The organism is Haloferax sp. KTX1, from assembly GCF_902410085.1.
GTDB lineage: Archaea > Halobacteriota > Halobacteria > Halobacteriales > Haloferacaceae > Haloferax > Haloferax massiliensis.
Genome location: NZ_CABPRH010000005.1, coordinates 115,343 through 170,694, shown reverse-complemented (window position 1 = coordinate 170,694; position 55,352 = coordinate 115,343). Strand labels below are relative to the sequence as shown.

General features: G+C 58.4%; 58 protein-coding genes and 9 pseudogenes (2 of these 67 running past the window's edge). 45 read left to right on the top strand and 22 right to left on the bottom strand.

Annotated elements, in window-relative coordinates; all coding sequences use genetic code 11:
* From FY251_RS10465 to FY251_RS10440, 6 genes and pseudogenes are all read left to right on the top strand, one after another.
* Positions 1-355, top strand: the 3' portion of a protein-coding gene (locus FY251_RS10465) for a saccharopine dehydrogenase family protein (RefSeq protein WP_148414667.1). It extends 752 nt beyond the left edge of the window; only the last 355 of its 1,107 coding nucleotides appear in the window; its start codon lies beyond the left edge, outside the window; its stop codon occupies positions 353-355.
* Between the two features lie 122 nt (positions 356-477).
* Positions 478-815 (top strand): annotated as a pseudogene (locus FY251_RS10460) (cation-transporting P-type ATPase); the annotation flags it as partial.
* Between the two features lie 116 nt (positions 816-931).
* On the top strand, positions 932-1,510 hold the full coding sequence (locus FY251_RS10455) for a metal-dependent transcriptional regulator (RefSeq protein WP_148414657.1): 579 nt from the start codon (positions 932-934) through the stop codon (positions 1,508-1,510).
* Positions 1,511-2,773 (top strand): multicopper oxidase domain-containing protein, encoded by a 1,263-nt coding sequence (locus FY251_RS10450; RefSeq protein WP_148414655.1) that lies wholly within the window; start codon positions 1,511-1,513, stop codon positions 2,771-2,773.
* Positions 2,774-4,009: a ZIP family metal transporter gene (locus tag FY251_RS10445; protein WP_148414654.1), complete on the top strand. Its 1,236-nt coding sequence runs from the start codon at positions 2,774-2,776 to the stop codon at positions 4,007-4,009. It abuts the gene before it with no gap.
* A 130-nt stretch (positions 4,010-4,139) separates the two neighbouring features.
* Complete coding sequence (locus FY251_RS10440) at positions 4,140-4,445, top strand: plastocyanin/azurin family copper-binding protein (protein WP_394349426.1); 306 nt, start codon at positions 4,140-4,142, stop codon at positions 4,443-4,445.
* 220 nt (positions 4,446-4,665) lie between these two features.
* On the opposite strand, the gene FY251_RS10435 is transcribed toward FY251_RS10440, so the two are convergent.
* Positions 4,666-5,559, bottom strand: a complete 894-nt coding sequence (locus tag FY251_RS10435) for a cation diffusion facilitator family transporter (protein WP_148414650.1) — start codon at positions 5,557-5,559, stop codon at positions 4,666-4,668.
* A 346-nt stretch (positions 5,560-5,905) separates the two neighbouring features.
* Here FY251_RS10435 and FY251_RS10430 point away from each other — a divergent pair, with 346 nt between their 5' ends.
* The 5 genes from FY251_RS10430 to FY251_RS10410 all read left to right on the top strand — a co-directional run bounded on the left by FY251_RS10430 (position 5,906) and on the right by FY251_RS10410 (position 8,397).
* Complete coding sequence (locus FY251_RS10430) at positions 5,906-6,229, top strand: hypothetical protein (RefSeq protein WP_148414648.1); 324 nt, start codon at positions 5,906-5,908, stop codon at positions 6,227-6,229.
* Positions 6,230-6,483: 254 nt separating this feature from the next.
* Complete coding sequence (locus FY251_RS10425) at positions 6,484-6,900, top strand: DUF302 domain-containing protein (RefSeq protein WP_148414647.1); 417 nt, start codon at positions 6,484-6,486, stop codon at positions 6,898-6,900.
* Positions 6,900-7,214 (top strand): SHOCT domain-containing protein, encoded by a 315-nt coding sequence (locus FY251_RS10420; RefSeq protein WP_148414645.1) that lies wholly within the window; start codon positions 6,900-6,902, stop codon positions 7,212-7,214. The genes FY251_RS10425 and FY251_RS10420 overlap by 1 nt, the downstream gene beginning before the upstream one ends.
* A gap of 91 nt (positions 7,215-7,305) precedes the next feature.
* Complete coding sequence (locus tag FY251_RS10415; RefSeq protein ID WP_148414643.1) at positions 7,306-7,614, top strand: thioredoxin family protein; 309 nt, start codon at positions 7,306-7,308, stop codon at positions 7,612-7,614.
* A gap of 27 nt (positions 7,615-7,641) precedes the next feature.
* Complete coding sequence (locus FY251_RS10410) at positions 7,642-8,397, top strand: plastocyanin/azurin family copper-binding protein (RefSeq protein ID WP_255516661.1); 756 nt, start codon at positions 7,642-7,644, stop codon at positions 8,395-8,397.
* 232 nt (positions 8,398-8,629) lie between these two features.
* Here FY251_RS10410 and FY251_RS10405 read toward each other — a convergent pair.
* A pseudogene (locus FY251_RS10405) lies at positions 8,630-9,232 on the bottom strand (IS6 family transposase); the annotation flags it as partial.
* A gap of 679 nt (positions 9,233-9,911) precedes the next feature.
* Between FY251_RS10405 and FY251_RS10390 the strand changes: the two are divergent.
* The 11 genes and pseudogenes from FY251_RS10390 to FY251_RS24230 all read left to right on the top strand — a co-directional run bounded on the left by FY251_RS10390 (position 9,912) and on the right by FY251_RS24230 (position 14,954).
* A complete protein-coding gene (locus tag FY251_RS10390) occupies positions 9,912-10,214 on the top strand; it encodes a hypothetical protein (protein WP_148414640.1) in 303 nt (100 codons plus the stop codon).
* The gene (locus FY251_RS10385) at positions 10,215-10,727 is read left to right on the top strand and encodes a hypothetical protein (RefSeq protein ID WP_148414638.1); all 513 of its coding nucleotides are present in this window, start codon (positions 10,215-10,217) and stop codon (positions 10,725-10,727) included.
* An 80-nt stretch (positions 10,728-10,807) separates the two neighbouring features.
* Positions 10,808-11,629: a hypothetical protein gene (locus FY251_RS10380; RefSeq protein WP_148414636.1), complete on the top strand. Its 822-nt coding sequence runs from the start codon at positions 10,808-10,810 to the stop codon at positions 11,627-11,629.
* Between the two features lie 96 nt (positions 11,630-11,725).
* A pseudogene (locus tag FY251_RS23095) lies at positions 11,726-12,088 on the top strand (hypothetical protein); the annotation flags it as partial.
* Positions 12,089-12,205: 117 nt separating this feature from the next.
* Positions 12,206-12,739 carry a sugar-specific transcriptional regulator TrmB gene (locus tag FY251_RS10370; RefSeq protein WP_148414633.1) on the top strand — a complete coding sequence of 178 codons (534 nt, stop codon included), beginning with the start codon at positions 12,206-12,208 and terminating at the stop codon, positions 12,737-12,739.
* A gap of 8 nt (positions 12,740-12,747) precedes the next feature.
* Positions 12,748-13,182, top strand: coding sequence for a hypothetical protein (locus FY251_RS10365; RefSeq protein WP_148414632.1), 435 nt, complete (start codon positions 12,748-12,750; stop codon positions 13,180-13,182).
* A 78-nt stretch (positions 13,183-13,260) separates the two neighbouring features.
* A complete protein-coding gene (locus tag FY251_RS10360) occupies positions 13,261-13,551 on the top strand; it encodes a hypothetical protein (RefSeq protein ID WP_148414631.1) in 291 nt (96 codons plus the stop codon).
* A complete protein-coding gene (locus FY251_RS10355) occupies positions 13,551-13,877 on the top strand; it encodes a hypothetical protein (RefSeq protein ID WP_148414630.1) in 327 nt (108 codons plus the stop codon). The genes FY251_RS10360 and FY251_RS10355 overlap by 1 nt, the downstream gene beginning before the upstream one ends.
* Before the next feature lie 84 nt (positions 13,878-13,961).
* A complete protein-coding gene (locus tag FY251_RS10350; RefSeq protein WP_148414629.1) occupies positions 13,962-14,327 on the top strand; it encodes a helix-turn-helix domain-containing protein in 366 nt (121 codons plus the stop codon).
* Positions 14,324-14,634 (top strand): annotated as a pseudogene (locus FY251_RS23395) (type II toxin-antitoxin system PemK/MazF family toxin). The gene FY251_RS10350 and the pseudogene FY251_RS23395 overlap by 4 nt, the downstream one beginning before the upstream one ends.
* 140 nt (positions 14,635-14,774) lie before the next feature.
* On the top strand, positions 14,775-14,954 hold the full coding sequence (locus tag FY251_RS24230; RefSeq protein ID WP_306466179.1) for a hypothetical protein: 180 nt from the start codon (positions 14,775-14,777) through the stop codon (positions 14,952-14,954).
* A 184-nt stretch (positions 14,955-15,138) separates the two neighbouring features.
* Here the strand turns inward: FY251_RS24230 and FY251_RS10335 are convergent, their stop codons facing one another.
* Positions 15,139-15,414 (bottom strand): hypothetical protein, encoded by a 276-nt coding sequence (locus tag FY251_RS10335; RefSeq protein ID WP_148414627.1) that lies wholly within the window; start codon positions 15,412-15,414, stop codon positions 15,139-15,141.
* A 6-nt stretch (positions 15,415-15,420) separates the two neighbouring features.
* Complete coding sequence (locus tag FY251_RS10330) at positions 15,421-16,074, bottom strand: hypothetical protein (RefSeq protein WP_148414626.1); 654 nt, start codon at positions 16,072-16,074, stop codon at positions 15,421-15,423.
* A gap of 676 nt (positions 16,075-16,750) precedes the next feature.
* Between FY251_RS10330 and FY251_RS10325 the strand changes: the two genes are divergently transcribed.
* Positions 16,751-17,680 (top strand): ABC transporter ATP-binding protein, encoded by a 930-nt coding sequence (locus tag FY251_RS10325; RefSeq protein WP_148414625.1) that lies wholly within the window; start codon positions 16,751-16,753, stop codon positions 17,678-17,680.
* On the opposite strand, the gene FY251_RS10320 is transcribed toward FY251_RS10325, so the two are convergent.
* Entirely contained in the window at positions 17,681-19,561 is a 1,881-nt protein-coding gene (locus FY251_RS10320) for an ABC transporter permease (RefSeq protein ID WP_148414624.1), read from the bottom strand. It abuts the gene before it with no gap.
* A 169-nt stretch (positions 19,562-19,730) separates the two neighbouring features.
* Here FY251_RS10320 and FY251_RS10315 point away from each other — a divergent pair.
* Positions 19,731-19,940 (top strand): annotated as a pseudogene (locus tag FY251_RS10315) (hypothetical protein); the annotation flags it as partial.
* 67 nt (positions 19,941-20,007) lie between these two features.
* Positions 20,008-20,658: a DUF6735 family protein gene (locus FY251_RS10310; protein WP_148414623.1), complete on the top strand. Its 651-nt coding sequence runs from the start codon at positions 20,008-20,010 to the stop codon at positions 20,656-20,658.
* On the opposite strand, the gene FY251_RS10305 is transcribed toward FY251_RS10310, so the two are convergent.
* On the bottom strand, positions 20,655-21,833 hold the full coding sequence (locus tag FY251_RS10305; protein ID WP_148414622.1) for a PQQ-binding-like beta-propeller repeat protein: 1,179 nt from the start codon (positions 21,831-21,833) through the stop codon (positions 20,655-20,657). The genes FY251_RS10310 and FY251_RS10305 overlap by 4 nt on opposite strands.
* 184 nt (positions 21,834-22,017) lie before the next feature.
* Here FY251_RS10305 and FY251_RS10300 point away from each other — a divergent pair.
* Positions 22,018-22,381, top strand: a pseudogene (locus FY251_RS10300) (hypothetical protein).
* A 111-nt stretch (positions 22,382-22,492) separates the two neighbouring features.
* Positions 22,493-23,287 (top strand): BtpA/SgcQ family protein, encoded by a 795-nt coding sequence (locus FY251_RS10295; RefSeq protein ID WP_148414621.1) that lies wholly within the window; start codon positions 22,493-22,495, stop codon positions 23,285-23,287.
* 20 nt (positions 23,288-23,307) lie between these two features.
* Here the strand turns inward: FY251_RS10295 and FY251_RS10290 are convergent, their stop codons facing one another.
* The 5 genes from FY251_RS10290 to FY251_RS10270 form a co-directional block, all read right to left on the bottom strand.
* A complete protein-coding gene (locus FY251_RS10290) occupies positions 23,308-24,237 on the bottom strand; it encodes a carbohydrate kinase family protein (RefSeq protein WP_148414620.1) in 930 nt (309 codons plus the stop codon).
* A gap of 643 nt (positions 24,238-24,880) precedes the next feature.
* Positions 24,881-26,059 (bottom strand): ABC transporter ATP-binding protein, encoded by a 1,179-nt coding sequence (locus FY251_RS10285; protein ID WP_148414619.1) that lies wholly within the window; start codon positions 26,057-26,059, stop codon positions 24,881-24,883.
* 2 nt (positions 26,060-26,061) lie between these two features.
* A complete protein-coding gene (locus FY251_RS10280) occupies positions 26,062-27,060 on the bottom strand; it encodes a carbohydrate ABC transporter permease (protein ID WP_148414618.1) in 999 nt (332 codons plus the stop codon).
* Positions 27,060-28,052, bottom strand: a complete 993-nt coding sequence (locus FY251_RS10275) for a carbohydrate ABC transporter permease (RefSeq protein ID WP_042662590.1) — start codon at positions 28,050-28,052, stop codon at positions 27,060-27,062. Before FY251_RS10275 ends, FY251_RS10280 begins: the two co-directional genes overlap by 1 nt.
* Positions 28,053-28,115: 63 nt before the next feature.
* Entirely contained in the window at positions 28,116-29,606 is a 1,491-nt protein-coding gene (locus tag FY251_RS10270) for an extracellular solute-binding protein (RefSeq protein ID WP_148414617.1), read from the bottom strand.
* A 97-nt stretch (positions 29,607-29,703) separates the two neighbouring features.
* Here FY251_RS10270 and FY251_RS10265 point away from each other — a divergent pair, with 97 nt between their 5' ends.
* Both FY251_RS10265 and FY251_RS10260 read left to right on the top strand, forming a co-directional pair.
* The gene (locus FY251_RS10265; RefSeq protein ID WP_187367393.1) at positions 29,704-31,713 is read left to right on the top strand and encodes a glycoside hydrolase family 15 protein; all 2,010 of its coding nucleotides are present in this window, start codon (positions 29,704-29,706) and stop codon (positions 31,711-31,713) included.
* A gap of 108 nt (positions 31,714-31,821) precedes the next feature.
* Positions 31,822-32,886 (top strand): TrmB family transcriptional regulator, encoded by a 1,065-nt coding sequence (locus tag FY251_RS10260; RefSeq protein ID WP_042663141.1) that lies wholly within the window; start codon positions 31,822-31,824, stop codon positions 32,884-32,886.
* 554 nt (positions 32,887-33,440) lie between these two features.
* Here FY251_RS10260 and FY251_RS10250 read toward each other — a convergent pair.
* Positions 33,441-33,725: a type II toxin-antitoxin system RelE/ParE family toxin gene (locus FY251_RS10250; protein ID WP_049914854.1), complete on the bottom strand. Its 285-nt coding sequence runs from the start codon at positions 33,723-33,725 to the stop codon at positions 33,441-33,443.
* Entirely contained in the window at positions 33,715-34,011 is a 297-nt protein-coding gene (locus FY251_RS10245; protein ID WP_148414616.1) for a ribbon-helix-helix domain-containing protein, read from the bottom strand. Before FY251_RS10245 ends, FY251_RS10250 begins: the two co-directional genes overlap by 11 nt.
* A 323-nt stretch (positions 34,012-34,334) precedes the next feature.
* Between FY251_RS10245 and FY251_RS10235 the strand changes: the two genes are divergently transcribed.
* Genes FY251_RS10235 through FY251_RS10225 form a run of 3 tightly spaced genes read left to right on the top strand, consistent with a single transcriptional unit; the run spans position 34,335 to position 36,120 of the window.
* Positions 34,335-34,847: a winged helix-turn-helix domain-containing protein gene (locus FY251_RS10235; protein WP_148414615.1), complete on the top strand. Its 513-nt coding sequence runs from the start codon at positions 34,335-34,337 to the stop codon at positions 34,845-34,847.
* A complete protein-coding gene (locus FY251_RS10230; protein WP_148414614.1) occupies positions 34,844-35,296 on the top strand; it encodes a hypothetical protein in 453 nt (150 codons plus the stop codon). The genes FY251_RS10235 and FY251_RS10230 overlap by 4 nt, the downstream gene beginning before the upstream one ends.
* 2 nt (positions 35,297-35,298) lie before the next feature.
* Positions 35,299-36,120, top strand: coding sequence for an SWIM zinc finger domain-containing protein (locus FY251_RS10225; RefSeq protein WP_148414613.1), 822 nt, complete (start codon positions 35,299-35,301; stop codon positions 36,118-36,120).
* 43 nt (positions 36,121-36,163) lie between these two features.
* On the opposite strand, the pseudogene FY251_RS23330 reads toward FY251_RS10225, so the two are convergent.
* A pseudogene (locus FY251_RS23330) lies at positions 36,164-36,663 on the bottom strand (hypothetical protein).
* A 211-nt stretch (positions 36,664-36,874) separates the two neighbouring features.
* Between FY251_RS23330 and FY251_RS10215 the strand changes: the two are divergent.
* From FY251_RS10215 to FY251_RS10200, 3 genes are all read left to right on the top strand, one after another.
* Positions 36,875-37,063 (top strand): hypothetical protein, encoded by a 189-nt coding sequence (locus FY251_RS10215; RefSeq protein WP_049969031.1) that lies wholly within the window; start codon positions 36,875-36,877, stop codon positions 37,061-37,063.
* A 91-nt stretch (positions 37,064-37,154) separates the two neighbouring features.
* The gene (locus FY251_RS10210; RefSeq protein ID WP_049969030.1) at positions 37,155-37,535 is read left to right on the top strand and encodes a hypothetical protein; all 381 of its coding nucleotides are present in this window, start codon (positions 37,155-37,157) and stop codon (positions 37,533-37,535) included.
* Between the two features lie 1,076 nt (positions 37,536-38,611).
* On the top strand, positions 38,612-39,511 hold the full coding sequence (locus FY251_RS10200; protein ID WP_148414776.1) for an SOSS complex subunit B family protein: 900 nt from the start codon (positions 38,612-38,614) through the stop codon (positions 39,509-39,511).
* 288 nt (positions 39,512-39,799) lie between these two features.
* Here the strand turns inward: FY251_RS10200 and FY251_RS23385 are convergent.
* Positions 39,800-40,096, bottom strand: a pseudogene (locus tag FY251_RS23385) (hypothetical protein).
* A gap of 1,098 nt (positions 40,097-41,194) precedes the next feature.
* Between FY251_RS23385 and FY251_RS10190 the strand changes: the two are divergent.
* Positions 41,195-41,695 (top strand): hypothetical protein, encoded by a 501-nt coding sequence (locus tag FY251_RS10190; RefSeq protein ID WP_255516658.1) that lies wholly within the window; start codon positions 41,195-41,197, stop codon positions 41,693-41,695.
* 28 nt (positions 41,696-41,723) lie between these two features.
* Here the strand turns inward: FY251_RS10190 and FY251_RS10185 are convergent, their stop codons facing one another.
* Positions 41,724-42,008 (bottom strand): PadR family transcriptional regulator, encoded by a 285-nt coding sequence (locus FY251_RS10185; protein WP_148414611.1) that lies wholly within the window; start codon positions 42,006-42,008, stop codon positions 41,724-41,726.
* Between the two features lie 1,652 nt (positions 42,009-43,660).
* Between FY251_RS10185 and FY251_RS10180 the strand changes: the two genes are divergently transcribed.
* From FY251_RS10180 to FY251_RS10160, 5 genes are all read left to right on the top strand, one after another.
* Complete coding sequence (locus FY251_RS10180; RefSeq protein WP_148414610.1) at positions 43,661-44,152, top strand: hypothetical protein; 492 nt, start codon at positions 43,661-43,663, stop codon at positions 44,150-44,152.
* 16 nt (positions 44,153-44,168) lie between these two features.
* Positions 44,169-44,429 (top strand): hypothetical protein, encoded by a 261-nt coding sequence (locus FY251_RS10175; protein ID WP_148414609.1) that lies wholly within the window; start codon positions 44,169-44,171, stop codon positions 44,427-44,429.
* Between the two features lie 295 nt (positions 44,430-44,724).
* Entirely contained in the window at positions 44,725-45,120 is a 396-nt protein-coding gene (locus FY251_RS10170) for a hypothetical protein (protein ID WP_148414608.1), read from the top strand.
* A 98-nt stretch (positions 45,121-45,218) separates the two neighbouring features.
* A complete protein-coding gene (locus FY251_RS10165; RefSeq protein ID WP_148414607.1) occupies positions 45,219-45,557 on the top strand; it encodes a hypothetical protein in 339 nt (112 codons plus the stop codon).
* A gap of 73 nt (positions 45,558-45,630) precedes the next feature.
* Positions 45,631-46,599: an ImmA/IrrE family metallo-endopeptidase gene (locus tag FY251_RS10160; protein WP_148414606.1), complete on the top strand. Its 969-nt coding sequence runs from the start codon at positions 45,631-45,633 to the stop codon at positions 46,597-46,599.
* A gap of 84 nt (positions 46,600-46,683) precedes the next feature.
* Here FY251_RS10160 and FY251_RS10155 read toward each other — a convergent pair whose 3' ends face one another.
* Positions 46,684-47,490: a hypothetical protein gene (locus tag FY251_RS10155; RefSeq protein ID WP_148414605.1), complete on the bottom strand. Its 807-nt coding sequence runs from the start codon at positions 47,488-47,490 to the stop codon at positions 46,684-46,686.
* A gap of 1,531 nt (positions 47,491-49,021) precedes the next feature.
* Here FY251_RS10155 and FY251_RS10150 point away from each other — a divergent pair.
* The 3 genes from FY251_RS10150 (at position 49,022) to FY251_RS10140 (ending at position 52,324) form a co-directional block, all read left to right on the top strand.
* Positions 49,022-50,218, top strand: a complete 1,197-nt coding sequence (locus FY251_RS10150; protein ID WP_148414604.1) for a hypothetical protein — start codon at positions 49,022-49,024, stop codon at positions 50,216-50,218.
* Positions 50,219-50,297: 79 nt separating this feature from the next.
* Complete coding sequence (locus tag FY251_RS10145; RefSeq protein ID WP_148414603.1) at positions 50,298-50,786, top strand: hypothetical protein; 489 nt, start codon at positions 50,298-50,300, stop codon at positions 50,784-50,786.
* 611 nt (positions 50,787-51,397) lie between these two features.
* Positions 51,398-52,324, top strand: coding sequence for a transcription initiation factor IIB family protein (locus FY251_RS10140; protein WP_148414602.1), 927 nt, complete (start codon positions 51,398-51,400; stop codon positions 52,322-52,324).
* 17 nt (positions 52,325-52,341) lie between these two features.
* Here FY251_RS10140 and FY251_RS10135 read toward each other — a convergent pair whose 3' ends face one another.
* The 5 genes and pseudogenes from FY251_RS10135 to FY251_RS10120 all read right to left on the bottom strand — a co-directional run bounded on the left by FY251_RS10135 (position 52,342) and on the right by FY251_RS10120 (position 53,990).
* A complete protein-coding gene (locus FY251_RS10135) occupies positions 52,342-52,686 on the bottom strand; it encodes a hypothetical protein (RefSeq protein ID WP_148414601.1) in 345 nt (114 codons plus the stop codon).
* Positions 52,679-53,041, bottom strand: coding sequence for a MarR family transcriptional regulator (locus tag FY251_RS10130; protein WP_148414600.1), 363 nt, complete (start codon positions 53,039-53,041; stop codon positions 52,679-52,681). Before FY251_RS10130 ends, FY251_RS10135 begins: the two co-directional genes overlap by 8 nt.
* Before the next feature lie 97 nt (positions 53,042-53,138).
* Positions 53,139-53,297 (bottom strand): HepT-like ribonuclease domain-containing protein, encoded by a 159-nt coding sequence (locus FY251_RS23380; RefSeq protein ID WP_345784709.1) that lies wholly within the window; start codon positions 53,295-53,297, stop codon positions 53,139-53,141.
* A gap of 137 nt (positions 53,298-53,434) precedes the next feature.
* Positions 53,435-53,566 (bottom strand): annotated as a pseudogene (locus tag FY251_RS23375) (DUF86 domain-containing protein); the annotation flags it as partial.
* A complete protein-coding gene (locus FY251_RS10120) occupies positions 53,559-53,990 on the bottom strand; it encodes a nucleotidyltransferase family protein (RefSeq protein ID WP_187367385.1) in 432 nt (143 codons plus the stop codon). The pseudogene FY251_RS23375 and the gene FY251_RS10120, both read right to left, overlap by 8 nt.
* Positions 53,991-54,205: 215 nt before the next feature.
* Between FY251_RS10120 and FY251_RS10115 the strand changes: the two genes are divergently transcribed.
* Positions 54,206-55,352, top strand: the 5' portion of a protein-coding gene (locus tag FY251_RS10115) for a restriction endonuclease (RefSeq protein WP_148414599.1). 212 nt of this gene lie beyond the right edge of the window; 1,147 of the gene's 1,359 nt are visible here — the first part of the coding sequence; its start codon is at positions 54,206-54,208; its stop codon lies beyond the right edge, outside the window.

Genomic DNA, 55,352 nt, shown 5'->3' with positions numbered 1-55,352 from the left:
GTATCCTCCTGCCGTCGACGCAATCGGACTCGACCGACTGACGGAACTCGTCTCGACACGCTCGGTCGGTGGGGATGGGTTTGCCGTGACAGTCGAGGTCGACGGGCAACAGGATTCGACCGCGAAGACATTGATGACGGCAATTGACGGCCGAGAACAGAGTCGAGTGACCGGTATCGCCGCGGCGACCGTGTCGATGGCCAGCCACGATACGACGGTTCCCGACGGGGTTCACCACGTCCACGAGATTCTGGATACCGAACCGATTCTCGACGTTTTGCGGGAACGGGGATATCGTCTCACGACCAGCGAGCGGGTTCGCGGAACGAGCGAGACACGCACTCCAATACCATGAGGAGATACTAATGACGACACAGCCAGTTTCCGTTGGTGAACGCACGATAGTGCCGGGTGAGAAGGAGTCGTTCCGCTTCGCGTGCAGCGAGACGTACAACGGAGACCCCGTCGGGGTCCCGTGACGGTCATCAACGACCGCCGGCGCTGGCGACGGCGACGGTCTGGGTCGCAATGGGCGCGGCGGGGACCGACACGGCAGTCGAACCGGAAGATGTTGCGCTGATGGGTGACGAACTGTCGAAACTCCCGTATCTCTATGCGCTCTCAGGGAAGGCCAACGGGGTCATCCGGGAGAACATCTGGGCGAGCATCGGTGTGAACTCACTGTTGGCCGTCGGGGTCCTTTCGGTCTGGTGAACGTTGCAGTCGCCGTCATCGTCGGCGATATGGGGGCGAGCCCCGGTGTGACGACGAATGCCCTCCGGTTGGCGAGACTCAGACCTGACAACTTCGACTGACAGTACCCATCAATACGATCGTTTACCATCACACCCGTCTGTCGCAGTATTTTACCGATGAAGACTGCCAAGTGCCATTAGAAAACTTTATCTTTAGATGTATCAAAATTCACTTCATGGTACTCCCGAACGTCGAAGACTATCTGAAGACCATCTACGATCTTCAGGACGACGACACGCAGGTCGCACCGTCAGCGATAGCGGCCGCGACGGGGGTCAAACCACCAACTGTGACGATTTTGACCGAGCGGCTCGGGTACGACTGGTCGGACGTTCACGACGAAGCCGACGTGCTAGAACACTACGTCAGTGAGAAACTCGAAGCACGACTTGAGGCCGTTCTGGGAAACCCGACGGTTGACCCACACGGTGCCCCCATTCCGACTGGCGACCTTACAGTGCAGCGTGACTCACGTCGCCAGTCGGTCACGGAGTGCAAACCCGGTGATCTCGTGGTCGTCTCCGAAGTTCGAGACAGCAGCCGGGCTGTGTTGGACTATCTGGCGGCAGCTGGCGTGACGCTCGGCACACGACTTGAAGTGGCCGAGATCGCGCCCTTCGGCATGGTTACGCTCGACGTGACCGAGACGGGCGAGCGGTTCTCCCTCCCCACGGAACCCGCGATGAACGTCTTCGTTTCACAGTGTGACGATTATTCGGTCAGCAAAACCGGGCAGTTCAGCGAGGCACCTTAGATGCCATCATTACCGTATTCACGAGCAGCAGAGCTCACAGAGAAGTTAGAGCATAGATTAGTCGACTCTCTTGAATCGGATTTCAAGACCACTCGCCGGGCGGTCCTCGGCGGAATCGGCCTGGCAGGGAGTGCCGCTCTCATGGGGACTGGACGGGCAGACAGCGACGGCACCGGTGGACATGGGGGTGACGCACACGGAAACTTCGGTGCGGTCGGTGAGTACAGCGACCTCGATTTTGACCCCCACGAGTATCTGTATCAGTTCAATACGGGTCGCGGCGAACAGGAGAACGTCCCACAGGACATCTACGAGGAGAACGGCCGGACGGTTCGTGAATTCACGTTCCAAGCCGTCGATACCACAGTCACCATCGCCCCAGGCATTGAGTTCCCAGCGTGGGCCTACAACGGACAGGTACCCGGCCCGACGATTCGCGCCGTCGAGGGTGACCTAATCCGCGTCACGTTCGAGAACCTCGGACGGCACGCACACACTATCCACCCGCACCTGCGAAACCTGAACCCCGACATGGATGGGATTCCGACCAACGGACCGGGCGTTCTCAACACCGGCGAATCGTTCACCTACGAGTGGATCGCCCAACCGGCAGGTAGCCACTTCTACCACTGCCATTCGCTCCCTCTGAAAGAGCACATCCACCGGGGACTGTACGGGGCAATCATCATCGACCCCAACCCGGAACGCGTCGCCGAGAACCCAGAGGAGTACTGTGAGTTCCACCGCTCGCAAATCACCGACGAACTCCGTGCGGACCTCGTCGCTGAGGCGAAAAGCCGGAACCACGAGTATCCCGAAAATGACGCCGTCAACGAGATGGTGATGGTGATGAACGGCTTCGACACCAACTTCGACGGCGACAACGAGGTCTACGCGGTCAACACCCGCGCGTTCGCCTACGGCGTCGGCCAGACCGACGGGAAGGGTAACTGGCAAGCGGGCGAGACGAAACGGCCGATACAGATTGACAAGAACAAACGTCATCGGGTGTATCTCATCAACGCCATCGAGTTCGACCCCATCAACTCGTTCCACACCCACTCGCAGTTCTTCGACTACTACGACCACGGGACGACCCTACTACCGACGAACAAAACCGTCGACACGGTCATGCAATGTCAGGCACAGCGCGGCATCATCGAACTCGACTACTCAAACCACGACTCGGGACTCTACATGTTCCACGCCCACCAGTCCGAGTTCGCCGAACTTGGGTGGATGAGCTTCTTCGAGGTGGTCTAAATGAGCAAACCGAACACCGACGGCGGAACCACCGTAGACCGAGCAGAGCGCCCCCTCGGGCTTCCCAAGTGGGTCGCAGCACTCCTTCCGATTCTCCTCTTAGGCCTCATCGTGGGTGGCTTTTTCGCGGCGACGCCGTTCGCGTCCCTCGACACTGGCGGCGAACCGCTCCCAGATGTCTCTGTGACGCACACGACATTGCCGAACGACGAGACGGTCGTCCTCCACGTCACGAACAACGGACCGCGTGAAGTGACTATTTCACAGGTGCTCGTCGACGACGCCTACTGGAACTTCGAGGTGCAGGGAGCAGGTGGCGATACCACCCTCGCACCGCGTGAGAGCGCACAGGTTGTCATCCCGTATCACTGGAATCCCGGTTGGGACCTCGGGGTTGCGCTGCTGCTCTCGGACGGCGCGACGGTCCACCACACCATCGTGGCACCGAGCCAGTCGCCGGGCCTGACAGGTGATCTCTTGCTGACGATGGCCGTCATCGGCCTGTTCGTCGGCGTTATCCCCGTTGCGCTCGGAATGCTGTGGTTCCCGTTCCTCCAATCGATGAGCGACCGGTGGCTCCACGCCATCCTCGCCTTCTCGGCGGGTATCCTCGCGTTCCTCGCCATCGACGCCGGCTTCGAGGCGTTCGAACTCGGTGAACAAGTTCCGGGTGCGTTCGAGGGAACTGCCCTCGTTGCGCTGGGAATACTCGGCGCGCTCCTGGCCGTCCAAGCCGTCAGTGCATGGCGGGAAGGTCGGGCCGCTGCCGGCGACGCTCGCGCACAGAGCGGTCTGTGGGTTGCCTATCTGGTTGCACTCGGCATCGGTCTCCACAACCTCGCCGAAGGACTGGCCATCGGGAGTTCGTTCGCACTCGGGCAGGTCTCGCTTGGTGCGTTCCTCGTCATCGGCTTCATGCTCCACAACGTGACCGAGGGACCGGCCGTCGTCGCACCCGTGGCTCGTGGGGAGCGCCCGAGCGTCCTGCACTTCCTCGCGCTCGGCTTCCTCGCCGGCGCACCGGTAATCCTCGGCGGCTGGCTCGGGAGCCTCGCGTTCTCGCCGACGCTCGGGGCGTTCTTCCTCGCCGTCGGCGTGGGTGCAATCCTGCAGGTCATCTGGGAGCTGTGGGGGATGATGAATCGGAACGGACGAGCAGCGTCTGCACTGAATCTCGTCACGTTCCTTGTCGGACTCGTCGTGATGTACGCCACCGACCTCTTCGTCGCACTCTAACTCCTCGGTCATTACTCACACAACTATGAACCGACGTCAGGTACTTCGACTCTGCGGGGCAACACTCGCAGCGACGGCTTCTGCGGGCTGCTCAGCCACCGGTGAGTCAGACGGCGTGAAACGGATCTCGATGACTGAAGACTTCGAGTTTGACCCGAAACGGTCCAAGATCAGCGCTGGTACCACCGTGAGATGGACGAACGACAGCGAAGTCGGACACACAGTGACCGCTTACGACGGCCGAATTCCTTCGGATGCGGCGTACTTCGCCAGTGGTGGCTTCGGGTCGGAAACGGCTGCGCGAAACGACATCAGTGGCGGACTGCTCGCTTCAGGGGACACGTACGAGCACACATTCGAGGTCCCCGGTACCTACGAGTACGTGTGTATCCCACACGAGAGCTCAGGGATGACGGGCACCGTCATCGTCGAGTAGCTGCGATACACTTGGTTTATCAACACGCCGGTGAGCGTCCGTCGGTCTGACAACTGTCGCGGTCGCTGTCGTCGTCGGTTATACGGTTGTGGTCCCCCGGGATAACGGCGAACGCACTCCGGCTGGCGAGAACAAATCCCGACGGTGTCAAGCGACGGTATCGGTCGATTCCTGCGCTCGCCTCGATGAATGAATTGCTATTCTCCCTTCTACAGGTAGATTAGGTGAGCGTGTGTTCGTGCGGCTGATTCATGAGTTCGACTGTCGCATGGGTCACGTCGAACTCTGACTCCAGCAGGTCGTGGATTCGCGTCACGAGAGCGTCTCGCTCGTCGAGCGTGGTCGTCGAATCCGTCACGAACACGGAGGCGACGGTGATTTGACTGGAGAGCGCCCAGACGTGGAGGTCCTCGACGGTTTCGACACTATCGAGTGCTTCGATAGAAGACCGCACCTCCTCCGGTTCGACGGGACTTTGCTGGAAGAAGATCGCACCGCTCTCCCGCAGCAGAACGACCGCCGACCAGACGATGAGGCCTGCGATGACGACCGCCGTCGCGGGGTCAACGAGATAGAAGTCGGTGAACCTGATGACGAGCATCGAAACGATAACTGCCACCGACGCACCGGCATCGCCCAGTAGGTGGTAGAAGGCCCCTCGTTCGTTCAGACTCATCTCTCCGCCCTGCAGGACGTAGACGGACGCGACGTTGATGAGAAGACCGCCGGTCGCTAATACGAGCGTCATCGTCGTGTCGATCTCCACTGGAGAGAGGTACCGCTGGTACGATTCGTAGACGAGATAGAGCACCATCGGGATGAGCAAGACACCGTTGAGAAACGCCGCGAAGGGTTCGAGGCGATGTAAGCCGTAGGACCACCGGCCACCCGGATCCGACCGGCGAGCGATCACGGTCGCACCGAGCGCGATGACGTACGCCAGTGCGTCGAACAACATGTGGAAGGCGTCACCGAGGAGTGCAACCGAGCCGAAGACGAGGCCGCCGATGAGTTCGATGACGAATCCGACGAGATTGATCGCGGCAACCAGCCCGAGTTTGCGGAGACTCTGGTCAGCTGATGTGGAGTCAACGCTATGTTCGTGCGTCGCCATCCCGCTGATCGATACCTTGTCCAGACTGATAGGTCCTCGCCTATGTGCTCCCCCTGCTCGGGGTTACCTGAATTGAGGCGCTAAGGCCCCTTCCTCAGCGAGCGAGTAGGGTGGGGTTGTTCACTGGGATTGTGGCTGATATTCCAAACCTCGGCGGTGCCATACAGACCTCGGCTCTCGACTGGGCAGATAGGAACGAGCGTCTCGAATTCGCAGGCGATGAACGATATTGTGGGAGAGGAACGTTTAAATTGACTTATAGACGTTCTCGAACGTTCTCCTACTCCAGTTCACACCCACGGTGATAACTCCAGAGCCGTCTTACGAGTAACCGAGGAGAACAACAATGACTACCTTCAAACTCGGACGCTGGCTGCTCGTGGCACTCGCAATCGTCGGACTTGCGTTCGCTGCCCCAGTCGTCAGTGCACACGGCAACGACACGGCCGCTGACGACGCGCCCCCGTACAACGGCACAGCGACTGAGTGGACCGCGTGGATGGAATCGCACATGAACGACCACATGGGTCCCGGTGCTGTCGAATGGATGGAATCGCACATGGGTGTGACCGTCGAGGAGATGGGTGAAGACATGGCCGACGACGGACGAATGGGTGGATACGGCCCGATGCGTGAATACGGAGGGATGGGTGGTGCGGGTTACTGCTAACGTCTCCGTCTACCCCCTCGTGTCGTAGAAGACAGAAAGCAGCGCAAAGAGCTCGGTGAATAAATATTGTACGTAAGTGGAAATAAACTACAAAATTAATCGGCTCTTCGCCACGGTAGAAAGGTGATTCCCTGCATTTATCTGTAGAGAGCGCATCTAATGTTGTATAGAAAATCCAATATTAGAACTGCACTAGCAGACGGGATGACTTCCTCCCCTAGTGCAGTATCAATCGAACTCCCGGAGCACACACAATGACGTACACCATCACCACGACAGTTGACGCACAGCTCGACGACGTCCTCGACGCAGTCGAAACCGAGTTACAGAACGAAGGGTTCGGCATCCTCGCCGACATCGACGTACAGGCAACGCTCAAGAAGAAGCTTGACGTCGAAACCGAGCGGTATCGGATTCTCGGCGCATGCAATCCACCGCTCGCACACGAAGGCCTCACTGAAGAACCAGACCTCGGGGCACTGCTCCCGTGCAACGTCATCGTCTACGAGAACGATGACAGTGACGTGGTCGTGAGCGCCGTCGACCCCGAACAACTCGTGGGTATCACTGAGAACCCTGCGTTGGACGACATCGGGGTCGAAGTAAAGGGTCGATTCGAAACAGTGCTCTCGACCGTCGAGGACCGATTTACATCTGGAGGTGGCGACTGATGGCGGAAGCGAGTCGGATGAACACGACGACGATTATCCTCCTCGTCGTCGCAGCGCTCGTCGTGATTCCGCTGCTCACAATGGGTGGCGGAATGATGGGTGGTGGCTTCGGAATGTTCGGCGGCGGGATGTTCCTCTGGCCACTCCTACTGATCGGACTCGGCGTGCTGGTCTTCTATGGACTCCGCGACCGAGACGAATCGAAGTCGCCTGATTCCGCACTCGAAACGCTTCGCGCGCGGTACGCTCGCGGCGAAATCACGGACGAAGAGTTCGAGGAACGAAAACAGACACTCGAATCAGAGGACCACTAACGCGGGACGTCGCCCACGAACCACCTCGACTCAGTCGAAAACCTTCGATAGTGAACAGTAACCCGACTAACGACACGACATACACGAGATCATGACTGAAGTCATCCTCTTCACGCAGGAGACATGCGGGGCGTGTGCCACGCAGCGAGAAAAGAACGAGGGTATCGAAGACGAATTCCCGGACGTCGAATTTCGGGAAGTCGATATCCAGACCGACCTCAAGACGGCCGAAGAGTACGGTGTCCGAAAGACGCCCACGACCCTCATCTACGCGGGCGATGAACGGGTGACCGAATACATCGGTATCGTTGAGCGTGACGACCTCGAAGCTGCCATTCGTACGGCATCGAGCGAGCGGTCAGGGCTAGCCCGGCGACTCTCCGACTACGTCCGTGGGTGACCACAGCGTAATAGCGACCAATACATGATGAATACGACGAGAAGACAGTTCCTGGGATTGCTCGGCACGAGTGCCACCGCGACAGCGGGACTCTCACAGACAGCAACAGCACAGCAGACGCCCCTCGTGAAGATGGGCAACAACTACTTCGACCCGGTTGGACTGTTCATCGAACCCGGGACCACCGTCCGGTTCGAGATTTCGGCAGGTGCCCACTCGGCGACGAGCTACGACGGGCGGATTCCATCTGCGGCGAGTCCGTTCGACAGCGGGATTATTTCAGGGGGAAGTTACGAGTACACCTTCGAAGTACCGGGGACATACGATTACTACTGTATCCCCCACAAGTCCCTCGGCATGGTCGGCCGAGTCGTCGTTGGACAACCAGGCGGTCCCGCCGAAGAGTCCCAAATCCCAGATGGAAACGTTCCTTCAAGCGACGAAATCGTCCAGCAGGGCGTGATTCCGTACGGCTCCGATTCCGACTCGGCGAGCACGAATGGTGGGTGGATGATGGGACCGGGGATGGGACCGGGAATGATGGCCGGGGGTTCCCGAGGTGGCTGGTCATCGCGAGGTGGCTGGTCATATGGACTGCCGCTCCTCGGTACGCTCGGCGTCCTCGGTGGTGCACTCTACTGGGCGTTCAACCGGTCATCAACCGCCGCATCACCAGACGACTCGGCGATTACCGTCCTCCGTGAAAGGTACGCCAGAGGCGAAATCAACGAAGAAGAGTTCCAACAGCGACGCCAGCGATTGAGAGACGAATCGAAGCGCTGACCACGACGAAGTCAGACGGCGGTTCCGTTTAATACGCCAGAACACCAATTACTTCGTGAGTTTCGGTACCAATAGCACGAGTATGTCACCACCGGTTCAGCGACGGGAGTTTTTGATCGCATCCTACTTTGAGGTACCGTCGAGGAACTGCTGAGCGTACCGGTAGATCGGCGCACCAAGCCAATCACATCCTTCTGCCATTGTCTCGAAAGCACCTCTTGGTCGGCACTGTCTAGTTAACCTCCTGAGCAGGCGTTCTTCCGTCGAGCGACTGATGCGGTCGCTGAAAATCATAGCAATGAATGAAAGATGCAAGACTATGGCGGACGATCAGCCGCCTGCCCACCCATGAATTGTGGAAAGTATCGACCCTTATTTTGAACGTGTGAAACCACTTTTCAATCAGGTTTCGGTCTGTGTAGTCGACCCGATCGTTCAACCCTAATCGAGAGAAGGCAGTCCGATACCCGAAGGCATCGGCCAGAAACACCGTCTCTGAACAGTCGTGTTTCTCACAGACTCCGTGGAGAAACGCAGCCGCCGGGTCAGCTCCATGACGCTTGAACAACACGACATCAAGAATTACTTTCGTGTCGAGGTCTATTGTAGTGTACAACCAAGACAACTCTCCATTGATTTTGACAGCGGTTTCGTCGACCGCGACCCGCCTCGGCGTCGCCTTCGGCGGGTCTGAGACGCTGTCAGCCAGACGATATACTCACTGAAAAACTGCTTGAAACGAGCGTTCTACGCCGAGCAGCCGAAGAATCGCTTCTGTCTCTCTGAGTGAAAGACCGGCAGCATGGAGCCGGACGGCGAACGCCCTGACGGGCGTCCCCAGAAACCGGAGGTTTCTGGTGTCTCGAAATCCGTTGGATTTCGACGAGTCCGCAGGACCTGCGGTCCTGCGAGATGCGAACGAGACGCGAAGCGTCTCGTCAACGTTCGAAAGACGCAAGCGTCTTTCGAGCCCACAAACTCGCTCTGCGAGTTTGGGACGTCGCCATCCGCTCGCGCTGCCAACATTCAAGCGTAGCGGTGTCCAAACTCTCCTTGAGCAGGTCTGAGAGTAGCATAGATCACTCACTCTTCGACCTGTTCGTTCCTTAACTAGACGGTGCCCTCTCAGAGGATATCTCGCTTTCTCGCCCGGAAAGACCAAGTAGCGTTGGTTAACACGTAGTAGAGAGCAGTTTGTCCGCGCCTGAGAGGCCGAGGCGCGTCAATACGCGCCGACGTGATTCCTATACCCGGTACAGACGTATTCGACGATGCATCAGCCGACCACGAACGGTTTGAAGCGGAACTCATCGCACAGGATCAAGAGTCGTGACTCTCAACAATGCAGCGGATATCGAGCACTACTTGCCCTCGCTCGTCGACGAGCGAACCAATGATGTGGCGAGTCAGTTGAGTGGCTACATCACCGACTGATACTGCCACGGCCGGCCCGAGTGAGGCTCACATCGTACACACGAAAACGGCTAAGTGCGTTGGCTCACAATGTACACATCATGAGCACCGAGAAGAAGCGCGTCCAGTTTCGGGCCCCCAATCGGCTCATCGACCGGGCTGACGCACTGGCCGCAGTCCTTGGGGAAGACCGAACAGACGTCCTCGTGACCGCGCTTCGGGAGTACCTCCAAGACGCCGCTCACGACGACACGCTCGTCCAGGAGATTGCCGCCGCCTACTACGACGACGAGATTACCTTCGAGCAACTGAAAGCGCTCGTGGGCGCCGAAGAGGCGGCCAACCTCCGCGTGTTGAAACAACAGTTGGACGAGGACTTTATCGACGAGGTCGCCGACGTATAGATGACGCGGCTTATCGCAGATGCCTCCGCCCTCGTCAGTCTCGGAATCGTTACTGACGACGACCCCGATCCACTCGCACTTTGTCTCTCGCAGTACGAGGTCGTCGTCCCAACGGCGGTCATCGATGAACTCCGTGAGATTGCCTCCTACGATGACGTCCATGGGCACGCTGCGTCCGCCGTCCTCAACCAAGCGGAGTCATTCACAACACAGTCGGTCGACCTCGATGCTGAGTTTCCGCTCGATGACGGTGAAAACGCGGCGGTCACCCTCGCAAACGAACTCGATGCTGGGCTCTTCCTCTGTGACGAGTTCAACCAACTGGGTTTGATCCACGCCTCACTCGCTGATACCCGACTCGTCACGACGCCGACGCTGCTCTCGGTTCTTGTTCGAACTGAACAGCTCTCAGCTGCCGACGCACGGCTGCTCCTCGATGACATCAGCGACGCCCGTAGTTGGGACGCGAACAGTTACGTACAACGCGCTCGCTCGTTGCTCGACGAGCCCTGACCGAGGTGTCGCCGCCTGAGTGGCCATTAATCCGGTTTTTTATGTGCCAGTCGAAATAGCGTTGGTACTCATCCCTCCATATGACGTTCTCCCAATCAGTCAGAATTAAAGAGGATTTGACAATTCATCTCGTTGGCGAATCGCACTTAGGTCAGTATGATCGACTCTCGGATGGCCTCGAGCGGTTACTGCTGACAGCAGGGATTGCAGTCTGGTATACTGAGCGCCCAGTGGAACGCCCAACAGTCGGTGACTACACCGCTGCGGCCATCCGACTGCCACTCTATCTGATTGGGATGTGTGTGACCCAGATGCTGTACGGGCCGCTATATGCGCTTCGTGCCGGCACACAACAGGCAGTCGAGACGGAAGCTGTGCTCGAAGTCGCCTCGGCACATGGTGTACCGACGGTCCCAGTCGATACGCATCCATCACAGCTCGTGCCAGCACTCTCGTTGGGCTGGTTTGGACTCGGGTGGCTCGGGATGGTGGTGAGTCTCGCTGTTGCACCAGTCCTGATTGGCGTCGTCACGGGTTGGGTCGTGGTGTGTACCAGCATTCTGCGTATCCTCAGACGGCGCCGCGTCGCATACGAGACACCCTTAGCGCTGCTGTTCGGTTGGGGTGGGCTGGTGGCGATTGTCCCACTCGGAGTTGTCCCGCTTGCGTTTAGCCTATGTGCGTTCATAGTACATGGGCTTGTCATCCGCCGAACAGCAAGTTCAAGGGAAGCGGCGATGGCCCAGCGGGTGCTCAGCCACATCTCCGGGACTGACCACGAAGCCGTCTGTCTGACGGTTGGTGCAGCGCATCTCGACGGGCTTGCGGAGCAGTTCGACAGCTATGGCGTCAGTACGGTGCGCCATACGAACCTCGGTGACCGGGGGACGGCTTCAGGCTGAAGTCGCCCCCTGACCGCTTGGGAAGAACGAGGATAGTCTGTTGCGAGGACGACAAAACCAGCCAGCACGACGACGCCAAGAGCGGGGCAGATCTGACACGATAGAAGTCCGACTGGCATTGTCTCATTCGTCAAGTGCGCACTCGTCGAACTCACCCACGAAGACGTCGGGGCCGAGTTCGTCTCGACGAGCGTAGCGGGCGTGAAACGGACACAGTTCATCGCCGTTGACGACGTCGGCCAACGGTTCAAGAAGCGGTATTTCGACGAGCGTCTCGGCTGGCACGAAACGACAGTCAGCCGTGAAGCGGTTCGTGAGGAGTTGGTCAACCGACTCACACACCAGTCGTCACTGGGCGGTGAGGTAGGTCAGAATGATGTTGACGGCGCTCAAGACAGATTCCGCGTGAAACCAGCTCGAGAGCTCCGATTTCAGGAGCGATGTTTTAACCAACACTAGGGCAAGCAAATCACCCACTGTTGGTTAAGGTGCTGTCAACTTGTGGAACCCAGCCCACCAAGTCAGGAAACTATTCCCTGAAGTAAGAACTATATCCTTCGCCCTGTAATCCCGAGTATGTCCGAGACAGATGCCGCCGATGGGCCGCCTCCCTTCGAGGATGCTTTCGCCAGCGATGACGTCGAACAACGCATCTACGGCACCATCCTGCAGACCCGCGAGCCGACAACGGCGAGCGCGATCGCTGACAGCGCCGACTGTGACCCCAAAACCGCCCGGAAATACCTTGGCTGGTTCGACGATTTGGGGATCGTCACCCGGCACGATGGCCATCCGGCCACCTACGAACGGAATGACGCGTATTTTGAGTGGCGACGTATCAACCAGCTCGCAGCCGACCATTCCGTCGAGGACCTGCAGGATCGCGTTCGTGAGCTGACGACGCGCATCACCGAGTACGAGGCGACGTACGACGCCGCGTCACCGGCCGCCGTCGACGCCGTCGCCGCTGCGGAGGGCGGCGACGAGCGGACTATCGACGACGTGTACAGCGACCTCGCCGACTGGGCGACCGCCCGCGAGGAGCGTGACCGCTACGAACGCGCGCGTCAGCAACGCACGGGTGGCGAGCGCGAACAGGCGTCCGGGTAGCCCGCTCGATGGTGCCACCGACAGGCGATGGCGGGAGTCCTGCTCCCATCGATCGTCCAATCCTCGAGTTCCTCCAGACGCGGCTCCAAGCGACGAGGCAGGTCTCCCGAGCGACCGTCACGGATACAAGTGGCCATCTGGAACTCCACGTCGTCTTTGCCCCATCGTATTACCCGGCAGCCGTCGACGAGGCGCAGTTGACGGTCCGTTGGTACACGAACGACGACTTCAAACTCTACTATCGAGAGCAACACTCGGACCATACCTGGGAGTGCCGGTGGGACCGGCACCCGAATCCGCACAATACACGAGACCATTTCCATCCCCCGCCCACCGCCCCGACGCCCGGCGAGGATGCACCGTGGCCAGACGACCATCGTGACGTCGTTGCGCTCGTCCTCGACGAGATCGAAGACCGGATCACGGCCCTCTGGAGCGAGTAAGGGCTACGGTCTCGCGTGGAGTGTTTATCGGCGCTGGAAGGCGTGCAGTGCGCGACAGCGTGCGCGGCGTGACTCACTATGGCTACTCCCGATCCGCACGACGACACGAGTGCCGACTACGAACAGTTCGAGAAAGAGTTGCTAGCCCAGGACCGCGACGCCGCCAGGGTCGACACGTCGGACGTCGACGACACGACGGCCCGTAGCTTAGTCGACGACCTCATCGACGTGGGCGTCGTCACACCCGTTCCCGAGGATCGCGTCCTCGTTCACGAGCCGAGCGGCACCACGTTCGACTCACCGACGCAGCTGGCCGTCTTCCACCGTGGCTGGGCGGCCGCACGCGCCGCCGACGGGGAGGGCGAGTGATGCAGCAGACGCTCACCGGGTGTGCGTTCTGTGACGCGCCACCCGGGACCGAGGCTGGCGAGGCGCATACCTGGGGCGAAGACGAGCAGGTCACTCACCCGATCTGTGTCGACTGCGCGATTCAGACGGAGCCGGATCCCGACGAGTGCGATCACGTCGCCTGTGACGGCTGTGGACTGGTCGTCGACACGCTCGCGACGCTCACGCGCTTCCGCGTCGAACTCGGGCACCTCGAAGGCCCGGTACAGCTGTGCGAGCGCTGTAGCCCAAGCGGGCTCGCGACGTACTGGACGCGTGACCTCGAAGAGCATCTTGTTGAGCAGTAGTTGGCTTCTCACCCGAGGGCCGCAGGCACCATCACGTTGAAATACGTCAATACACCTAACATACTCACCGACAAAAAAATACATATGACCATCGACACCGAGACCTTCGAATCCTCCCCCGAAGACCGGCTCCTGCACTCCGGAGAGACGAACGCAGACCGCGTGATGCGGTTCCTCGCCACCCATCCCGAGCAAGCGTTCACGCAGAGCGAGATTCGCGACGCAACTGACGTCAAAGCAGGGAGCATCAGCGTCGTCCTCTCCCGGCCCGAAGATCGCGGGCTCGTCCGGCACAAGGGCAATTACTGGGCGCTCGGTGAGGTCGATGACGTCGCCGCGTACGCCAGTATGCTCGAGAGTACGCGAGCGGCCAACGACCGCTTCGGTGAGGAGGACATCGAGGAGTGGTTGGAGCACGCCGTCAACGACGAGGACGAGGCGACTGAATGAGCTACCAGCGCGGGGATGTCGTCTGGGGACCGGACCCGTTCAAGTCCGGAGAGAACCCGCGCCCGTGGCTCATCTGCAACAACGACACGCATCCATTCGGTTCAGAGGAGTACATGACGGTCACACTAACCACGACGCCGACTGGGTGGAGGGCGGGATGCCCAGGCAGAGCTACGCCTCGCCGTGGGCCGTCGCGTCGCCGAAGCACGCCGCGATTGTTCGACGCCAGGGCCGCCTCGAGGAGTCGTTCGCCCAGACTGTCGTCGACGCACTCGGAACGTATCTCGAACCACCGGCCGAGGAATGACCAATCACGCGACCGTGTACGACGTCCAGGAACGAACTGGTAATCCCGCACACGCATCTGTCGACAGGGTATGTGAGCGGCTGCTCGACCCTGCGGCTACCCCGCGAACGGATCATCCGGATGCACATCTCGATGAAACGATGACCACGGTTGTCGATCGATACGGGGACGCAGTCGTTCGGGCGGTCATCCACCGCATCCTCGTCGACGGCGTCCCGTTTCGGACGGCCGCTGCAGACCACGATGTCACGGCAGTCGATGGCGTTCGGATCGGAACTGTCGCAACACAGGTTCTCCGTGAACTGAACACGGACCCGTAAGCGTCTTTGAAAGCCCTCGGCCGATCACGGGCGGCTCTGCCGCCCGTTAGCTCAGGAGGGGTTTGCTCTCCCGTTGCTCGACGTCCCGTAACCGCACGAGACTCCGTCTCGCTGGCCCTCATTCGCTCCGCTCACGAGGAGACCGCTGCACTCGTCATTATTTGATGAAACTGGTACAGCCTATTCAGTCGAGGAGGGCGATGGCGAGGGCGAGGGCGTGACTATCACCGACATCAACGATCTTCACCCGTACGGACTGACCTTGGTGGAGCGAGAAATTTGCGGGGATCACGAATGTCGTCACCTGCTCGATAGTCGTCTTCGCGTTCCCAGAGTTGCTGTCACACGGCTCTTGTTCAATGACGACGTTATATTGGGCGGCCCGCTGGAGTCGGTCTCGAGCGTCGTGTTCCTTGCGGCGACGGTGCGCCTCGGTTTTATTGGCGGTGGGTGCGCTCATGGTTGGTTAGACGAGGCCGGCTTCCTTGCGGAGGTCGTAGGTGAAGTTCTTCGGCGAAGAGGGTATGAGCCCATGCTGGCGAAGCTGGGAGTTCACATGCTCCTGGATCGTGGTGGAGTTCTCGGGTTTGGAAACATCGATGGTTACCGACGAGTCATCCTCAAATTTGAATCGTGAGCCGCCGATATGGTCGAACTGTCCAGGGGTGACTGTCTCCGTGGCGACCAGCTGGTCCGGCGGTCGTCGTCCTTCAAGCTCGTAGAGGTTGGTGTTGATATCCACTTGGTCCTCCAGGACCGGGCGGTAGAGTGTGACAGTCCCGACCTCGGCATCACCAGTCCCGTGGTGCTTGACAAGGCCCCTCTTCTTGAACTTCTTGAGCCAGTTGCGTGCGGTTTCGAGGGAGCATCCTGAATATCGGGCGACATCGCCAGCGTGCACGAACACCTTGTCAGGGTGACCAACTTTCTGTTTTCTGAGGAGTTCGTTCGGACCGATGTCGGTCTCGTCAAGGAGCACGTCAGGACGAGCGACACTAACGGTCATTCGCTCAACAGGCGAGTCAAGATCCTCAGCGGACTCGACGTAGATGACCGGGGCATTATTTTCATCGGAGGCGGCGCGGACGGCTTGGTACATCTCAAAGGCACTTCTCGTCATCTCTATTTGGCTATGAGACACGCGAGGACTAAAATCTTTCTCCTATAGTTTTTGGAGGCAGGTTATTTTCTTTATTTGGCGCCAATAGCAGTCCCTGAAGACCTTCTTGATAGTTCTACATCGACGGCGTGCGTAGCAGAATAACAGCCAGCTGGCCTCTACGAGAATTGAACGCTGATCCCTTACACCTGAAAGCCCTCGGCCGCTCGACGTCCCGCGACCGCGCGAGACTGCGTCTCGCTGGCCCTCGTTCGCTTCGCTCACGAGGACGCCGCTGCGCTCCTCGTGCCTGCGGTGCTTGCGGGGTCGGGGGACGGCCGAGGCGGCCTCGCCCTTTCTGAATCTGCCAGGGGTGTAGATGCCTCACCGAGCGACATAGCCGGCTGAACAGGTGTGTACGTAGCGGCCCGCCCCGCTCGCCGCTGCCGCCCTCCGCGTCGCTCGCGACCGACCATTCCGTAACATTAGCGTCGAGAATCTTCGCCTGCTGGATTTTCTTCGGGAGAGTCTGAGCTTCGCTTCGTTAGGCCATCACGAGTTCATGTCCATGTGGTCGCTCCTCGTCGCGCCGGGTACCGCGAAGATTTTTGCACGTTCACAGAATACGGGAGCGCATGGCCCTCCAGCCCACACGCGTCGCCAGCGAACGAACGCCCAGAGCGGGCGGTGACCGGAGATGACCGCCATCGAGACGCGCAGCCTCACGAAGCGCTACGACGGCGCGCCCGCCGTCGCCGACCTCAACCTCACCGTCGACGAGGGCGAGGTGTACGGCTTCCTCGGCCCGAACGGCGTCGGGAAGTCCACGACCATTGATATGCTGATGGACTACACACGCCCGAGTACGGGGACAGCGCGAATTTTCGGGTTAGACGTCCGCGAGGAGGCAAGCACGATTCACGCCCGCACCGGCATCCTCCCGGACCGTTTCGGCGTCTACGGCTCGCTCACCGGCCGCGAACACGTCGCCTACATCCTCGACGCGAACGACGCGACCGGCGACCCCGAGACGATCCTCAACCGTGTCGGCCTCACGGACGCCGTTGACCAACGCGCCGGGGGGTATTCGAAGGGGATGCAACAACGCCTCGGCCTGGGGATGGCCATCGCCGGTGATCCAGACCTCCTCATCCTCGACGAGCCGTTCTCCGGACTGGATCCGTATGGAGTTCGGTTAGTCCGTGAAGTCGTCTCGGACGAGCGCGACCGCGGTGCGACAATCTTCTTCTCCAGTCACGTCCTCGACCAAGTCGAGCGCGTCTGCGACCGCGTCGGCCTGCTCGCCGACGGCGAACTCGTCGCCGAAGGCACGCCGGCAGAACTCCGCGCGACGGCAGGTGTCGAAAGCCGCCTCCGTATCGACGCCGACGCCGATGATACCGCGCTCGCGGCCGTGCGAGCCATCGATGGCGTCACGCGTATCACGCGAACGGACGGTCGAATCGAGGCCGTCTGCGACGCCGCGACTCGCTATCGTGCGCTCGAAGCACTCGCCGATTCCGGGGCGACGATTCGGTCGTTCGACGTCGATGTGGGCACGATAGAGGACGCCTTCGTCGCCATGGCCGACGGTGAGCCGACGGCGCCAAGCGAGGACGCGCCGTAATCAGTCGAGTGCGCGGCGTCGATAGCTGATGAGGGCGAACGCGACTGGGAGTGCGAACCAGCAGAGGAGTTCCCCGAGGGCGACCGCCGGATGAAGATACCAGACAGGGACATCCGCGCCGTAGGCCGCCCGCACGACCACAATATTTGAGAAGACGTTCGACTGAAGCGCGTCGGTGAGTACCCCGGCCGCGTTCCCGGCAGAGTTCGGGACGCCGAGGAGGGCGTTCGTCACGACGTGATAGAGTCTCGCTGGCGGCGCCCACCGGAGCAGAAGGTACGTCGGGCTCGCTGGCGGGGAGAAGCCGTTTACGGCCGTCCCGGTGAGCGCGCCGTAGACGATGTTCGAAATCTGGAACCACGTCAGGTAGAGGCCGGCAAGCACAAGGACGGCGACGCCCGCGACCGTCTGCCGGCGTACGACTGTCGAGAGCGCGACGCCGAATCCCGTCATGCAGTAGACAAAAGCGACAGTGATCGCAAGGAACCCGACGAGTACGTGTGGTGGGACGACGCCGTGCTGGAGGATGGCGACGAGGCACGTTCCGAGGACAGCGAGGACGAGCGAGAACGCGATTGCGCTGGCCCGTCCGATGATAACACCGACGAGCGTCGCGGAGCGCGAAACGGCCGTCCCGGCCGTCATACGAATGCTCCCGGAGTCGCGTTCGGTGACGACCGTGCGAAATGTCAGCAGAAGCGTTCCAAATCCGCCGATAACGCTGATCGGCGATTGCAGGGCAGCAAGCGGCACGCGCGCTCCGAGGGCATCTCGAACAAGTGTTGACGGCGAGAGGCTGAGGACGCCGGCGACGAGGACGGTCGCGCCGAGTAGCCAGACGCCGGAGCCGTGCGTAAGCCGGCGGAACTCGCGTCGCGCGAGCGGCTGCCACCGTCCGGGGAGCGAATCCACCCAGCCTCCGCGGCCGACGACCGCTGTGGCCGGCGTTACGGCGACACGCGGGAGTGACGGACGGTTCGCCCACGTACGGCGGAGCCGGCCGGGGCCACCACGCGGGGTGAGGTCGCCATAGCGGATTGCCGAGACACCCACGAGGAGCGCGAAGGCGGGCCACGCAAGGAAGATGGGGACTCCGACCCATACCGGCAGCGGGGGGGACGCCGTAGCCAGCGTCCCGTTGTTGCGGAGCGCATCGCTCACTTGGAGCGCGGCACTTCCGGGACCGACCGGGACCCCGAGGAGCCAATCCGTGAGCACGTAGTAGGCGCTCGGCAGAGAGACCCACTTGAGAGCAGAGAACAGCTCGGGGTGGGCCATCCCGTTACTCGGCGTGGAGCCCGTCACGAGATTCCAGAGGAGCGCAACCGTGATGTCGCTCCAGAATACCCCGAGGAGGAGCGTGACGGCGAAAACGACGCCGGCGGCGCGCGTGGTCGAGGACATCGCGGCCGAGAGCGAGACGGTGATGGTCGTCCACGCGAACGCATAGGCGGCCGCGGCGACGAGGAGGCCAGCGAGCACGGGGAGAGAAATACTCCCGTACGTGTACGTCCCGTAGGCGACGAGCAGCGGCGTGGTGACGAGGACGGGAACCATGATGGCGGCTCCGCGGCCGAGAGCCTTCCCAACGACGAGGTCGGTGCGGGAGAGTTCAGTGCCAAGGAGCACGCGGGCGGTGCCGCTCTCGCGCTCGCCGACGACTGATCGGAAGCCCAGCGCGGCGGCGGCGAACGGAACGACAATTGCGACGGCGGTCTGAGCGCGTGGAAACGCGGCGGCGTCGCCGAGGTGTCGGACGACGGCCTGTTCGGGACTCGTGGGGACGCGGCTCACGAGGAGGAGACAGAGCGCCAGAAGCCACGGCGTCTTTCCTCGGAGGCATCGCTGGAACTCTGTTCGCACGACTGACATGGAGGGCATACTGGAGCAGGTTTTGCGCACTTGTATAAGAACTTGTGATTGAGGAGAACTGTCGATTCTGTTCAGTCTAGTAGTCGGGTATATCGAGTCAGACTTGACGTGAACAAGCACTTGCTTAGTTGTTCCTCCTGTCCCATTGCGGGAACTACGGTGCCGTCCAACGAATTGTGAGGATGGACTTCCGGACTACGAAGGAGGTCTCGTCACTCACGAGTTCCTCCGAAAGCTGGCCAACCATCTCGAACCCGGTGAAGAACTCGACATCCAGACGGCGGGGTTCACGAACTGCCGCTTCCCCGTGCTTGCGAAGCGGTACGTCGTTCGCGACGGCGAAGTCCTCCACGCCGATCTCAATTCCCTCAAGCCGATCGACGAGTAGAGTTGTTCGTCCCCCGGGAGGGGTGCGGGGCGATCCAGTCGCGGTCGCCCCGTGAGGTGATTGTTCAATGGGCCACCGCACACTCGTTGCGTACGAACGCACAGACGGACAGTACACGCTCCACTACTCTCATTGGGGCGCAGCGAACCTGAAGCTCAAGCACCGAATCTCGTCGGAGTCGCCGTTCGGTGGCGACGACACCGACACCACGTGGGCGAAACAGCTGCTGGCGGAACTGGCCGATGGCCTCGAAGCGGATGCGGTCGACGGCTATCTCGTCAGCGAGGATCGACCGTCGACGGTCGTCGAGCCGAAGTCCCGCGCCACCGGGCTCACCCTCGACGAAATCGTCGCTGACCCTCTCGACTATCTCCACCACGAGGCGTTCTTTGTGGTGTCGACCACGTTCGAGGTGACTGCATACCGGACGCTGTGGTTCGGCCTGCAGTACGATTCGGAGACGGTCGAACAGGGAGAGACGGTCGGGAACGGCGCGCTCGCGACGGTGCGCTGGTACGACGGCGAGCCGGTCGGCGACGACCACCTGCAGGGACAGTTCGTGGCCCTCAAGCACGTCGTCGTCGACATACTTGACACAGGCGTGTTCACGCCGTCGACGGCGAGGCAGTACCTGCAACGGAAGCTGGCCGAGCGAGTCGGGGACCGCCAAGAACTGCGCATCCCCAGCACCGACCAGCACCCCGTTCGTTCTGGTTAGTCACAGTTCGTTCGTAGCGTCACCGAATTCCCAGACGTGAAAAGCAGACCACGGCTGATAGGCACACGTCCTGTTGCAGCCGTCTCAGACAGAGTCCACAACTCGCTCCCGTCCTCAATGCTCAGACCGACAGTCCGGTCAGTCGTCGGAACGACGACCGACTCCCCAACGACCAATGGGGGGCCTGCGACATCAAGGGCTTGTTCCCACTGGACGTCTCCACTCTCAACGGCCAGCGCATACACGGTTTCCTTGTCCGCGCTGAAAACGCGGCGGTACCCGACCGCTGGCGCGAACAGGTCACCATCGTACATCGCTTTTGACCACTGCCGGTCTCCACTGGTGGCATCGAACGCCACGAGTTCGTAACGGTCGTAGCTCGCGAGGACGACATCCTCCGTGCGGACGAGCGGTTCCGGGATATTTGGCCCAGGGATCCCCCACTGGGTCTCACCCGTCTCGCGGTCTAGCGCGTAGATTCCTTGGGCGGCAGAGCCATCTGCCGTGATGTACACAGAGTCATTGTCGATGGCCGGTGGTGCCGGGATGCTTGCACGCTGGTGGTCGTCACCGAACGACCGCGCCCACTGCGTATCGCCGGTAAACGTATCAAGAGCGGTTACATCGCCCCGATCGCTCGTGGCGACGAGGAGGTCGTCAGCGACGGTCGCCGGATTGGGTCTGCCAGCCGTATCGTGTGTCCAAGTGGTCGTCCAGCTAGCGGTGTCGAGTGCGACGATCCCGCCAGTCGATGGTTCAGTATAGTCGCCAAGTACGGGCGTAACAGCAATCGAACCTGCGAGGGCTGGCGGCCCAGTTGGACGCCGATTGAGTTCGTGGGTTGTCTCGGAGGACCCGTCGTCGAGTTGTACGGTGGTCACGATTCCACTCTGCTCGCGAGGCGCGCGGCCGACGACGACAGCCGTATCATTTGTGGCAACGAGTCCGGTGATATCGATATCGTCTGCGAGGGAACTCGTCCAATAATCACCGCCAGCCGTGAGCGTCGGCTGATCGGGAACGGCGTTCGTATTGTGCGGAGAGGCACGTGTCTGTGGCCACTGCGCGACGCCAGGATCTGTCGGTGTACACGAATTGGTCTGGCAGCCGGCAGTTGCCGCGAGAACCGTCGTGGCTGAGACTACAAGGTATTCACGGCGCGATATGGAGGGCATCTGACCGAAACGTCGGATACAGAACCCATAGGGGTTTTGGGTATCCATCGGTGGGCGGGTTACTCGAAGCCAACTGCTGTTTTTCAGGGGCCGGAATGGGTGAGTCCCGCCGGAGGCTCGTGATTTGATGCCCGAGTAACAAGGCGACGATCCATTCCACGATTGCGAGTTAGGTCCCGAGGCGATCCTCGGAACACACACCTTCGAAGACGTCCTGTTCACCAACGGGACGGAAACCCCGGTGAACGTGTTCACCGGCGAGACACCGGCACATTCGCAAGCAACCGTCGAGGAAGCGAAGGAGTTCGCTGCGAGTATCGACACGGAGACGCCCCAAATCGCGCTCCCCGCATCCGTCGAGTCGCAGGTCGAAACACAGAGCAAGCCCTACACGGCAGCCGCATTCTTCCACTTCAAGGCGACAGGCTCGCTCGAACGCCACCGCGCCTACCACGCCGTACGGGGCGGACTCGTTCGCAGTCGACTTCGAGGCTGACTACGCGTCGGGCGACTTGACCATTATTGTCGACCGAGTGGAGGTGGCCTGAAAGCGAGAATACAACTCTGTGCCTCAACACGCGATACCGCTCGAAACCAACATTCGTCCTCACAGAGTCACATATCTGTACGGTTAAGTCTCTCGAACGGCCACATCGGATATGGATCTCTTCAGCACAGAAACCCCAATTATTGGCATGGTCCATCTACCTCCCCTCCCGGGTTCTCCTGGGTTCGAGGGTGACCGGGACGCAATTCGAACCCGGCTTCTTGAGGATGCGTCAGCACTCGAGTCGGGTGGTGTCGACGGTATTATGCTCGAAAACTTCGGTGATGCCCCGTTTTATCCAGACCGGGTTCCTCGGCACGTCGTCGCTGACGTTGCAGCACTCGCCGGAACACTTCGTGAGAACGTTGCAATCCCGTTTGGCGTGAACATCCTCCGAAACGATGTTCAAAGTGCCCTCGGCATTGCCGCTGCGACAGATGGTGCCTTCGTTCGCGTGAACGTCCATACCGGTGGTCGGCTGACTGATCAGGGTCTCGTCGAGGGAATGGCACACGAAACAGTGCGTCTGCGTGACCAACTCGATACTGACGTTGCTATTCTTGCAGACATCGACGTGAAACACTCTGCGCCGCTCGCCGAACGGTCACACAACGAGGTGGTTGGTGAACTCGTCGAACGCGGTGGTGCCGACGGAATCATCGTGAGTGGGACTGGCACGGGCGAGGCGGTCGATACGACGGTTCTCGAAGCAGTGGTTAACGCTCGCGATGCTCGCGGTCTCGACGCCCCTGTCTTGATCGGAAGCGGTGTCACCCCTGAGACGGCACCCGAACTGCTTTCAGTCGCTGATGGCGCAATCGTTGGAACCGCGCTCAAAGAAGGTGGCAAGACGACGAATCCCGTCGACGAAGCAGCGGTCGAACGCCTTGTCGCGTCCGTTCGATAGGCCTCGCTGTCCCCAGGGGTTCACTGCGTCTCGATAAACTCCCGAACGTCGGGTTCGGATGGGAGGTTGCCGCGTGCACCCGGTTCAGCACAGTTGAGTGCCGCCGCGGCAGCGGCAAAGCGCCCTGCGTTGCGTGCTGAATAGTCATTGAGGAGCCACGTGTGAATTAGTCCCGCAGTAAAGGTATCCCCAGCGCCGGTCGTATCATTCACGTCTACCTCGAAGGCCGGGACGTCGGTTACTATGTCCCCTTCGAGAAGGCGCGCTCCGTTACTTCCCTGTGTAACCGCCGCACGAGAGACGTTCCGCTGTGTAAGCGTGGCAACGGCCTCGTCGGCACCACCACCAAAATACGAGTGTGCAGCGACCTCGCCGACTACGAAGAGATCAACAACAGAAAGCAGTCGGTCAATCGTCTCCGGTGTTGTCCCTCGGCCTTCGAGTTCCGAGAGTGGGCCTGCGAGGTCAAAGACGAGTGTCGAAATCTCACGGCGTTCACGTGCGGTCACGAGTTTCGAGACGACCTCATCCGGAGCATAGGCACTCGTGAACACCACACTAGCGTCACCTGCATACTCGATATCGCGCGCATCAAGTCGAAGGTTTGGAACGCTCTGGCCCCCGGCGACGATCATTCGTTCTCCATCTGGATCACGGAGAATCAGCGTGTACGACGATTCTTCGGGTCCAGCTTGAATCCGAGAACAGTCAACCTCGCGTGTTTGGAGGTCAGATTCGATCTCGGCGGCATCATCGACCCCGACGCGTGTGATGATTCCTGCCGTGTTCCCAAACCCAGCGAGGGCTGAGGCGACATTTGCAGCGACGCCACCCAGGTCGGTCGCGTGGTCACGGGCGAATGCACCACCGTCAGGTTTCGGTAGATTCGACAGAGAGTAGTTGTGGTCGATGACGGCGCTCCCGACCGTCACGACATCGAACGATGACATATGCCTACTCAACGTTGGTTCGCCTTGAACATACAGGGGTTCGTGTTTGGAGGTACGTCCCGATGGCTGTGAGTGACTCTGTATGGGTTCGTGTTCGTTGAGCAAATCATGTCACTAGGTCAGGACTTTGGGCAACGTGCTGCGCCCGTGATCCCAGATGGATATTCAAAGCACAAAGGACCAGCCGATTCGGATAATTCGTCCCTGTCGGCGAGGTAGATGGTTTGTGCTTTGGAAATCACGGTGTGGTGACCGTCAACCCAGTTCCTCTACTCGCCGAACACGAGTAGACGTTGGTGCTACTCACAGTTGACTATTAACCAACGAGTGAACAGCATTCTTCTCTACGTTGGGAATCTATCTAGACTGTCTGACGAATATCAGACCTCACCGTTTCCACTAATACACTTATACGATGAGGGGTAGCGGAACCTATTCTCCCCCCATTATGGAAAAACCAAGGCTAAACTCCGCCCTGCAGGAAAGTATGGATGTCAACGCGTCTTGATAGAAACTGCGGAACCCATCTGTGCTCGGCACACCCTTGGTGTGAGGAGAGGAGGCCCAAGAGAGCGGTTTCTTTCGGTGGCCTCCAAGAGTTACTGCGTCTCACCGTCGCCGACGGCGAGGTTGCCGGGTCGCTTCAGTCGTCTGCGTCGGCTGTCGTCTCGGTCTCTAACTTGCCTGAAACGGGGGATAGGCCGTGGGCGAGTGCGTTTCCTGACGCCGTATCGAAGAGGTGGATATTCCCCCGGTCTATCACGACTTCGACGTCCGTGTCTTCCCGAATCGTCGAGTCGGGCTCAACGCTCATCAGCAACTGGTCATCAGTCCCTGACTGGTTCATTGAGGTTCGACCCTCGCCCAACAGCATGTACGCGAATATCTCGTCACCCATCGGTTCGAGAATATCGACGCACGCGGCGATGAGCGAAGAGGAGTCTTCGACTTCGACCCGTGCTCCGCCGGGATAGATGTCTTCGGGACGAATCCCGATGGTTACCTCGTCACCCACCTCAACAGCCTCGACAGACGCCGGATCGAACGCGAGCGAGAAGTTCGCTGTCGAAAGCGCGTCTTCTGTGACCGTCGCCTCGGCGAAGTTCATCGAGGGCGAGCCGATGAAGCCCGCGACGAACAGGTTCGACGGCTCGTTGTAACAGACCAGCGGCGGGTCTATCTGCTGGAGTTGGCCGGCGTCAAGGACGGCGATACGGTCCGAGAGCGTCATCGCCTCTTCTTGGTCGTGGGTGACGTAGATGATGGTCGTGTCCAGTTCCTTGTGGAGGCGCTGGAGTTCGGTCCGCATGTGGACCTTGAGCTTCGCGTCGAGGTTCGCTAACGGCTCGTCCATGAGAAAGACATCAGGTTCACGGACGATGGCGCGGGCGATGGCGACGCGCTGTCGCTGGCCGCCGGACATCTCGTCGGGCATGCGTTCGAGCATCCCCTGCAACTGGACGATTTCGGCGGCGCGCTCGACGCGGCGCTCGATTTCCTCCTTGTCGTAGTTGCGGAGGCGAAGCCCGAAGGAGATGTTGTCGTAGACGTCCATGTGGGGGAACAGCGCGATGTTCTGGAACACCATCGCCACCCCACGGTCCTTCGGTGGGAGGTTCGTCACCTCGCGGTCGCCGATGTAGATCTCACCCTCACTCGGCTTCGTGAGTCCAGCGATACTTTCCATCGTCGTCGACTTCCCACATCCCGACGGGCCGACAAAGCAGATGAATTCGCCGTGGTCGATGTCGAGGTTCATGTCGTCGACCGCCGTTACGTCGTCGTAGTGCTTGCTTACGTGTTCGAGTCGTACTCGTGCCATTGTTATTCTTTAAGTGCTCCTGCGGTCAGTCCGCTGACGATGCGTTCCTGCGCGATGATAACGAGGACGACGACGGGGATAACCCCCACAACACTCGCTGCGGCCATGAGGTTGTACTGCGTCGTGTACTGAGTCTGGTAGCTGAGAATCCCGCCGACGATCGGCGACCACTTGGACGCTTCGGGCGACGTCGCCATAATCGAGCTGAAGAAGAACTCGTTGTAGACGCTGATGAACGTGAGGACGCCCGCGGTCGCCACGCCGGGTGCTGAAAGCGGCACGATGACGCGGAACAGCGCGCCCAGTCGGGTCGTTCCCTCCACCCGCGCGGCATCCTCCAACCCGTCGGGAATCTGCCCGTAGAAGGTCGTGAGGATGAATATCGACAGCGGCAGGAACAGCGCGCTGAACGGCATGACCATCGACCCCGGGGTGTTCAGTAGTCGGGGCGGCGTGAATAGCGGGACGCCTACGAACGGAATCGTTATCGGGGCGTTACCGGCGAACGCCTGAAACAGCGGGATGACGAACGCTGCGGGCGGGAAGTAGCTGATGGCGAGGATACCGAGCATCAACAGCGCGCGTCCGGGGAACTCGATCCGTCCGAACACGTAGCCCGCGAGGCTCGCGACGACGAGGACGATAACTGTCGTCGTGGCAGCTAGCACGAAGCTATTCAGCACGTACAGGTGGAACGGGACCTGTTCGAAGACGGTAACGAATGCCGTCGGATTGAATCCTTTCGGAACGGGGAGCGGGAACGTGCCGCTGACACCGAATATTTCGACCGTCGGGAGGAAACTCCCGGAAAGCAGGTTCCCCTGCGGCGTCACCGCGAGGACGAGTAACCAGTAGAACGGGAATACTGTCGTGACCATGAAAAATGCCATCGCGACGTAGAACAGCGCTCGATACACCCGTCGTGGGTTGTGGATCGCGTTCCGTGCCCACCGCGCGAGCGGACCGGCGTCGTCTGCCGTGCCGTCGGTTTCGCTGGACATTATATCGCGTCCTCCCCCTGCCACAGGATGATACCCATCACAACGACGCCGATGATGGCCGCTGTCACGAATGCGATGGCCGCGGACGTCCCCTCGTGCGTGTTGAACGTCGAGACGACCATGCAGGAGAGTGAGGGGACGACGGTACAGCTTGAGACCGTATCGATGATACCGTACACGCGCATCGCCTGCACCGAGCGGAATAATACTGCAACTCCGATGGTCGGCAGGATGAGCGGGAGCGTGATGTATCTGAACTGCTGCCACTTGCTCGCACCGGCGACGCGGGCCACGTCGTACAGATTACGATTGATGCTCTGGAGCCCGGCAAGGATGAGTAGCGCCATGAACGCCGAGGTCTTCCAGATGTCAGCGACGATAATGATGAACGTCGCGCTGACCGTATCGTTCAGCGTGTTGGTTGGTGCCACTACTCCGAGGTCGGCGAGAATCGGCGTCGCGAATCCGACGTTCGAGTCGAACATCAAGAAGAACATCATCCCCTGGATGACGATTGGGACGGCCCACGGAATGATAATCGCCGCACGGACCCACCGCCGGCCGTAGAAGTCTTGATCTAAGACGAGCGCTTGACCCAGTCCGATGAGGGTCTCGAACAATACGCTGGCCACGGCGAAGATGAGGGTTATTACGAGGGCGCTATCGAGGAGACTCGCGGCGTCGAATCCGGTCGGGAGGAACGTCGTTCCACCGGGGAGGAACCGGTTTTTCTCTCCGGTGAACAGCGCGACGTAGTTGTCGAGACCAACGAAACGGACACTGGAGAGGTCAGTCGAGACGGCGTACAGTGACAGCTCGAACGTCCGCAAGAGTGGGTAGATAGCCACGATACCAAGCAGGACGAATACTGGGGTCAGCAGTAGGTACGCGTACTGCGTGTCGCTCAGGTTCTCCAGCCACCGCAAGAAGACGACGACTGGCCCCGACTGCCGTGACTCACGTGCCGGCTCCGCAGCCGTATCGGCGCTCATACTATCCCTCCGAGAGGTGTGGGACTCATGGTTTGATCTGTTGAGTGTGGAGCTCTCAGCTCGTCAGTTGCTTCTCTCAGTCTCTTCGAGGCTGGATTGGAGCGTCGCCATCGCCTCGGCCGACGACACCTCTTGTCCGACCGCACGATTCGCTTGTTCTGCGATTTTGCTCGATTGGTTGTTCCAGACGGACGTAACCGGTCGAGCCATCGTGTTCTCACCGGCGACGCGGAGCGTGTCCATGTAGTCGCCGGTCGGTTCGAGCTCCGAAGCCGTCTCGGAGTTGAACAGGCTCGCCCGCGGCGGTAGCCATCCCTCGACTTCCAGGAGGAACAGCTGGAACTCCTCGCGCATCGACGCTTGGATGACCTGCGTGACAGCGTCGAGCTTCTGGCTGTTCGGGTTGACAGTAATGTGCCAGCCACCGAGTGCGGAGGTGGACCCACCGGTTCCGGGGAACTGCGCCTCGCTTTCGGGGACGCCGTAGGGAAGCGGCATCGTCCCGAGGTCGTCGCCGAACTCCGACGCTGCTTGGTTAATCGCGTACGGCCAGTTGCGGTGGAACACGGCGTTCCCGTCGACGAACGGCGCGAGCGAACTGTCTTCGATCCACCCGAGGATGTTCGTCGGTGTGAAGCCACCGCCGTAGTCGCTGAACTGCCCGTCGAAGCTCTCGTCGTGGACGAACTTTCGCATCATATTCAACGAGTTAACGACCGGGTCCGAATCGACGGTGACGGGTCGTTCGCCGACGGGACCGAAGAGGTTCTCGCGACCACCGAAGTAGGCGCCGCCCCACGAAGACAGGACCTCGTTGAAGGTACAACAGGCGGTTCCGACGTAGATATCCCACTGGGTGGTAAAGCCGTAATTGACGCCCGAGACCTCCTGTGCCTCGGCAGCGATGTTCGACCACCGCTTCCACGTCATCGGCTCGGTGGCCCAGTTCTCCTCGGTCGGATTGTAGCCGGCCTCTTCGACGAGATCTTTCCGGTACAACATCGTCGGGTAGTCGGGGTACAGCGGAACACCGAACAGGTCCCCGCTGGCGGGGTCGATGGCCGTCTCAGTGAATCCAGCGAAGTACTCGTTTTCGATGGTCGAACGCGCACTTTCGGGGAGAACCTCAGAGAGGTTAGCGAGCTGTCCCCGCTGGATGAAGATGTTCACCCAGCCGTTGTCCATCATGAACATATCCGGCGTCGTCTCCTGAGAGCTCAAGAGCCGGTTGTACGTCGAGCGACGCTTCCCGCTGTCCGGCTGGCCCGGCTGGAACTCGACGCGGATGTCGTCCGAGAGCCCTCCTTTCTCGTGTAGCGCAGTACGGAGTTGGTCCGCGTGGTCCTGTGCGACAGTCGCGTCAAAGCCCCAGACGACGGTCGTTCCACCGCTTTCGGACTCACCGACCTGTCCGCCGGTGTCGGAGCCGTTGCCGAACATACTCGCACAGCCGGAGAGGCCCGCTGTGACTCCCGTCGCACCAGCAGCGGCGATAAACCGCCGTCGTGAGACGCTCTTCTTCGTCGTCTTGCTCGTCTCTGGGTTCGCTGTCATCGTCCGAATTGTTCATCAAAATAGGGACACTTATACTTTAGGGATTAGATTTGAGATATCACAAGAACTTTATCTGAACTCTGTGGCCAGTAGGTGTATGGGACTCCGACGGTCACTCGACGATTACAAGCAGAACGAAGACGCGACCGACGTATTTCCGGGCGAACGCCGCACGCGAAGAGGCAGATTCAGCGGGTCGGACAAACGCCTCGTTCACGTTTCACCAGCCGGATCACTCCGGGACTACTCGTACCCACTTTCGGGCTTCGGCGGCATCGTGTCCTCACGTTTCGGCGTCCGTGTCGGTGACGCGGTCGAGTGGTTCGATGCGCTCGACACGGGGAGCCAGACGTACCAAGCGGGCCGGTCGCTCGTCGAGACGACGCACCGTCTCGATGGATTCGACGTGATACAACGCGACGTTACCGATGGACTCGCCCACACGACGACGTTTGAGCTTGGCGACGGTGCACCGGAAGATGCCGAACTGGCCGGGTTCGTCGAGATCAGCCCGGAAGGTCGAGACGGGCGCGTCGGGCAGCTCGTCCACGACGAGGCCGTCGAGGTGTACCACAACCGCGAACACGACTATCTCGGTACCTCGACTGAGTTCGTGGAGTGTACGCCCCAAGTGCTCGAACGGTTCGACGAGATACTCGCCGCGGAATCGCGGTCGTTTCCGGAGTTCGGCGCGTCCGAAGAGTACGAGGAGAGTCGCCTCACCGGCGGTGTTGGGGTCCGCGTCGCTTTCGAAGACGGTGAGACCAGTCTCGTCACCCTGCTGTCGGACATCGAAACGCAGTCTCGCTCGGATGCGCTCTCTGCGGTCGCGACCCGGACGCGACGAACCAACAGCGATTCAGCCGCGCTTCTCGCGACGGCACGGCAGGCAGGCCAGTACCCCACGGTCGCGGACCGACTTGTCGCGACTGACCTTTCGGTCCTTGAGTTACTCTCCGCACCGACTGGGGCCCGAATTGCGGGGCCGGACTTCGACCCGTACTACCAGTACTCCGGCGGCTACGGCTACACGTGGTTCCGAGACGACGGGGAAGTTTCGACGTTTCTCTTGGAAGCCGACGAGTCGCTCGGGTTCGATGCAGCCGAGATACACCGACAGAGCGCCGAGTTCTACTTGCGGACACAGTTACCTGACGGCCGGTGGCCTCACCGGGTGTGGCCGATGAACGGCCGGCTTGCGCCGGGATGGGCGAACGGCCACATCGAGGGCACGGAAACGCAGTACCAAGCCGACCAGACTGCGAGCGTCCTCGTTTTCCTCGCCGAGTATCTCTCGGCGTACCGACAGTCGCTCCGAAACGTCACCGTCGAGGCCATCGAGAACGCGTTACAGTCGGGAGTCGACGGGCTCGACAGTTCGCTGGAAGACGATGGCTTTCCGACGGTGTGCGAAAACGCGTGGGAGAATACGAATGGTCGTTTCACGCACACTGCCGCGAAGTTCGTTCAGGCCTACAGTACGATTGCGGCCATCACGTGCGATGCAGCCACCAGAGAGCGCGCAGCTACGCGGGCAACGCAGGTCTTCGACGCGCTCGATATGGCGTGGGCCGCCGACGAGGGAATCTACGCGCTTCGATTAGACGACGGTGACGGTAACTTGGACGACCGAGTCGACAGCACGACTTTCTCGCTCGTCGACGCCTACCTCGCCTACCGGGCCATCGAGGACATCAGCGAAACACGACTGCGGCGGCTTGAGCGCCATCTCCACACCGCGTTCTCCAGGCTCTGGAAAGAGACCGACGACATCTCCGGACTCACGCGATTCGAGGGCGATACGTGGCGGCAGCGAGGGCAGGGAAGCGAGAAGGTTTGGACCGTCTCGACTGGCTGGGGCGCGTACGCGGCCGAGAAGTCGATTCGACTCTTCTCGTCGACCGACGAGTACGATTCCGAGAAGTGGGCCGACCAGTTGTTCGACCAAATTGATCTCGACGGCAGTCTGTGCCTTCCATCGGGGTACCTCCCAGAGCAGTTCTTCGACACTGGGGCGCCGGACAGCGCGACGCCGTTGGGTTGGTCCCACGCCATTCGACTAGCCACGCACGCATCCCGTGTCACCCGAGGTGCCCGCACCGAGTAGGGAGTGTTACATTCGAACAACGGGGTTCGAGGCGGTTACCCGCCGGACAGCTCCCTGTCTGTACTCCCATACTAAGATTTATCCCCCGCCTTGGCCGAACACTTGGGTATGGTGGAAGACGAGGTGGTGGACAGCCTCATGCGGATCGGGCTCTCGGACAAGGAGTCACGAGCATACGTGACGATACTCCGTAACGGGGCTACGACAATCCGGGTCGTCTCCGAAGAGGCTGACATCTCTAAGAGTTACGCGTACGATATCGTCGGGAAACTCGAGGAGCGCGACCTCATCGAAATCGACGACCACGTCCAACCGACGCAGTTACGAGCGATTCCGCCCGCAGAGGGCATCGATAATCTCGTTTCTCAACTACAGACCGTCGAATCCCAGTTAGAGGATCTGTTTGACTCCGAGAGCTACGAACAGCAGAAATTCAGTATCATCAAATCTCGACGGACGATACTCGCTCAGCTCAACAAGCTGATCGACACCGCTGAATCCGAACTCGTTCTCGCACTTCCCGCATCGGTTCTTCATCGGGTCGAAGACTCGCTCAGAGAGGCCCAGAGTCGGGGAGTATTTTGTATGCTTCTCGTCACGGAATACGACGGCACGAGTTCGATCGACGGTGCGACTGCGAGTATCATCCAGACGTGGAGCGCCCCGGCGCCAGTGACGCTGACCGTTGACCGGGGTGACGGTATCATTGCCTCGGCAGATGCGATACTGAACTCGAACTCAGATGAGTACGCCATCTATCACGCCGAGGAGCATATCGTCTCCTCGTTGTTTGACTCATTTATCGCCAACTACTGGCCGATGGGTGAGCAGGTACACGTTGGGTCGAAAAGCCAACTGCCGGCGACGTTCACGAGCTTCCGCCATGCGGTGTTCGACGCGACGTTACATCTGATGGACGGTGCTGTCGTCACGGCCGAGATGGACATTCGTCCCACCCAGAGTAACGCGGCGTTCGAGACGACTACTGGGACGATCGTGGCGGTGAAACAGAGCCTCGTCCGGCCCTTCTCGAACGACTTTCCGACCCAGGAGTCGTTCGTCGTTGAGACGTCTGACGACACGTTTACCGTCGGCGGCTCGAAGGCGTTCTTGGAGGATTTCGAGGCCCGACGCGTCATTTTCCGCTCGGTCAGTGATACAGAACAGGAATAGCGTTTCCTGTACGTTCTCACCGACTAGTCGCCGTCTCAAGAGACACTCGGGCTGCACACTAAGCGAGTTCGAACTGAAGAGATGGACGTCTCGTTACTACAGAAGGGAGGAATCAAGAGGTGAAATCGGAGTCAGGGAACATCTACGAGGTCGACGTTGCGAGTGCGACGTGTACGTGTCCAGATTTCTCGAAGCGGAACCCGAGCGGTGGGTGCAAGCATCTACGGCGGACCGATCTCGAAATTCGGAGTGGGAACGTCCCTCGTCCCGATGGCCGTCTCCCTGAGACGACAGACGTAGTTGAGCTACTCTCAACAGTGATTCGGCAGTTGAACCAGGAGATAGAAGAACGGGAGACCGGCGACAGACACTCGCTGCTACAGTAGCGGTTATCGAGGAACTCTCGAGTCAATAGACGAGAGGTTTAACCAACGTTCTGCAACACTATCTCGATTCTGTTGGTTAAGGTAGCCGTATCACTCCCGAACTGAGGATACTTCATTGCTCAAAAACCAGCCGCTAATTTGAGATACTGATGCTTCTTGTTCTGAAGTTCAATCGTCGGCAGTATACGCACCACTTCGGTGCTCAATTCGATGGACCTCGAGGATTGACTCGTCGTAGTCCAAGACACAAGCCAGACGATACTGTCCGATACGGAGTTTCGAGAATGGCCCACCAGTTAACGGCTCAACAAAGTCGTCAGGATCTCGCCACTCTGAGTCGACAATCTCGTCGAGCTTTGAGACGATCCGGTCTTGAACGTGCGTATCGAGCCCTTTGAATTGGTTCGCAGCGCGTGGTGAGAACTTCCACGTCCAGTCTTCCTCACTTACCATCCGTGTCTCGATCCATCATTTCGAGGACTTCGTCTCGCGAGACTAAATCTGATTCACCGGACCGGAGGTCGTGTTCGCTCGCTGCGATTTGCTTCCATCCTTCTCGCGAAAATTCGGGATGTTTGATGGCGTCACGAGCAGCGTAGCGAAGGAATTCGCTCCGTGAGTTGAACCCCTGTTCTTCCCACGTTGCGTCGATGTCTTCGAGAAAGGCTTTGCTTAGCCGGAGGTTTATCTGCACCATCTCTGGGCCGTTATTGCTGGACCCTGTATCAGCATCGGACATATACGTGTGCTATGCGTCCGTGTAGGCATAAGCCTTCTCCGAAGAACTACCTGATTGCCTTGATCGAATTCTCGGTGTCGTCGAAAGATTGGTCTGTACGTATCCACATCATGATAGCGTAATCGTCTACAAAGCGGGGCAAGACACGGCCAGTGGGTAGCGCAAAGCGACGTCGCGGCGACAGGGAACGTCACACCGACCACAGTCCGGACGCATCACGAGACGTTAGAGGAGCATGTAGCCTGACAATGCTCGCCTACAAGCACCGGAGTTAGATAATTTTCCCAGAAAACTATTTGTTTCTAGACTGCGTAGCATCCAGTATGACCGAGACGTGGGACGACGTCAACGAGCAGGTCAAGGCGGACTGGAAAGACGACACTACTCCGTTCGAGCGAGTGTACGAAATCGTCGAACAAACCCACGACGGGCAATCGGCAGCCGAGATTGCCGAGCGGGCCCTCGTGAGCGAGCCGACGGCGCGTCGCCACTGCAAGTCGCTCGTGAACACCGGGTTCGCGGAGACGGAACAGGACGGCCAAACAACGCTGTACAAGCGCAACAGCGACCGGGTGTTGATGTCGCGGATCCGCGAGCTGCGTGAGGAAGTTACTCGACCCGAGTTGCTCGACAGCATCCAGGAGATGAAGGCCGAGATCCGACGCTACGAGGACCGCTACGACGTGGTGTCACCGGAGGAACTCGTCCAGCAACTCGACGCCGACGAGACGGGCGGCTGGGACGACCTCACCGCGTGGCGCACGACGCGGCAGAATCTCGCCGTCGCCCAAGCCGCGCTCGCTTACGACGAGGCCAGCCACCAGCTCGCTGTATGAACGGTAACGACCGCGCCGGCGAGTTCGGGCCGATCTATCTTCCGGCACTCCAGCGGATTCGTGACCTCTGGCTCGAACTTGAGCCGCTCGTCGACGAAACGGCGTATGATGATGTCGTCGCCCCTACGGAACTGCAGATCAGTCTCAGCGATGGATTGGGCGACGCCGAGAGCGCTCGGCTCGATATCCAGTGGAGCGAACTGGGGATGTATTCGTTCCACTACGTCGATAGCAACGACGTCAACTGGCGCTTCGATCGCCATCCGAACACACACTCCCCCGAGATCCATTTCCACCCGCCGCCCGAGGCCACGACGACGGACGCCGAACCGTCCTGTATCGACGTGACCGAGGTGTCACTCGTGACGCGTGCCGTCCATGCAATGTGGCGAACAGCGTACGAGGATGATGCACTGGATCGGCTGAATAGTGCGTCAAACCCACCGTAAAGATGGATGTAACCGAGGACGCAGTCCGGGACATCTGCACGGACGCAGTCTTCGAACGCGGCGAACGATACCGTGAGGAGGGCCGTATCCACGGGATTCACCGCATCGACACCACTGTAACCGCAGTCGTGAGCGGCAGCCGTCAGTACGATGTCCGTGTTGACCTCGCCACCAACGGGTTTGCCCCGTGGTGCGACTGTCCGTACGACGGGCCGGGAGCATGCAAGCACGTCGTCGCCGTGTTGCTTCGGTGTGTCGACGACCCACCTGCAGACGAAGGCGATCGACTTGACGCCACACTTGACGGTGCCGACGCCGACCAACTCCGCGCGTTCCTGCGTGACGAACTCGCGACCAATACGGATCTCCATGATCGGTTTCTCGCCCGCGTTGGCGAGCCGACGAGCCAGTCGGTCGACGAGCATCGCACCGCGATCGACCGGCGGTTCGAAGAAACGAACCCTGAGTACCCCGTCGTCTTCGAGCCCATCGACTTCACGCAGTGGTTCGATCTCGCGAGCGAGTACCGCGAGCAGGAGCGGGACGCGTCGGCGGCGACCGTCTACCGGGCACTCGTTGAGTCGCTCGACGACAACATGGAGCGCGTCGACGGCGCGTACGACCACTTCTCGCGTGCGTTCAGTCGGGCACTCGACGGGTATGTCGACTGTGTCACGACCGCAGAACGGGACGCTGATGCAATCACTGACGCCGTCGCATTCCTCGACGAGCGGGCGACATCGGGAACGCCGCTCCTCGCGGAACATTTCGAGAAGGCCGCGGTCGAGCTTCGAGAGAAGCTGGGCGAGCAGTCCGACGAATAGCTGTGTCGCCCTATGACACCCGCAGGTTCGACGACCGCGAAAATTAGTTTGTGTCACGGTCAGCCACATCGATCATCTGTTCGCGAGGGGCTTCGACATCCGAGTAGAGTGCCAACGCGTGCTTGATGAGTCGGCGGTCTTCCTGGTACTCCTCCCAACGTCCAATACCGTCGCGGCGTTCGCGAAGCTCGCCACTTGCGAGGTCGCCGTCGGCGAGCGACTGTTCGAAATCTTCCCATGTCTCGACGTCGTAGGTCGCCTGCCACTCCTCGATCTCCTCGGTTATCGCGACCAATTCGTTCCGCAACTCCTCGCGCGTGTTCTCCTCGATGAGCGTGCAGATTTCCTCGAAGAGCAGTCGCGTGTAGTCCGGCTGGTAGCGCGTCGTCTCGCCGGCCTCGACGCGGCGCAGCTGGCCCTGGTCGACGAGCGCCTGGTGCTCCTCGTTGGTCGTGCTCCAGGCGGCGCGGCCTGCTCGCTGATCTAGTTAACCGACCGGGGTTCACGAAGTATCGGTTCAAGGCCCACGAGTCGATCCCGGATGAGGCGTGGACGGGACAACTGATCTGGGAGTGCCGGGTGTGTGGCTCGGCTCGCTACGGGCCCAGTCTCGAGTAGCACTAGTACTGGGCATAGATTAACCAACAGCCGGCGGGTGTCGTCGAGGTTCGTTGGTTAAGGTCGGCCTCCTCCAACCCCGACGCCAGTCTCGATGGGGAGTCTTTCCGCGCCGGCGAGCAGTGAGGCGCTTCCGATGGAGCAAGAGTTCAAACAGGGCTACCGGATGCATCGTATACTCAGCAATCTCAACCGACTCGACATCGACCGGTTGGATGAGGCGGATCGAGAGCGAGTCAAGACCGCGAGAGACCTCCTGGAGGAGGTGAGCCTTCTCACGCGGCCGGGCGACGGATCCGGGGCAGACGCCCACGCAGACTCCTAACTGGCGTCTCCGGCCACGCCTCGGGAGGCACTTCTCGCGTCGGTTTATCGCCCCCGACAGGGGTGCGGGGGCGACCCCGTGAGGTCTAGACATGGCGACACTACAAGCTGCGACGACGTCGACCGGCGCGATTGTATCGGATCCGCAGGCAGTCCGCGAGCTCTGTGAGAGCTACTGCTTCGGGACGCTCGACTGGGAGGTGACCGAAGACGGAGAGTTCACCATCTGGGGTTACGACGACTTCGAGGTGTACGAGGCACGGGAGAACGGCCTCCCAGACTACGAGAGCGGCATTGTAACCCACAAATTCTTGCGAAAACTCGCCGGCTACATCGAAGTCGACGAGGAACTCGATATTCAGACGGCCGGGTTCACGAAATGTCGCTTCCCCGTGCTGGCCAAGCGGTACGTCATTCGCGACGACGAGGTTCTGTATGCAAACCTCAGTTCCCCCGACCCGATCGACGAGTAGCGTTTTGGTCTCTCCTAAACGGACCCCACGTTTCCGACGTTCTTGACGACCGGCTAGCAGAATTCAATCAGTCGTCTGCACGTGTTCGGTAAGTGAATCGTGTCGGTACGTTTGGGGGGCGACTGCTCGGGTTGCGCGCGCTCCGGCGGGCAGACCGTTCCTGCCGGGCCCGGGCGTTTCGCGCTGCCGTTGCGTCTGCGACGGACGGGGCACGGTCGCGGGGCCGGGTCGGGCCGGGTGCAGCCACCCGATACCGGTCAGCCCCGAGGGCGGGTCTGCGAGCACTCGACCCGCATCCGGGCCGTGACCGAGACCGGGCTGACTGCATCTTCACCAGCCGTTGGGTCGGCGCTCCCTCGATGCGGTCGCGCCGCCGGCCGGCTGGTTCAGACGTGGCCGCTTGCGCGGTCCGGGCGGGCTGCTCGCCGTTCGGGCGATAGCCCTCACCCCTCGTTCGCCCGGGCTACCGCGGCTATTGGGGGCTCGCCGTGCTCACCCCCAATATGCCACGGTCCGGGGCTCACTCAGGGCTGGCTGTGCGGCCTGCCGGGCGTGCGCTCAAACTCGGCCGCGACGAGCTGTGGGTCCGCGGGCGTCCAGCCCGCACCGGGCTGCCGCACGAGGCGTTTCCGTTGCGTCTGCGACGGACGGGACAGGCTCGTGCGGGTCCGGGCGCGGTGCTGTTCCGGCGGGTCCTCGCTCTCTGCGGCCTCGCTGTGGCCGTATGCGACGCCGTTCACCACCGTATACCCCCCGGCCGTGCCGCCTCGGCGCCGCGGCCGCTTCCGTTGCGTCTGGCGACGGACGGCGGTCGGCAAGGCGCCGACCCGCGGTGACCGGATGGGTATATGGCGGTGACCGCGCGCTCACCTCGAGGTTCACCCCCCGCACTCGTTTGTTGGGGTGCCGTCGGTGCCGCGCCGCGCCGGACAGGGTCCGGCGTGAAGGCGCGGCGCGGGCACCTCGGTGACGGCGTCATCGGTCGACGTCGAAGCCGTGGCTCAAGCAGGTTGGTTCGTGAGAATCCCGCGAGTGGAGTCGCGGGCGTCGGCGCGTCAGCGCCTTCAGGAACTACAATGTCTAGTAACAACTCCAGTCGAAAGGTAGTTTCGGTGGCTGAACAGGCGTTCGAACACGCGGACGAGACGGCGGTCGACGAAGACGGGTTTGAGGTCGTCGACGAGACGCCGACGTTCCAAGCGACGGTGCAACAGGAGATTCAGGCAAAGGTTGATGCGAACCACCCAGATGGGATTGCAGACACGAGCGACGAGCGGATTGACGGGGTGACGTTGGCCCAAGAAGAGCGCATTCGAGCGCGGGAAGCCGAACTCGAACGGATTAGTGCCCGTGCGGAACTGGGCTCGCAAGACGGCCGTGAGGCGCGGTCGCGGGTGATTGCGGCCGAGCGGAGCGCTGCGCGACGGCGGCAGTTCCAGAAGCGTGCGGCGAGCGTGAATCCGGTGATGGACCCCGACCGGGCGGATCCCCGGACGGAGCTGACCCAAGAGCAGTTGGGTGCGGTGAACTCTCAGGCAAAACGGTTGGCAGAGAAGCTGGATGGGTGGTCGCGAGCGGCGATCAGTCGGCGACTGAGTGAAGCGGTGTTGAGCGGGAAAGACATGATGTCGGCAGCGGTAAGCGTGTTCGAAGAACTCGAAGGTGCACCGGGAACAATGGTGCCGATTGGGAAACTGGAGGGCGTGTCGCGACGCGAGGTGTGCGTTGAAGGGACGCTGACGACAGTATGGGAGTCTGAGTCGCCGGCGATTCAGCAAGCGGGGGTACTCGAAGACGAAAGCGGGCAGGTGAAGTTGACGAGTTGGAAGGCGTCGGACGTGCCGTGGATTCGCGAGGGCGAACGCGTGCGGATTCACGGGGCGGCGCGGAACTGGTACGACGGACGTGTCTCGATTGCCCTGACGGGGTGGACGACCGTGCACTTCCCCGAGCGCGACGCTTGGTGGGACGCCTAACGGCGCGAGGCAGTCTCTTTTTTTGCTGGTGGCCGGACCAACCCAGACCCCACCGCCCCACCCTCCGCTCCGTGCTCGCAGCCGCTGTGCGCGCAGCCACGACCTTAGTCTATACTCAACACCGAGATCGATGTTCATGGCGGCAACCTCCTGTTATGAACAGCAGGCTCTGTTGAAGTCCTTATACTTTGACAAAATCCGCGTGACACAGACAGAGGGTGTATGCATCAGGTTACTTGTGAGAACAGCGCTCTCACAACGCCGGTGGACTCGAAGGCCTTCCATCTATCACGCAGTAATGAGGTCGGGTGCGAAGAAGATGACCACGAGGAGACTCACCAGTACGGTAATCGCCGTGAATCTCAGGACACCAGCTTCCCGTCGGCGGGGTTTCGGCAGGGACTCAGCAATTCCAGAGAGGGTCATCCCGACGATCACAAACAGTAGCGTAGAACGGTGTCGCCCCTTCTACAATGACGTAGTACCCCTGCTGCCCGGCCAGCAGTAGCGCGCCACAGAGGAAGACCAGTCAAGGGGACGTCCAGATGACTCGCTGAACAGCGTTTGGTCGATGATGGAGGGCATCGAGCGCGCTATTTACCCGCGTGGAATAAATATGAACTGTGTTCGCCCGCCGGCTGCAGGGATTTTCATAGCTGTGCCGAGCGAACGGTGCAGATGGCGCTGACCGACTCGCGCCCTGTATTCAGCAGCGATCTCAAAAACTATCAATGATTGTAGAGTCCAGCAGGAGCAAGACAACACACAAGTGAGGGCTTGCAACTACCCTACTGAGGCACTCTACCGAGACGATTACCCAGTAGGTACAGCGGCCCACCGAACAGTAATAACAGCAATGAGGCACCCCCGCTCACAAACGAATACGACACTAGATTAATCTCCCCCCGATTGATGCTAAAGAAGCTAAATAAGATGACGAAGACGACAACGACCTCACCCAGTAAGAGAAGTCGTCGCTTACGTTTCGGTTTTACAGTTCCCAGAACGAATTGGAGACTCAACACCACTGAACCGAAGAGAATCCATTCTTGAAACTGAAGTTTGGTGAAATCTCCAGTTCGAAGTTGCCATGAGGCGAGTATGGCTACAAAGGTTATCGTGGCGGCGCTAAGGCTTGTAAGAACTGCTCGTCGCTTCGTGATTTGCTGTGGTTGGTCTTGACGCCAGAATTGTATCGTTACGAGAGTTACGAGACTAACTGAGAGTGTACCAATAAGAAACAGTACAAACTCGAATACACCGACGATTCCCCACGCACTTGGCAGAAGACCTATCGTTGTTGCAAATCCGTATCCGGAGAAGAAGAACCCAATTGTGAACATCATCGCGAGGATGAAGTACGTCATGAGTTCGTCTCCTTGAGGAGTCGAAAATGAAGTCCCTGAGTTCTGCATGAAGCTATTTCTAATATGCTGCATCTGACAGACATTAAGTACTTTCTTGAACACCCGATTTTAGCTTTCGTCACCTGTTCACATTAGGTAGCTATTCAGTACTCGCCGGTCAGATGTGTTTCTCACGACCGACTTGCGCGCTCTATTCAGTACGGCCTCAACAAAGTATCAGGACTGAGGATTTCAACAGGAGCCGAACAGCAGGAATCACGGTCTAATAACGTGAGGTCCAGAAGTACTATAAAACATGTATTTGTAGTGACTTATCATGGCTGGAAATGTCTTTCTCGTCCCGTGTGACCCCGGAAACTTCCGCGAAACAGTTCTAACCCACGTTGAATTGGATGACTATCCGGATCACCCTGCTGCACTTTCCAACCTTGAGTCTGTCCGGTTCTGGGGTGCCCGTGATGGTGAGAGTAACCGAAACTACTTCGAGAAAATGGAGTCAGACGATCTTGTATTGTTTTATCAGGATGGTCAATACGTAGGTGTTGGGTTCGTTGGGCTAACATTTGAGGATTCTTCCGATTGGGCAAGCACAACGTTCTGGCGGAACGCACCGTCGAATCTCATCTACACGATTACTGAGTTTGACGAGGTCGCTGTTCCGCGGGCTGCTGTCAATCGAATCTTTGGGTATGACGATGAGTACTATCCCCAGGGATTAATGCGGGTTGCTTCAGGTCGCGTCAGCCGTCGACCAGTCGTAATCAAGCGAGCGGTAACAGAATTCGATGCAAAGCATAGCCCGCGACAAGATACATAGCGTATCTTTGTGGTCGCCTTGCTAGTTCTTACTCGGTGAGTTCGCTGGTATACTGCTGTTCCCAGTCGTCGCGGGCTTCGATTTCTCGACGACCGCGAGCGGTGATCGCGTAGACGTTCGTTCGGCGGTCCTTTTCGCCCTTGTCGAGCAGTCCCTTCTCGACGAGCGTATCGAGATTGGGGTACAGCCGGCCGTGGTGGATCTCGGTTTCGTAGTAGTCCTCGAGTTGGTCTTTGATTGCGAGGCCGTGTGGCTCGTCCAAGCCGGCGGTGACGTACAGCAGGTCGCGTTGGAACCCGGTCAAATCGTACATTTTGCTGCCCACAGCTAGTTTAAGAATACATATACGTTTGTTGGCCATCGGCCGGGGTTCAGAGTGGCCTCGCTGGACGAACGTTTATATCCGAACATACAGCCACGACGTGGTATGCCGCCCTACCGTGACCGGACCGCGGAGTTTCGACCATATGGTGAAGCGACGCAGCTTCCGGACCCACAGTTGGAGACTGACCATGCCGAGTACGGCGATGAAATCCCGGAGCGTGACTACCCAGCCGGCGACGAGCCGGACACGAACATCTGTCAGTCCTGCGAGCGAGCTATCTCATCGACTCAGAGCCAGTGTCGGTTCTGCCTCGAGCAAGATGTCTCGGCCCCAGACAGCACCTCTGACCCTCGCGAGCAACCACTCCACGGCATCATCTGTCTGCTCGTTACGTCACAGTCACCGCGGGGTGCACTCGCAAAAGGGACTGCAGCAGCCCGATTACTGCAGCGTTCCCACTCATCTCGTGTCGACGAGTGTACACTCATTGAGGCGCTCGAACAGCCGATCGCGGCGCCACTTCGAGCGCGGTGGGGTCACCTCCCGGACGTCGTTCCTGCGACTGGCTCACGAGAGGATGGATTCGTGGCGAAAGCACGGTCAGTCTCGTTGTGGTCCACTTCTCCTTCGGCGGAGGGTTCTGCTTCCCGGTGGTACGACGCTGCTGGGACACAGATCACCGAGGATTCCCGTCGTGAACGGTTGCTTTCGGACTCGGAGACGTGGATTGTCCCAGCGATTGCGCTTCGACAAGCGTCTATCGACACTTCCCCATTACAGTCGGCATCCACCTCACCAACACGGCAACTGCTCCGTTGTCAGTCGTGTGGTGAACAGACACCGCATCGGTTCGATTCACGCGAAGGTAGTCCGCCTGCAGTATGGGCTGGAGAGTCGGTCTGGCAGTGTTCCGTGTGTCGAACACCGCAGTACGGACCTGATCCAGATATCTGATGTTGGTCCGAGGATGAATCAGGGGGTTCTGTTGAGTTCCTTGGAACTAACAGAGATCGTGTGACGCAGATCGAGGGTGCATTCATCACAGAACTCTCGTTTATTCCATCTCACTCACTCTGAACTAACCGGTGAGTAGTAAGAACGTAGTTACCGGCTGTTTCTGGAGGGATGCCGTCGAAAATATTGTCCTTTCCTACTGGCACTACTCAACCGCTTGTTTGAGTAGTGCGATTGAGACAGCACCGACCGAAGCTAATTCTGCGGCCGTTCTAAATAGCTCAGAACTGAGCGCGATGTCAACAGTATGCGGTAAGAAGTCGAACATTTTGGTGGATACCCCCTAAGATAGCGGTCGACCGACTGGTTGGTAATACTTCTGCTGAATTGTCCAATAGTTGGACAGATATTGTACATCCATTGTACAGTCAGCCCTGTCTTGAATATCTGATTCCAGTTAGTGTTACTCACCACCGTTCCGGGCTGCCGAGATATAATCTAAGCAGTCGTTTTGAGCGACTCGACTCTCTCAGGCGGGATATTATACGGGGCCTCTAGGACCCAAGAGCAACTGCACTCGTGACTTCTGGTGCGTCGTAGTGGGTTGTGTTTGTGTGCGCCGGCGATGGGCGCCGGCGCAGGAGGTCGGACAGACTTCGACTCTTGAGCCGGTGAGGTGACGACGAATGCACCAGGTAATCTACGCACTCGTGACTGCATCGACAACAGACCAAGCCCTCTCGCGGGCCGCTGACGTATTCGATCAATTGATGGGTGCTGCCCCGCACGCCGAGTCGGTGTTCGACTACTATGTGACGTTTGATGACGACTCAACAACGGTCGCCGGCAGCGCCCGGTGGGGTGACCTCCCGGTTGCAGAGCCCGTTGGCTCGGAGGACGGCCAGGAACTCCTCGAGCGTGGGTGGCAGGCGACGACACGCGAGTTCGAGCGAAATCTCGAGCGTGTTCGAGAGGGCGTTGACGAGCTTGACGCGACGGCAATCATGCGTGATGAGGACCTCGTCAGGCATGCGTGCCACAATCTCGGGGCGTACCGTGGCCCAGCGGTGTACCTCTACGACGAGTTCGCTGATGGGGTTCGGCATCGCGAGCGACTTGAGCAACTCGTCGGGTCGAACGACTATCTATGGATCGTTCCCGCTGATGTCCACTACTGAGTCGACGCTGTGTCCAATGGTACTCCTGAGAGAGACACTTCCTGATCGTGGTATTGCTGTTCGAATCGTCATCGACGACGTGGCTGACACCTATCGTGTCGAGTACACGCCGCTGTCCGGTGGTGTGGTGACCGACGAGTGGACTGTGTTCGGTGGCTCCGTCGGCTATGATGCGTCGGTGTTTGCGACTGACACTGCTGCCCGTGCGTTTGTCGAGCGCGTTCGAACGACCTCACACGATGACGTCCTCGCGGAGTTAGCAGTAGACACAGAGTAAGTCCTCCTGTGGTGTGTCGAACCGGGCTCATATTGGGTTACTACTTCTCAATCTCCACAGGGAGACAGACGAAATGTACTCTCACTCTGCCACTTTCAGATTGTATTCGTGACCTACGACAGGGTACCTCATTCAGCTCTATTGCGCGTTCAGCAGGTCTACACTACGGCGTTGTTTTTGCGCCGCCCAAAGGGGCGGAGGCGCAGTAACAGATGTTGATTCCAACGTCAGCAGCCGAGTTGTCTCACTTCCCACACCAGCCGCTCGTGACACCTGCAACGGTGGTGAATGATCGATGAGTCTCGAGCGCGTGTTCCGTCACGACGAGGCGCTGTTCGAATTTCTGTGGTGTCCGGTGTGTGGTACTGAGTCGTTCACGCACATTCCCTTCGAGGGGGTGTTCTGCACAGAGTGCAATACCAGCGTGACGTGCCGTGAGTCGCCTGAGTCGCGTGGCTACGATGAGGCGGTCATCATCACATTCGACGCGACGACGACGTGGAATCTCCACGTCGACGAGAAACTTCGCCGGCCACTTCCCGACGACGAAGCACAACTTAAGATTCTCGGTGCTCCGGGTGACTACCACGTCGATTGGTGGGCACCAACCACGACTGAAGACTGGACGCCAGTCGAGCGCAACGAGTTCGCTGACGACTCCGAACCCGAGGAGGTATCGCATCTCGCATAGCCTCGGTCGAGAGTCCCGTCGGGACTAGCGCGCCGTCGTGATTTTTTGCGCCCGAGATGGGTGCGGGCTGAAGACACAGTCCGTGTGACGTGATTCCCATGAGTTACCAACAAACAGAGTCAGACGTCTCGATCGACGAGATTCCAGTCGACCTCGAACTCGTGCATAGCACCGACCTCTCCCGAGCCGACGTTCCCGATGAAATTGAGTCGATTACGTGGGACCTTCTGAGCGAACAACCGCCGACGAATCCGCTGGTCGTGCTTAAAGCCGCTCGCTGGTGGTACATCCACGGCACAGGTGAGACCGATCCCGCGTACTGCTGGTCGATTGAGTGGGTTCGCCACCTCACGACCGGCGAAGCGACTGCGAGCGGCCTGTTCAGCGAGTGTCGAGAGTATCTTCGCAGCCTCGAGCGCGAGGACACCGACCAGTAGGTCGTCCCGCCTGTTTTTGTGCGCCCCAGAGGGGTGCGGCGCGTCCTGAAGTGACGCGTCAGAACTGAAAGCAATGGCAACAACGAGTTCTCCGTCGGTGTCGTTCGACGAGACCGACACCCGACACGACGAGATGCATCGTACGATCGAACAGTGGCTTGCGGACCTCGCTGACGACGTCGACGACGCACGGGCGAGCGAGCAGTTCCAGGAGTGGCTGGACGTCCAGAGCCGGTTCCACGACTACTCCCACCGCAATACCCTCCTCATCAACCTCCAGTGTCCCGAGGCGACGAAGGTCGCTGGCTACCGGACGTGGCAAGAAGAGTTCGACCGATACGTCGAAGAAGGCGAATCGGCAATCTGGATTTGGGCGCCGATCATCACGACCCAATGTCCCGAGTGTGGGAACGCACCGAGCTACCACGACAACAGCGAGTGTGAGTACGACGAGACGCCTCCCGAGGAGTGGTCAGAGGGGCTCGTGGGCTTCAAACCCGCACCTGTATTCGATATTTCGCAGACCGAGGGCGAGCCACTCCCAGAGCTGGACACGGCGGCGACCGGTGAGCCTGACACGCTCGTCGATGATCTCACTAACATCGCGTCAGACCTCGGCGTGACCGTCCGTATCGTTGACCCCAACGAGTGGCGGCATGGCGAAGCGAAAGGCGTCTGCCAGTCGCGGAGTGTCCAAGACCTCACCCCACTCGTGGAAGTGAAGGACCGGTCGAACCGCGCGGACCTCGCGTCGACGATCATCCACGAGTACGCCCACGCGATTTTGCACTTCGACATTACTGACGCGACCGAGCGGGCGAAACGCGAGGTCGAAGCTGAGGCCGTCGCGTACGTCGTCGGTCGCTATCTCGGCTTGGATACGAGTGGGTCGGCGTTCTATCTCGCGGCGTGGCAGGACGACGAGACAGACGTTCTCCAAGAGCGACTGGGTCGGATTAGTGGGACGGCCGAAGAGATTCTCTCGACACTCGACGCGGTCGGAAATCTCTCATCTGTAGTTCAGTTGTCGCGGTTCTGTTAAAACTCTCTTTGTTAGATAGTGTCATTAGATGATACTAAGCGAGTCACTACTAAAATCACTCGTCGGTCGGTTGAGAGAGCGAAATTAATTTACTGATGTATCTGTTGATATAGCGTCTTCCAACGTAGTTTCACTCAGTGAGTCGCTTTTTTTCTTGTAGGATTGGTAGGCATTCTTGGCCCATTGATATGCACATTGCGTCGTGTTTCTAATGGTACCGCAGAGTCTCCCTCGGTTATAAACGACCACGCAGACTTCTTGCTTTGGTGAGTTACTAATAAATAATCCAAATGGTATCTGTGAATCTGTGGTGTAAACGTCTGTAGCGTGGATTAGTGGATGAGTCTGTTGAGGTGTGGTTAGGTCGCTCTGGTGCATAGAGATTGCCTCAGACTCAACGATGAGTTCAGACATAACATCATAGAGATGAGTCGTCATTGATGACAAGAATTGTGATGGAAGTGTTGGGGACAGCACTTTAATTTTTGTCGAGTTGTCAACATGGGTAGAAAGAGCACGAAGGGGCTGATCCGGAGAATATCGTGAAGGGATACATACAGATGCATCACTAAACAGCCGTATATCTAAAAGATCGGTATTGATAGCATCAAGAAGTGGCTCTGCTTGATTTAATGAGTCTGTATTCTCATGGAGATTTGTGACTTCATTATATATTAGTGAACCCAGAGAGGTTGGAGTATAATTTCCGTGCTGCTCAGTAAGTAAACCGTTTTCGACGAGCTCATCTAGTGCTCGATACACGGTTGAACGCGAATCAGAGACGTAATCTATGAGAGCGGTCCGGTCTGAAACACCACTGATGACATGTCCTAAGATAGTCCGCCGTTGGAGGGCAACCCGAATTTGCTCGGCGGCTTTATGCGAACCCATGTGAGTTAGTATCACTATGACACATAAATAATTATTGGCTGACACTATCTGGGATGTCTTTGTCTTCTTAGCTTATGCACTCGTGGTCTTGAAGTGAGATTCCACTCACATGCTGAAATCTCACCGATAATATGATAACTCGGATGGCCAGTAGCAATATTCAATTCCGCCTCTATGCGTGGCTATGAGCGTACGAAAGACGATCTATCGACTGCAAAATCCGTCACATACCGGTGAGAATCGGTGTTGGAGATGTACAGTAGTGAACCTCGTCATCGCATTGGTGGGCAGTACTGTGGTAGGGATAGTTTGGACGCCAATTCTTGGAGTCGGTGGGTTCTCCATCGGAGCAGCTATCATCTATTCTCAAGGATATCTCGTACCAAAAACGCCGCAGTTAACACAACGATACTTTCCAGCGAGCTTGTGGACAGTCTTCCATAGTAGCACTAACCCTCAGCGAACTTCCAAAGTTGATTTTCATGTAGCGTCAATTCTTACTGAGGAATGTGTTATTACACATGATAATGATGGCGGCGATTTTGAACTCACCACTTCATTCCAGACTAGATGGGAAGAGAGCATCACGAGCAGGACTAGAACCGAACTAGAAGAGTGGTTTGCCAACTATTTGGATTCCGAGATGGATGTGATGTACGTCTCGGTTGAAGATCGATATCGTGCGATTCTCAATGGTAGGCGTGTAGGCGAATGGGAGTCTGCTTCTGCATTCATAATCCATATCACGGCTTTGAAACTCTTGCAGTCAGAACTTGACAGGTGGGATTCGTACTCCCAACGTGAGAGAAATCTGCTTGTTGGCGCTCTTCGGGTCTTCACACCATGCTGTCCATGTTGGGGCAGTGTTACTGAGCGAGTCGTTGAAGTTGAGTCTTGCTGTGATTCAAGAAAGGTATTCGCATTTGTCTGTAGTCGATGTGACTCACGTTTGTTTGCACTTGACGAATCTAGCACTACGCAACGAGTAATCAATAGCTATATGTGATATTTATAAATTAGAAACACCAGACAGTTCTGACATCGAGGTGTCATAATGAAGGCATTTTGTCTTCATTACTACGAGATTCGGAACTGAAGAGGTAAGGATTCAATTATAGCTAGAAAATGACGGATGGTGATCTTGAATGCCGGAAAAATAAGGTTATACGATACGTCTCTATATATGCAGAGCTATTCTAACCACCCAATAGACCACTTGATACCTTGCTTTGGGGCTTAATGGCTCTGTTGAACCCTTCAACGTTGACATTGCAGGAAGCACCTCTCCCCACCTTGTTCGCGGATTCGATGTGAAACTAGCGTCTCAACGAATCGCCAGGTGGCGAGAGGCTTTCAACAGAGTCGTCTAAGTCAATGCACAAGGAGACTACAATCTTGAGAACTACAGTGGTGACTGTTCGTTAGCACCGCATTCAGTAGTTTCGTTGAGTCAGATGTTGCCCGAGAGTTCACTTGCTGGAGAAATCCATGACAATTGAAAATAATACAACACAAATTAGAGAGTAATTCGATGACAAAAATGTCACAAACACCCTCATCAGAGGACGGAAATGATCCGAAAAATGTCCAATTCACTCGCAGAGATACACTCAAAAAATCAGCACTCCTCTCCAGTGCGATCGTTTCTGGTGGCTTTGGGACGACTGCACTTGTTGGGACTGCTGCCGCTGCAGGCGGATGTTCGGATGAAGATCCACAGAATATTGATGAGGCAGAGTATGTCTGGGAAAAGGGAGATTATAACATAGCTAAAGATCAGACGTGTGATAACCTCGCAGACACCAACCTAAGAGACGTACATGCAATGGACCTCGTCTACAGAGGGTCATGCTGGGACGGAGCTGTACTACATCACTACTTTGGCGAAGCAGGACACGTTGAGCACTACGAGCAGACTTATCCAGATGCTGACTGCGATGGTACGTGGGATAGCGCCTATGGCGTCGCAGGTCACCGGATTACAGTCAATAGCAATCGGAGTTCGACGTTTTGGAACAAGCCGGCTGGCGGTAACGTTGGTGGGTTCCCTGAAGATTCTAGTGGGTCAGGAGGCAACCCCACCGAGCGCGAACTGGCATTTACTGCAATTTCAGCTGCCCTCGGATACTGGGGCCCGACTTGGGTAGGTGTCGCCTCAAGTATCGTTCTTGCGATGATACCGGAAAGCCATGGGAACTCAAACTTCGATTCGTATAGTAAACTTATGTTCGATTGGGATTACAGCTACTCGAACGGTCCTAAATGTGGCTCCCATTTTGTGAATTTCACTGTCGAATCGAATAGCGAATCTAACGACACGGTTTCACTTGATGTTCAAGATGAGGCATGGGGAGAATACCCGAACTACAGCCAGATTACTAAGCAGGTAGACTTTGTCAACGACACCCAGATCTGCTCGAATGTCTCTGGGCTATCGGCTGACGACGAGAGATCTGATGAGCAATTCTGGGCAGAGCAGTCCAGCCATTCCGAACCTCCAAAGGTTGGAACCCACATTGAAACCTCCAAGGGCGAACGTGCCAAGGTCAAAAATGTCTCGGTGAATACCACTCGAATGTCGTGCTCGTCAACGCCGAAAATCATGGAGGCTGGGGAATTACCAAACGGAATCGCTGATGAGTTTAGTGATAAGCAAAAAGTCACCTACATGGAATTCCCTGCACGTGTCCGAGAGATCAAGGTTCATGCAAATATTACTGATGAGTAGGTCACTCTCTTCCATGTCCACACAATAGAGAAGTAATAACTCCTATCTGTTCATTTGAATAACACTCATATTGGTTCCCATGACTACTAGACGAAATTTCATACGAACGGGCAGCATACTTGGTATTGCTTCTATTGCTGGCTGTAGTTCAAACCCCTTCACCAGCTCTCGTGGAGTAATACTAGGAGACGTGATCGTTGCAAATGAGACCCGCTACCCACAATCGATCCATATCGAAATTCTCCGTGAGGAGGCTACACTCGTCGATACAACGCTCCAGTTTGAACCGGGGCCAGCCGTCCATCGAATCGAACCGGAATGGTCTATTGAGAAAGCAGTGTACGTTATTCGTGCGGAGCACACAGATAAAGAGGATGTGTATGAGCGAACGTTCGATGCTAAAACGGTCGAACAATACGAGCTTGAAGACGAATCGTGTCTTCCAGTACACGTAAGAATTGGATTACCGTTCGAGAAGTCGGTTCCCCCAATCTACATCAACCCGGATCCTAGTGTCTCGGCTGCAGATTGTAGTATAAATGAAACCCCAGACACCCCATCTAACTGATCTGTTTGATATTTTGAAAACTTCGTGATTTGAGTCTTGGATCTATTGAATGTCGTTGAGCTCAGTCGAATGTCATAGGTGATATCTCCGATCTAAGTTGAGATTATCAGAGTTTCAATAACTGTTCGAGTCCACATCAACTGAGGTATTTGTAGCATGACTGAGGAGTCGTCGTTAGGTCTACTAGGACGTGCATAGTTGAGGCACTTCGTATCCCCAAAAGAGGTCGTGGCCAGTTGGAAATTGTCGAGCACTACCCGGCGAGGATCAAGAGAACCATGTCCTCAGTTTTTAGACTTCACTTTCTCGGCCTCACAGTCAATTTGATGACGCGCTACCGAACAAAACCGATGGGAACGAGGTCCACGAGGAAGTTATCAAGGGGTGGGCGCGGATGGCTTGGTACGCGATTTCGCACCCGTTGCAGAACAGGGAGCGTCTTGTGTGACACGACGAGCCTGCAACGGTAATCCACCTGCTAGCATGTTTGGTATTGTGGTTCAGTCATTTAATGACCGCCAACCGAAGCCAACCTGTTCGAGACGACAACGGCGTTTTTTGAGCCCCTGACGGGTGCGGGGCGCGGCGTGATACGTCCCGTGGTGTTCGAGATGGCGACACGAGATGTCTACGAGCGACAGTTCAACGAATCGTGCGGCAAATCCTGTGGAAACGCCTCCTGTCCCGAGTGTGGCGGCCAGGTCATTACCGACGCTGGTGAACGGCGGTGCCAGTCGTGTGGGTTTATCATCGACGGCCACGGCATCGACCGCGGTCCTGAGTGGCGGTCGTTCGAGCGCGAGGAGCGCAAGCGAGTGGGTGCACCACGAACGCCGACGCGACACGATCACGGCCTCGCGACCGAGATCGGCCGACACGTCGACGCGAACGGGACACCGATCCCGGGCGAAAGACGACAGCAACTCTCCCGACTCCGCACCCAACACAGTCGGAGTCGGTACCAGTCGAGTCGTGAACGTCGGCTCGCGCGTGGCTTGGACGAAGTCCGGCGACTCGCCGGCGCACTCGACCTCCCAGACAGTCTGCGTGACCAAGCATGTCGGTGCTTTCGGTCCGCTCAACAGGCGGACCTGCTGCCCGGCCGGTCGATCGAAGCAGTCGCGGCTGCGAGTGTCCATGCAGCCTGTCGATGTGCGGGGCTCTCGCGAACGCTCGCTGAACTCGTCCCACTCGCACGGGTGGCAGAATCGCGGGTCCGGTCGGCGTACAACGCACTCAATATAGAATTGGGGCTGCCTGCAAAGCCAGTTACTCCTACCGAGTTCGTTCCACGAGTGGCAGACGCGCTTGATGTGACGGACCAGATTCGGCGACGAGCACGGTCGTTAGCCGAGGCATCGAGTAGTGAGTGGGCTCATCGTGGCGCGAACCCACATGCAGTCGCTGCAGCGTGTGTGTACACGGCCGCTGTGGAGCGTGACTGGCCGCTCACGCAGGCGCGTGTTGCGGCCGTGAGTGATACCTCAACTCAAACGATTCGAACGCACCACCAGACGTTGTGTGAAGCACGTAGGTGAATGTTCACTTAGGCAGACTACTGGGGGCCGAGATACTGCTTGCACTCTGCAATCATTTCGTCGGCGAATGACTCGGTCACTTGTCCCTGTGGATTGACAACGGCGTCATGTTTGATTGTTGCGACGACCCATGGAGAACAATACGAGGTCTTGGTCGGGTCTTTGCCACTCACCCAATCATCTCCAACTTCGAAGTTTCGCGGGAGATTACTGGTTGTGAGAGTTGCACACAGATACTCCTCGCCAGGATACGGGAGCGAGTCTGCAGCAAGAACGACCCAGAGGCGTGGATTTGAGCCGCGTCGAAATGGATCCGGTGCCCAGAATACGTCGCCCTTCTGGAAGCGGTTGGTGTCAGTCACGCTGTTGTCGTGGGTCAACAGCGTGTTGTTGCCACTCGTCGTAGTCGAATGGTTCTTCTTCGCGGCTCGCTGCTGTAGCAGCAGCATGGTTAGCTGCAGCGTCAAGGCTCAAGACGTGGTCACTCACGCGCCAGTACGTACCTCGATGCTCAACGCGACCTCGTTCTCTGAGCCTGACGAGAGTCGGGCCAACCGAGCCGGGCTTGACGGATGTCCGCTCGGCGATCTCGCTTTGGGTGAACGCTTGGTCAGCATTCTGGGCTAAGAACGAGAGGAGCTTGTAGGCGTTTGTCCCCGGTTTTGGGTTGCCATTCCCGTCGTCAATGGTCTCGAAGCGATCCGCGCTGATGGGCATAGTATATCAGATGTACTAAGGTGTATTGAATGTATTGGACAGCAGCACCAGCGCTTATTCGAATAGCAGCGGTTATCCGGATAAGTAATTCCTCATCTCACGAATGGCTTTGGACCCACTGAGCAATCTGCTGACTATACGTCGCGTACACACCGAGTCCTGTTTGAAGCGACTCGTAGACTTCTCCCGCATCAACATGCCCATATTCGTGTGCGAGGACATTTCTAAACCCAATCGCAGCGACCAGGGTGGCCATTGTCTTATCGTCGATGATGCCTTCTCGACACAAGACACAAACTGCCCCTTAGAAGAACTACCAGTATGTCCGAAATCACGTGTGGCAACATGCTGAGCAAGGTCAGAGCATGCTTGAATCGCGTTTTCGAACATTCGCTCAACAGCACGCTGCTCCGTCGTACTTTGCAAGAACTCTTGACGAGACAGCGTCTCCTGTTCGTCTTTCAGTTCGCCATAATACTGTTCGATTTGTTCAAGCTTGATTGAGACAGCTCGCTCGTCAGCCACGCAGTCCCTCCTCCGCAATGCGGTCAATTACCGCACGTTGCTGACGGCGAAGGTCGTCGCGCTGTTCGGCGAACTGTGCTTCAATCTCAGTCTTGAACTGTTCGAATGCCTGCTCATCACCGCAGACGAACGAACCGCTGACTGCATCGTGTGCAACATCTAGTGAAAGCGTCTCAATATCCGAGACATCAACGAATGGCGCATCCTCCCACTGAAGATCACCCGACAGGAAACACTGCTTCTCAAATCGGTCGCGGCCGGAAAGGCTGTCCGCAAACTTGACTGCGATGTCGAGATCAGACGTCGCCGTCGCCTCACCCGTAATCTGTGAGCCGAATGCGACCACGAATTCGATATCCGAGTCAGAACAGACTGCCTCTTTGAGGGCAGAAAACACCTCTGAACGTCCATCACTCGGTTCCATGTCTAAATCTATGGTGTGTCGTCAAAGAAGAATTCCGACGGACTGAGACAAGTTATGAAGTGTGTCTCAGAAAGCCACAGTGGAGTCGGCTTGAACTCTGTCGAGGGGGGAGTAGACGGCTCACCGCTTACACATTGACGGGCGTTACAGCACCTGGTGACAGGGAGACAACTCATTAATAGCTACAGTACGTCTGGTTGTCAAGTGAAATTCTCATGCCACTCTTAGACGATTTCTCCGGATTCGAATTTGAAGACCTGATGGAGGACGTTTTTCGGAATCTCGGGTATGAAAACGTCCATCAGGCACGCAAAACCGCCGACGAAGGACGAGATATCCTCATGGAGGAAGTCGTCGACGGGACACGCCGTGGAGTTGTCGTCGAGTGCAAACACACAGGCTCTGTCGGACGACCTGTCGTCCAGAAGCTCCACTCAGCCATCGCGACGTACGACTACGATGGCCCAAAGCGTGGTGTCGTCGTCACGACAGGACAATTTTCTGCACCCGCCGAGGAGTACGCGACTCGCCTTAGACAGAACGGCGATCCATATCCAATTGAGCTCATCGACGGTACCGACCTGAGAGACATCGCCGACGAAGTCGGCTTGGACCTCTATAACGGCCGCATCGAGATTCTCTGTAACGAAACACTCCGACCGTTCGATCCAGCAAGCGGCGTTGATGCACCAGTACGTGAAGCAGCCCGTGACATCCAAAATCTCGACGCAGACACACTCCCGGAACCACACAAGCTCGTTGACTTCCAGCCCAATCTCACGATTAGTGCACGAACAGACGCTGTCTTCGAAACCTCAGTCGGTGTCATCCACCGCATCAACGAATCAAACCGCTTCGTCATCCATGCAACACGAGGAGAACCCAGCATCGCAGACAGCCGTCTCGCAGACCTCATCGCGAACAACGGCCAGCAAGCAGTCGAACTCGATTCCGACCGCTTCAGCACGATGTTCGACGACGTCGACGTCACTCGCTACGGGCAGACAGAAACCGACTACAAAGAGTGGGCAGTCTCTCGTCTCCAGCGACATCACACGACGACTGTCACCTACACAGGAGGCAACAATGTCACCTACGAGAAGAAGTGTGAGCCGAAGCAATCGGATATCTCTGTTCAAGCCATCTCACCGCTCTACGTCCCACGGGTTCGACAGACACTGCAACTCCAGCAGTACACCTATCCGTACTCGTACTACGCTGCAGGACCCTCCCGAGTAGCCATTGAAGACGGAATTCATCGCTGCGTCCACTGTGAGAAAGAAAACGCGAAATCGTACACTTACTGCGCAAATTGTGGGTGCATCAACTGTGGCTCGCACATCAAAACGGAACGGCTCGAAG

What these genes read in the sequence shown, in the direction of transcription:
- FY251_RS10280 (WP_148414618.1), bottom strand. Translation starts at nt 27,060, where the DNA reads ATGTCCAGCGAAACCGACGGCACGGCAGACGACGCCGGTCCGCTCGCG.
- FY251_RS10385 (WP_148414638.1), top strand. Translation starts at nt 10,215, where the DNA reads ATGACGCGGCTTATCGCAGATGCCTCCGCCCTCGTCAGTCTCGGAATC.
- FY251_RS10275 (WP_042662590.1), bottom strand. Translation starts at nt 28,052, where the DNA reads ATGAGCGCCGATACGGCTGCGGAGCCGGCACGTGAGTCACGGCAGTCG.
- FY251_RS10365 (WP_148414632.1), top strand. Translation starts at nt 12,748, where the DNA reads ATGGTGCCACCGACAGGCGATGGCGGGAGTCCTGCTCCCATCGATCGT.
- FY251_RS24230 (WP_306466179.1), top strand. Translation starts at nt 14,775, where the DNA reads ATGACCACGGTTGTCGATCGATACGGGGACGCAGTCGTTCGGGCGGTC.
- FY251_RS10185 (WP_148414611.1), bottom strand. Translation starts at nt 42,008, where the DNA reads ATGTACGATTTGACCGGGTTCCAACGCGACCTGCTGTACGTCACCGCC.
- FY251_RS10250 (WP_049914854.1), bottom strand. Translation starts at nt 33,725, where the DNA reads ATGGTAAGTGAGGAAGACTGGACGTGGAAGTTCTCACCACGCGCTGCG.
- FY251_RS10215 (WP_049969031.1), top strand. Translation starts at nt 36,875, where the DNA reads ATGGAGCAAGAGTTCAAACAGGGCTACCGGATGCATCGTATACTCAGC.
- FY251_RS10160 (WP_148414606.1), top strand. Translation starts at nt 45,631, where the DNA reads ATGGCAACAACGAGTTCTCCGTCGGTGTCGTTCGACGAGACCGACACC.
- FY251_RS10180 (WP_148414610.1), top strand. Translation starts at nt 43,661, where the DNA reads ATGCACCAGGTAATCTACGCACTCGTGACTGCATCGACAACAGACCAA.
- FY251_RS10325 (WP_148414625.1), top strand. Translation starts at nt 16,751, where the DNA reads ATGACCGCCATCGAGACGCGCAGCCTCACGAAGCGCTACGACGGCGCG.
- FY251_RS10175 (WP_148414609.1), top strand. Translation starts at nt 44,169, where the DNA reads ATGGTACTCCTGAGAGAGACACTTCCTGATCGTGGTATTGCTGTTCGA.
- FY251_RS10235 (WP_148414615.1), top strand. Translation starts at nt 34,335, where the DNA reads ATGACCGAGACGTGGGACGACGTCAACGAGCAGGTCAAGGCGGACTGG.
- FY251_RS10430 (WP_148414648.1), top strand. Translation starts at nt 5,906, where the DNA reads ATGACTACCTTCAAACTCGGACGCTGGCTGCTCGTGGCACTCGCAATC.
- FY251_RS10320 (WP_148414624.1), bottom strand. Translation starts at nt 19,561, where the DNA reads ATGCCCTCCATGTCAGTCGTGCGAACAGAGTTCCAGCGATGCCTCCGA.
- FY251_RS10120 (WP_187367385.1), bottom strand. Translation starts at nt 53,990, where the DNA reads ATGGAACCGAGTGATGGACGTTCAGAGGTGTTTTCTGCCCTCAAAGAG.
- FY251_RS10360 (WP_148414631.1), top strand. Translation starts at nt 13,261, where the DNA reads ATGGCTACTCCCGATCCGCACGACGACACGAGTGCCGACTACGAACAG.
- FY251_RS10190 (WP_255516658.1), top strand. Translation starts at nt 41,195, where the DNA reads ATGGCTGGAAATGTCTTTCTCGTCCCGTGTGACCCCGGAAACTTCCGC.
- FY251_RS10210 (WP_049969030.1), top strand. Translation starts at nt 37,155, where the DNA reads ATGGCGACACTACAAGCTGCGACGACGTCGACCGGCGCGATTGTATCG.
- FY251_RS10445 (WP_148414654.1), top strand. Translation starts at nt 2,774, where the DNA reads ATGAGCAAACCGAACACCGACGGCGGAACCACCGTAGACCGAGCAGAG.
- FY251_RS10290 (WP_148414620.1), bottom strand. Translation starts at nt 24,237, where the DNA reads ATGTCATCGTTCGATGTCGTGACGGTCGGGAGCGCCGTCATCGACCAC.
- FY251_RS10420 (WP_148414645.1), top strand. Translation starts at nt 6,900, where the DNA reads ATGGCGGAAGCGAGTCGGATGAACACGACGACGATTATCCTCCTCGTC.
- FY251_RS10380 (WP_148414636.1), top strand. Translation starts at nt 10,808, where the DNA reads ATGACGTTCTCCCAATCAGTCAGAATTAAAGAGGATTTGACAATTCAT.
- FY251_RS10270 (WP_148414617.1), bottom strand. Translation starts at nt 29,606, where the DNA reads ATGACAGCGAACCCAGAGACGAGCAAGACGACGAAGAAGAGCGTCTCA.
- FY251_RS10310 (WP_148414623.1), top strand. Translation starts at nt 20,008, where the DNA reads ATGGGCCACCGCACACTCGTTGCGTACGAACGCACAGACGGACAGTAC.
- FY251_RS10245 (WP_148414616.1), bottom strand. Translation starts at nt 34,011, where the DNA reads ATGTCCGATGCTGATACAGGGTCCAGCAATAACGGCCCAGAGATGGTG.
- FY251_RS10440 (WP_394349426.1), top strand. Translation starts at nt 4,140, where the DNA reads ATGACTGAAGACTTCGAGTTTGACCCGAAACGGTCCAAGATCAGCGCT.
- FY251_RS10305 (WP_148414622.1), bottom strand. Translation starts at nt 21,833, where the DNA reads ATGCCCTCCATATCGCGCCGTGAATACCTTGTAGTCTCAGCCACGACG.
- FY251_RS10410 (WP_255516661.1), top strand. Translation starts at nt 7,642, where the DNA reads ATGAATACGACGAGAAGACAGTTCCTGGGATTGCTCGGCACGAGTGCC.
- FY251_RS10295 (WP_148414621.1), top strand. Translation starts at nt 22,493, where the DNA reads ATGGATCTCTTCAGCACAGAAACCCCAATTATTGGCATGGTCCATCTA.
- FY251_RS10425 (WP_148414647.1), top strand. Translation starts at nt 6,484, where the DNA reads ATGACGTACACCATCACCACGACAGTTGACGCACAGCTCGACGACGTC.
- FY251_RS23380 (WP_345784709.1), bottom strand. Translation starts at nt 53,297, where the DNA reads ATGGCCACCCTGGTCGCTGCGATTGGGTTTAGAAATGTCCTCGCACAC.
- FY251_RS10330 (WP_148414626.1), bottom strand. Translation starts at nt 16,074, where the DNA reads ATGACGAGAAGTGCCTTTGAGATGTACCAAGCCGTCCGCGCCGCCTCC.
- FY251_RS10150 (WP_148414604.1), top strand. Translation starts at nt 49,022, where the DNA reads ATGACAAAAATGTCACAAACACCCTCATCAGAGGACGGAAATGATCCG.
- FY251_RS10260 (WP_042663141.1), top strand. Translation starts at nt 31,822, where the DNA reads ATGGTGGAAGACGAGGTGGTGGACAGCCTCATGCGGATCGGGCTCTCG.
- FY251_RS10455 (WP_148414657.1), top strand. Translation starts at nt 932, where the DNA reads ATGGTACTCCCGAACGTCGAAGACTATCTGAAGACCATCTACGATCTT.
- FY251_RS10285 (WP_148414619.1), bottom strand. Translation starts at nt 26,059, where the DNA reads ATGGCACGAGTACGACTCGAACACGTAAGCAAGCACTACGACGACGTA.
- FY251_RS10450 (WP_148414655.1), top strand. Translation starts at nt 1,511, where the DNA reads ATGCCATCATTACCGTATTCACGAGCAGCAGAGCTCACAGAGAAGTTA.
- FY251_RS10415 (WP_148414643.1), top strand. Translation starts at nt 7,306, where the DNA reads ATGACTGAAGTCATCCTCTTCACGCAGGAGACATGCGGGGCGTGTGCC.
- FY251_RS10435 (WP_148414650.1), bottom strand. Translation starts at nt 5,559, where the DNA reads ATGGCGACGCACGAACATAGCGTTGACTCCACATCAGCTGACCAGAGT.
- FY251_RS10390 (WP_148414640.1), top strand. Translation starts at nt 9,912, where the DNA reads ATGAGCACCGAGAAGAAGCGCGTCCAGTTTCGGGCCCCCAATCGGCTC.
- FY251_RS10130 (WP_148414600.1), bottom strand. Translation starts at nt 53,041, where the DNA reads ATGCCCATCAGCGCGGATCGCTTCGAGACCATTGACGACGGGAATGGC.
- FY251_RS10230 (WP_148414614.1), top strand. Translation starts at nt 34,844, where the DNA reads ATGAACGGTAACGACCGCGCCGGCGAGTTCGGGCCGATCTATCTTCCG.
- FY251_RS10155 (WP_148414605.1), bottom strand. Translation starts at nt 47,490, where the DNA reads ATGGGTTCGCATAAAGCCGCCGAGCAAATTCGGGTTGCCCTCCAACGG.
- FY251_RS10370 (WP_148414633.1), top strand. Translation starts at nt 12,206, where the DNA reads ATGTCCGAGACAGATGCCGCCGATGGGCCGCCTCCCTTCGAGGATGCT.
- FY251_RS10170 (WP_148414608.1), top strand. Translation starts at nt 44,725, where the DNA reads ATGAGTCTCGAGCGCGTGTTCCGTCACGACGAGGCGCTGTTCGAATTT.
- FY251_RS10350 (WP_148414629.1), top strand. Translation starts at nt 13,962, where the DNA reads ATGACCATCGACACCGAGACCTTCGAATCCTCCCCCGAAGACCGGCTC.
- FY251_RS10355 (WP_148414630.1), top strand. Translation starts at nt 13,551, where the DNA reads ATGCAGCAGACGCTCACCGGGTGTGCGTTCTGTGACGCGCCACCCGGG.
- FY251_RS10140 (WP_148414602.1), top strand. Translation starts at nt 51,398, where the DNA reads ATGGCGACACGAGATGTCTACGAGCGACAGTTCAACGAATCGTGCGGC.
- FY251_RS10225 (WP_148414613.1), top strand. Translation starts at nt 35,299, where the DNA reads ATGGATGTAACCGAGGACGCAGTCCGGGACATCTGCACGGACGCAGTC.
- FY251_RS10145 (WP_148414603.1), top strand. Translation starts at nt 50,298, where the DNA reads ATGACTACTAGACGAAATTTCATACGAACGGGCAGCATACTTGGTATT.
- FY251_RS10265 (WP_187367393.1), top strand. Translation starts at nt 29,704, where the DNA reads ATGGGACTCCGACGGTCACTCGACGATTACAAGCAGAACGAAGACGCG.
- FY251_RS10165 (WP_148414607.1), top strand. Translation starts at nt 45,219, where the DNA reads ATGAGTTACCAACAAACAGAGTCAGACGTCTCGATCGACGAGATTCCA.
- FY251_RS10200 (WP_148414776.1), top strand. Translation starts at nt 38,612, where the DNA reads ATGTCTAGTAACAACTCCAGTCGAAAGGTAGTTTCGGTGGCTGAACAG.
- FY251_RS10335 (WP_148414627.1), bottom strand. Translation starts at nt 15,414, where the DNA reads ATGAGCGCACCCACCGCCAATAAAACCGAGGCGCACCGTCGCCGCAAG.